58 protein-coding genes, 1 tRNA gene and 1 other RNA gene (2 of these 60 cut by a window edge) are annotated in these 55,147 nt (G+C 60.3%); 29 read left to right on the top strand and 31 right to left on the bottom strand.

Annotated elements, in window-relative coordinates:
• Positions 1–482, bottom strand: partial view of a tRNA pseudouridine(38-40) synthase TruA gene (gene truA, locus ACFC5L_RS03310; protein WP_375201705.1) — the 5' portion only. Its footprint begins 256 nt before the window's first position; the window shows 482 of its 738 coding nt (coding positions 1–482); its start codon is at positions 480–482; its stop codon lies off the left edge, out of view.
• Positions 483–518: 36 nt separating this feature from the next.
• Between truA and lepB the strand changes: the two genes are divergently transcribed.
• Positions 519–1,265: a signal peptidase I gene (gene lepB, locus ACFC5L_RS03305; RefSeq protein ID WP_375201706.1), complete on the top strand. Its 747-nt coding sequence runs from the start codon at positions 519–521 to the stop codon at positions 1,263–1,265.
• 12 nt (positions 1,266–1,277) lie between these two features.
• Here the strand turns inward: lepB and fmt are convergent, their stop codons facing one another.
• Together fmt and def are read right to left on the bottom strand one after the other, a co-directional pair.
• Complete coding sequence (gene fmt, locus ACFC5L_RS03300) at positions 1,278–2,198, bottom strand: methionyl-tRNA formyltransferase (protein WP_375201707.1); 921 nt, start codon at positions 2,196–2,198, stop codon at positions 1,278–1,280.
• Between the two features lie 29 nt (positions 2,199–2,227).
• A complete protein-coding gene (def, locus tag ACFC5L_RS03295; RefSeq protein WP_375201708.1) occupies positions 2,228–2,746 on the bottom strand; it encodes a peptide deformylase in 519 nt (172 codons plus the stop codon).
• A gap of 156 nt (positions 2,747–2,902) precedes the next feature.
• On the opposite strand from def, the gene rmuC (ACFC5L_RS03290) reads away from it, so the two are divergent.
• Positions 2,903–4,693, top strand: a complete 1,791-nt coding sequence (gene rmuC, locus ACFC5L_RS03290) for a DNA recombination protein RmuC (RefSeq protein WP_375201709.1) — start codon at positions 2,903–2,905, stop codon at positions 4,691–4,693.
• A 6-nt stretch (positions 4,694–4,699) separates the two neighbouring features.
• On the opposite strand, the gene rmuC (ACFC5L_RS03285) is transcribed toward rmuC (ACFC5L_RS03290), so the two are convergent.
• From rmuC (ACFC5L_RS03285) to ACFC5L_RS03275, 3 genes are read right to left on the bottom strand one after another with little or no spacing between them, the layout of a single operon-like run.
• Positions 4,700–6,139, bottom strand: coding sequence for a DNA recombination protein RmuC (gene rmuC / locus ACFC5L_RS03285; RefSeq protein ID WP_375201710.1), 1,440 nt, complete (start codon positions 6,137–6,139; stop codon positions 4,700–4,702).
• Between the two features lie 9 nt (positions 6,140–6,148).
• Positions 6,149–6,589 (bottom strand): GtrA family protein, encoded by a 441-nt coding sequence (locus ACFC5L_RS03280; protein ID WP_375210734.1) that lies wholly within the window; start codon positions 6,587–6,589, stop codon positions 6,149–6,151.
• Complete coding sequence (locus tag ACFC5L_RS03275; protein ID WP_375201712.1) at positions 6,586–7,668, bottom strand: glycosyltransferase family 2 protein; 1,083 nt, start codon at positions 7,666–7,668, stop codon at positions 6,586–6,588. Before ACFC5L_RS03275 ends, ACFC5L_RS03280 begins: the two co-directional genes overlap by 4 nt.
• Positions 7,669–7,750: 82 nt before the next feature.
• On the opposite strand from ACFC5L_RS03275, the gene ACFC5L_RS03270 reads away from it, so the two are divergent.
• On the top strand, positions 7,751–9,037 hold the full coding sequence (locus ACFC5L_RS03270; protein WP_375201713.1) for a glycosyltransferase family 87 protein: 1,287 nt from the start codon (positions 7,751–7,753) through the stop codon (positions 9,035–9,037).
• A gap of 124 nt (positions 9,038–9,161) precedes the next feature.
• Here the strand turns inward: ACFC5L_RS03270 and recR are convergent, their stop codons facing one another.
• A complete protein-coding gene (gene recR, locus ACFC5L_RS03265) occupies positions 9,162–9,767 on the bottom strand; it encodes a recombination mediator RecR (RefSeq protein WP_375201714.1) in 606 nt (201 codons plus the stop codon).
• Between the two features lie 194 nt (positions 9,768–9,961).
• Here recR and ACFC5L_RS03260 point away from each other — a divergent pair, with 194 nt between their 5' ends.
• Positions 9,962–10,669 carry a DUF4386 domain-containing protein gene (locus tag ACFC5L_RS03260; RefSeq protein WP_375201715.1) on the top strand — a complete coding sequence of 236 codons (708 nt, stop codon included), beginning with the start codon at positions 9,962–9,964 and terminating at the stop codon, positions 10,667–10,669.
• 98 nt (positions 10,670–10,767) lie between these two features.
• Here ACFC5L_RS03260 and ACFC5L_RS03255 read toward each other — a convergent pair whose 3' ends face one another.
• The 4 genes from ACFC5L_RS03255 to ffs form a co-directional block, all read right to left on the bottom strand.
• On the bottom strand, positions 10,768–11,352 hold the full coding sequence (locus ACFC5L_RS03255; protein WP_375201716.1) for a hypothetical protein: 585 nt from the start codon (positions 11,350–11,352) through the stop codon (positions 10,768–10,770).
• Positions 11,353–11,355: 3 nt separating this feature from the next.
• Complete coding sequence (locus ACFC5L_RS03250) at positions 11,356–11,676, bottom strand: YbaB/EbfC family nucleoid-associated protein (RefSeq protein ID WP_375201717.1); 321 nt, start codon at positions 11,674–11,676, stop codon at positions 11,356–11,358.
• Positions 11,676–13,526, bottom strand: a complete 1,851-nt coding sequence (locus ACFC5L_RS03245; protein ID WP_375201718.1) for a DNA polymerase III subunit gamma/tau — start codon at positions 13,524–13,526, stop codon at positions 11,676–11,678. Before ACFC5L_RS03245 ends, ACFC5L_RS03250 begins: the two co-directional genes overlap by 1 nt.
• A 153-nt stretch (positions 13,527–13,679) precedes the next feature.
• An RNA gene (gene ffs, locus ACFC5L_RS03240) (signal recognition particle sRNA small type) lies at positions 13,680–13,778 on the bottom strand.
• 108 nt (positions 13,779–13,886) lie between these two features.
• Between ffs and ACFC5L_RS03235 the strand changes: the two genes are divergently transcribed.
• The gene (locus ACFC5L_RS03235) at positions 13,887–14,375 is read left to right on the top strand and encodes a hypothetical protein (protein WP_375201719.1); all 489 of its coding nucleotides are present in this window, start codon (positions 13,887–13,889) and stop codon (positions 14,373–14,375) included.
• Positions 14,376–14,429: 54 nt separating this feature from the next.
• Complete coding sequence (gene nudC / locus ACFC5L_RS03230; RefSeq protein WP_375201720.1) at positions 14,430–15,335, top strand: NAD(+) diphosphatase; 906 nt, start codon at positions 14,430–14,432, stop codon at positions 15,333–15,335.
• Between the two features lie 3 nt (positions 15,336–15,338).
• Here the strand turns inward: nudC and ACFC5L_RS03225 are convergent, their stop codons facing one another.
• Complete coding sequence (locus ACFC5L_RS03225) at positions 15,339–16,196, bottom strand: prephenate dehydratase (RefSeq protein WP_375201721.1); 858 nt, start codon at positions 16,194–16,196, stop codon at positions 15,339–15,341.
• 231 nt (positions 16,197–16,427) lie between these two features.
• Between ACFC5L_RS03225 and ACFC5L_RS03220 the strand changes: the two genes are divergently transcribed.
• Positions 16,428–17,039 carry a c-type cytochrome gene (locus ACFC5L_RS03220; protein WP_375201722.1) on the top strand — a complete coding sequence of 204 codons (612 nt, stop codon included), beginning with the start codon at positions 16,428–16,430 and terminating at the stop codon, positions 17,037–17,039.
• 62 nt (positions 17,040–17,101) lie between these two features.
• Here ACFC5L_RS03220 and ACFC5L_RS03215 read toward each other — a convergent pair whose 3' ends face one another.
• The 3 genes from ACFC5L_RS03215 to ACFC5L_RS03205 form a co-directional block, all read right to left on the bottom strand.
• Positions 17,102–17,425, bottom strand: coding sequence for a YbjQ family protein (locus ACFC5L_RS03215; protein ID WP_375201723.1), 324 nt, complete (start codon positions 17,423–17,425; stop codon positions 17,102–17,104).
• A gap of 85 nt (positions 17,426–17,510) precedes the next feature.
• Entirely contained in the window at positions 17,511–17,951 is a 441-nt protein-coding gene (locus ACFC5L_RS03210; RefSeq protein WP_375201724.1) for a hypothetical protein, read from the bottom strand.
• A gap of 10 nt (positions 17,952–17,961) precedes the next feature.
• On the bottom strand, positions 17,962–19,245 hold the full coding sequence (locus ACFC5L_RS03205; RefSeq protein ID WP_375201725.1) for a hypothetical protein: 1,284 nt from the start codon (positions 19,243–19,245) through the stop codon (positions 17,962–17,964).
• Between the two features lie 248 nt (positions 19,246–19,493).
• Here ACFC5L_RS03205 and ACFC5L_RS03200 point away from each other — a divergent pair, with 248 nt between their 5' ends.
• Positions 19,494–19,643, top strand: coding sequence for a hypothetical protein (locus ACFC5L_RS03200; RefSeq protein ID WP_375201726.1), 150 nt, complete (start codon positions 19,494–19,496; stop codon positions 19,641–19,643).
• Here ACFC5L_RS03200 and ACFC5L_RS03195 read toward each other — a convergent pair.
• Positions 19,633–21,069, bottom strand: coding sequence for a protein adenylyltransferase SelO (locus tag ACFC5L_RS03195; RefSeq protein WP_375201727.1), 1,437 nt, complete (start codon positions 21,067–21,069; stop codon positions 19,633–19,635). The two genes, ACFC5L_RS03200 and ACFC5L_RS03195, sit on opposite strands and share 11 nt — an antisense overlap.
• Before the next feature lie 119 nt (positions 21,070–21,188).
• On the opposite strand from ACFC5L_RS03195, the gene ACFC5L_RS03190 reads away from it, so the two are divergent.
• From ACFC5L_RS03190 to ACFC5L_RS03150, 9 genes are all read left to right on the top strand, one after another.
• Entirely contained in the window at positions 21,189–22,409 is a 1,221-nt protein-coding gene (locus tag ACFC5L_RS03190) for a threonine ammonia-lyase (protein ID WP_375201728.1), read from the top strand.
• A gap of 114 nt (positions 22,410–22,523) precedes the next feature.
• Positions 22,524–24,035 (top strand): NfeD family protein, encoded by a 1,512-nt coding sequence (locus ACFC5L_RS03185; protein WP_375201729.1) that lies wholly within the window; start codon positions 22,524–22,526, stop codon positions 24,033–24,035.
• Between the two features lie 4 nt (positions 24,036–24,039).
• A complete protein-coding gene (locus ACFC5L_RS03180) occupies positions 24,040–24,354 on the top strand; it encodes an NfeD family protein (protein WP_375201730.1) in 315 nt (104 codons plus the stop codon).
• Between the two features lie 62 nt (positions 24,355–24,416).
• Positions 24,417–25,166 carry a slipin family protein gene (locus ACFC5L_RS03175; protein WP_375201731.1) on the top strand — a complete coding sequence of 250 codons (750 nt, stop codon included), beginning with the start codon at positions 24,417–24,419 and terminating at the stop codon, positions 25,164–25,166.
• A 245-nt stretch (positions 25,167–25,411) separates the two neighbouring features.
• Positions 25,412–27,808 carry a TonB-dependent receptor gene (locus ACFC5L_RS03170; RefSeq protein WP_375201732.1) on the top strand — a complete coding sequence of 799 codons (2,397 nt, stop codon included), beginning with the start codon at positions 25,412–25,414 and terminating at the stop codon, positions 27,806–27,808.
• Positions 27,809–27,947: 139 nt separating this feature from the next.
• Complete coding sequence (locus ACFC5L_RS03165; protein ID WP_375201733.1) at positions 27,948–28,205, top strand: sulfurtransferase TusA family protein; 258 nt, start codon at positions 27,948–27,950, stop codon at positions 28,203–28,205.
• A gap of 242 nt (positions 28,206–28,447) precedes the next feature.
• Entirely contained in the window at positions 28,448–29,737 is a 1,290-nt protein-coding gene (locus tag ACFC5L_RS03160; protein WP_375201734.1) for a peptidoglycan-binding protein, read from the top strand.
• Positions 29,738–29,748: 11 nt separating this feature from the next.
• Complete coding sequence (locus ACFC5L_RS03155; RefSeq protein ID WP_375201735.1) at positions 29,749–30,828, top strand: right-handed parallel beta-helix repeat-containing protein; 1,080 nt, start codon at positions 29,749–29,751, stop codon at positions 30,826–30,828.
• A gap of 66 nt (positions 30,829–30,894) precedes the next feature.
• Positions 30,895–31,233: a zinc ribbon domain-containing protein YjdM gene (locus ACFC5L_RS03150; RefSeq protein WP_375201736.1), complete on the top strand. Its 339-nt coding sequence runs from the start codon at positions 30,895–30,897 to the stop codon at positions 31,231–31,233.
• 36 nt (positions 31,234–31,269) lie between these two features.
• Here the strand turns inward: ACFC5L_RS03150 and ACFC5L_RS03145 are convergent.
• Positions 31,270–31,354: transfer RNA gene (locus ACFC5L_RS03145), tRNA-Leu, on the bottom strand.
• Positions 31,355–31,494: 140 nt separating this feature from the next.
• On the opposite strand from ACFC5L_RS03145, the gene ACFC5L_RS03140 reads away from it, so the two are divergent.
• The 4 genes from ACFC5L_RS03140 (at position 31,495) to ACFC5L_RS03125 (ending at position 35,324) form a co-directional block, all read left to right on the top strand.
• Positions 31,495–32,157, top strand: coding sequence for an exopolysaccharide biosynthesis protein (locus ACFC5L_RS03140; RefSeq protein ID WP_375201737.1), 663 nt, complete (start codon positions 31,495–31,497; stop codon positions 32,155–32,157).
• A gap of 64 nt (positions 32,158–32,221) precedes the next feature.
• Positions 32,222–32,782 carry a disulfide bond formation protein B gene (locus ACFC5L_RS03135; RefSeq protein ID WP_375201738.1) on the top strand — a complete coding sequence of 187 codons (561 nt, stop codon included), beginning with the start codon at positions 32,222–32,224 and terminating at the stop codon, positions 32,780–32,782.
• Complete coding sequence (locus ACFC5L_RS03130; RefSeq protein ID WP_375201739.1) at positions 32,779–33,342, top strand: demethoxyubiquinone hydroxylase family protein; 564 nt, start codon at positions 32,779–32,781, stop codon at positions 33,340–33,342. The genes ACFC5L_RS03135 and ACFC5L_RS03130 overlap by 4 nt, the downstream gene beginning before the upstream one ends.
• 83 nt (positions 33,343–33,425) lie before the next feature.
• Positions 33,426–35,324, top strand: a complete 1,899-nt coding sequence (locus ACFC5L_RS03125; RefSeq protein WP_375201740.1) for a M2 family metallopeptidase — start codon at positions 33,426–33,428, stop codon at positions 35,322–35,324.
• 43 nt (positions 35,325–35,367) lie between these two features.
• On the opposite strand, the gene ACFC5L_RS03120 is transcribed toward ACFC5L_RS03125, so the two are convergent.
• The 8 genes from ACFC5L_RS03120 to ACFC5L_RS03085 form a co-directional block, all read right to left on the bottom strand.
• Positions 35,368–36,102, bottom strand: coding sequence for a GDSL-type esterase/lipase family protein (locus tag ACFC5L_RS03120; protein WP_375201741.1), 735 nt, complete (start codon positions 36,100–36,102; stop codon positions 35,368–35,370).
• Entirely contained in the window at positions 36,099–36,434 is a 336-nt protein-coding gene (locus ACFC5L_RS03115) for a phosphoribosyl-ATP diphosphatase (RefSeq protein WP_375201742.1), read from the bottom strand. The genes ACFC5L_RS03120 and ACFC5L_RS03115 overlap by 4 nt, the downstream gene beginning before the upstream one ends.
• Before the next feature lie 9 nt (positions 36,435–36,443).
• Positions 36,444–37,226: an imidazole glycerol phosphate synthase subunit HisF gene (hisF, locus tag ACFC5L_RS03110; protein WP_375201743.1), complete on the bottom strand. Its 783-nt coding sequence runs from the start codon at positions 37,224–37,226 to the stop codon at positions 36,444–36,446.
• Between the two features lie 42 nt (positions 37,227–37,268).
• Entirely contained in the window at positions 37,269–38,816 is a 1,548-nt protein-coding gene (locus ACFC5L_RS03105; RefSeq protein ID WP_375201744.1) for a CYTH and CHAD domain-containing protein, read from the bottom strand.
• 74 nt (positions 38,817–38,890) lie between these two features.
• A complete protein-coding gene (gene hisA, locus ACFC5L_RS03100) occupies positions 38,891–39,622 on the bottom strand; it encodes a 1-(5-phosphoribosyl)-5-[(5-phosphoribosylamino)methylideneamino]imidazole-4-carboxamide isomerase (protein ID WP_375201745.1) in 732 nt (243 codons plus the stop codon).
• The gene (hisH, locus tag ACFC5L_RS03095) at positions 39,619–40,263 is read right to left on the bottom strand and encodes an imidazole glycerol phosphate synthase subunit HisH (protein ID WP_375201746.1); all 645 of its coding nucleotides are present in this window, start codon (positions 40,261–40,263) and stop codon (positions 39,619–39,621) included. The genes hisA and hisH overlap by 4 nt, the downstream gene beginning before the upstream one ends.
• Before the next feature lie 118 nt (positions 40,264–40,381).
• Complete coding sequence (locus ACFC5L_RS03090; RefSeq protein ID WP_375201747.1) at positions 40,382–40,633, bottom strand: hypothetical protein; 252 nt, start codon at positions 40,631–40,633, stop codon at positions 40,382–40,384.
• A 39-nt stretch (positions 40,634–40,672) separates the two neighbouring features.
• The gene (locus tag ACFC5L_RS03085; protein WP_375201748.1) at positions 40,673–40,939 is read right to left on the bottom strand and encodes a hypothetical protein; all 267 of its coding nucleotides are present in this window, start codon (positions 40,937–40,939) and stop codon (positions 40,673–40,675) included.
• Positions 40,940–41,126: 187 nt separating this feature from the next.
• On the opposite strand from ACFC5L_RS03085, the gene ACFC5L_RS03080 reads away from it, so the two are divergent.
• Positions 41,127–41,375 carry a hypothetical protein gene (locus ACFC5L_RS03080; protein ID WP_375201749.1) on the top strand — a complete coding sequence of 83 codons (249 nt, stop codon included), beginning with the start codon at positions 41,127–41,129 and terminating at the stop codon, positions 41,373–41,375.
• Positions 41,376–41,381: 6 nt separating this feature from the next.
• Here the strand turns inward: ACFC5L_RS03080 and hisB are convergent, their stop codons facing one another.
• Positions 41,382–41,969: an imidazoleglycerol-phosphate dehydratase HisB gene (hisB, locus tag ACFC5L_RS03075; protein ID WP_375201750.1), complete on the bottom strand. Its 588-nt coding sequence runs from the start codon at positions 41,967–41,969 to the stop codon at positions 41,382–41,384.
• A gap of 146 nt (positions 41,970–42,115) precedes the next feature.
• Here hisB and hslV point away from each other — a divergent pair, with 146 nt between their 5' ends.
• The 4 genes from hslV to ACFC5L_RS03055 all read left to right on the top strand — a co-directional run bounded on the left by hslV (position 42,116) and on the right by ACFC5L_RS03055 (position 47,250).
• Positions 42,116–42,661, top strand: coding sequence for an ATP-dependent protease subunit HslV (gene hslV, locus ACFC5L_RS03070; RefSeq protein WP_375201751.1), 546 nt, complete (start codon positions 42,116–42,118; stop codon positions 42,659–42,661).
• A 309-nt stretch (positions 42,662–42,970) separates the two neighbouring features.
• Positions 42,971–43,675 (top strand): VPLPA-CTERM sorting domain-containing protein, encoded by a 705-nt coding sequence (locus tag ACFC5L_RS03065; RefSeq protein ID WP_375201752.1) that lies wholly within the window; start codon positions 42,971–42,973, stop codon positions 43,673–43,675.
• 145 nt (positions 43,676–43,820) lie between these two features.
• Positions 43,821–45,128 (top strand): ATP-dependent protease ATPase subunit HslU, encoded by a 1,308-nt coding sequence (hslU, locus tag ACFC5L_RS03060; protein WP_375201753.1) that lies wholly within the window; start codon positions 43,821–43,823, stop codon positions 45,126–45,128.
• A gap of 199 nt (positions 45,129–45,327) precedes the next feature.
• Positions 45,328–47,250, top strand: coding sequence for a hypothetical protein (locus ACFC5L_RS03055; protein WP_375201754.1), 1,923 nt, complete (start codon positions 45,328–45,330; stop codon positions 47,248–47,250).
• A gap of 29 nt (positions 47,251–47,279) precedes the next feature.
• Here ACFC5L_RS03055 and ACFC5L_RS03050 read toward each other — a convergent pair whose 3' ends face one another.
• From ACFC5L_RS03050 to ACFC5L_RS03040, 3 genes are all read right to left on the bottom strand, one after another.
• Positions 47,280–47,897, bottom strand: coding sequence for a Smr/MutS family protein (locus tag ACFC5L_RS03050; RefSeq protein ID WP_375201755.1), 618 nt, complete (start codon positions 47,895–47,897; stop codon positions 47,280–47,282).
• On the bottom strand, positions 47,894–49,276 hold the full coding sequence (gene mltA, locus ACFC5L_RS03045) for a murein transglycosylase A (RefSeq protein WP_375201756.1): 1,383 nt from the start codon (positions 49,274–49,276) through the stop codon (positions 47,894–47,896). The genes ACFC5L_RS03050 and mltA overlap by 4 nt, the downstream gene beginning before the upstream one ends.
• Positions 49,277–49,348: 72 nt before the next feature.
• Complete coding sequence (locus tag ACFC5L_RS03040) at positions 49,349–49,993, bottom strand: Tim44/TimA family putative adaptor protein (protein WP_375202352.1); 645 nt, start codon at positions 49,991–49,993, stop codon at positions 49,349–49,351.
• A 69-nt stretch (positions 49,994–50,062) separates the two neighbouring features.
• Between ACFC5L_RS03040 and ACFC5L_RS03035 the strand changes: the two genes are divergently transcribed.
• Positions 50,063–50,464: an FxsA family protein gene (locus tag ACFC5L_RS03035; protein ID WP_375201757.1), complete on the top strand. Its 402-nt coding sequence runs from the start codon at positions 50,063–50,065 to the stop codon at positions 50,462–50,464.
• A gap of 71 nt (positions 50,465–50,535) precedes the next feature.
• Positions 50,536–51,033 (top strand): protein-export chaperone SecB, encoded by a 498-nt coding sequence (gene secB, locus ACFC5L_RS03030; RefSeq protein ID WP_375201758.1) that lies wholly within the window; start codon positions 50,536–50,538, stop codon positions 51,031–51,033.
• A gap of 101 nt (positions 51,034–51,134) precedes the next feature.
• On the opposite strand, the gene dnaQ is transcribed toward secB, so the two are convergent.
• Both dnaQ and ACFC5L_RS03020 read right to left on the bottom strand, forming a co-directional pair.
• Positions 51,135–51,848: a DNA polymerase III subunit epsilon gene (dnaQ, locus tag ACFC5L_RS03025; RefSeq protein ID WP_375201759.1), complete on the bottom strand. Its 714-nt coding sequence runs from the start codon at positions 51,846–51,848 to the stop codon at positions 51,135–51,137.
• 53 nt (positions 51,849–51,901) lie between these two features.
• On the bottom strand, positions 51,902–54,595 hold the full coding sequence (locus ACFC5L_RS03020) for a response regulator (protein WP_375201760.1): 2,694 nt from the start codon (positions 54,593–54,595) through the stop codon (positions 51,902–51,904).
• A 230-nt stretch (positions 54,596–54,825) separates the two neighbouring features.
• On the opposite strand from ACFC5L_RS03020, the gene ACFC5L_RS03015 reads away from it, so the two are divergent.
• Positions 54,826–55,147, top strand: the start of a protein-coding gene (locus ACFC5L_RS03015) for a patatin-like phospholipase family protein (RefSeq protein ID WP_375201761.1). Its footprint extends 605 nt past the window's final position; only the first 322 of its 927 coding nucleotides appear in the window; the start codon lies at positions 54,826–54,828; its stop codon lies beyond the right edge, outside the window.

The raw sequence follows: 55,147 nt of genomic DNA, 5'->3' as shown, positions 1-55,147 counted from the left end.
TTGCTTGAGCGGAACGTGGTGAAGTCATGTTTGCCGACCAGAATCTGCGCGGCGTCATCCATCGCGTCGACATTCAGTTTTGACGAAACGCGCCATGCGCGGCCGCGATCAAGTGCGAGCGGAGTGCGCCGGTTAATGATGCGATATTCATAGGCGCGGCCGACACAGGAAAATCGGGCGTGAAAATCGTCCGCGACTTTTTCCGCCGACAAAACCACAATCGGTGCCGGACGCAAATGCTGGTTCAAGGCATCCCGCACGACATCGGCGCGCCACTCCTTTTCCAGTTCGATATGCGCCGCCATAGCGAGCGCATGCACGCCTGAATCGGTGCGCCCCGCCGCATAAATGGAGGCGGCCTCACCGCAGAAGGCATGTATGGCGCGCTCGACGACTTCCTGAATCGATAATCCGTTATCCTGGCGCTGCCAGCCGACGAAATTCGCACCGTCATATTCGAGGATCAGTTTGTAACGCGCCATGACGGGAGCTATATTTCCTACATTATGGAGGATGCAATGCTTTCAAAGATGTCCTGGAAAAGTTTCAGATCGGAAGTCCTGTTTTTCGCCTGCATTCTCGCGGTTCTCCTGACTTTCCGGACCACGGCCTATGGCATGTATTACATTCCCAGCGAAAGCATGCTGCCCACCTTGGCCGTTGGCGACCGTATCCTCGTCAACAAATTCGCCTATGGCTATTCGCGCCATTCCGTCCCCTTCTCCATCGGACCGGAGGTCGCGACACCCACAGGCCGCCTTTTCGGCAGACTGCCCGAACGCGGCGACCTTGTCGTCTTTAAACATCCGGGCTCCAGCGAAACCCTGATCAAGCGGGTGATTGGCCTGCCAGGCGACAAGATCGAGCTTCGAGAAGGCCGCCTTTTCCTCAATGACGCCGAAACGCCGCGCACGCTTGATGACATGTTCCGCTATCGTGAGCACAAAGGCGGCGTCGCCAGCGTCGCGGCCTTTTCCGAAATTCTGCCCGGCGGACGCGAGCATGAAATCTATGAGCGCGGGGATACTTACCGCGGCGACGATTTTGGCCCCGCGATTATTCCGGACAATCACCTCTTCGTCATGGGCGACAATCGCGACAATTCCATCGACAGCCGGTTTCCCTATCCGGGCGTCGGCTTTCTGCCGGTCGAAAATCTGGTGGGGCGCGCAGATCTGTTGATGTTCTCGCTCAACATGCAGCGCAAGGAAGAGGGTTTGAAAAAACTGACCCGTCAGCGCAGCTTCATGGCGCCGCTGCAATAAACTCCGGCGCCGTCAGGCAACATGCGCGCCCTTTTCAAGCGCAAAACCGCGAAGGAATTCCCCTGCGCTTTGGGCTTTCTTTCCCGCGCGCTGAAGCGTGGCGAGTTCAACGGCGCCGTCGCCGCAGGCGATCACAAGCTTTCCGTCCGCATCAAGAATATCGCCCGGCGCGCCATTTCCGTTCGCCGGCTTTGACATCAGCGCCTTCACCCTTTCGCCTTCAGCCTCAAACCAGGCGCCGGGAAAAGGCGACAAGCCGCGAATATGGCGATCGACGTCATTCGACGATCGCGACCAGTCGATCCGCGCTTCCGCCGCGCTGATCTTGTGGGCGTAGGTGACGCCGTCTTCCGGTTGCGGGGTCGCGACCAGACCGCCACGCTCCAGCGCCGCCAGCGCCCGGGGGGCGAGCTGGGCCGCAACGCCTGAGAGCTTGTCGTGAAGGCTGCCCGCCGTATCGTTTTCCGCAATGGGCAGGGTTTCCGACAACAGGACCGCGCCCGTATCAAGCCCCGTCTCCATCTGCATCACCTGAACGCCGGTCACCTTGTCGCCGGCCATGATCGCCCGCTGGATCGGCGCCGCGCCGCGCCAGCGCGGCAACAAAGAGGCATGGAGATTGAGACACCCATAACGGGGCGCATCGAGCACAGACTGCGGAAGGATCACGCCATAAGCTACGACAATCGCCGCATCGAGGTCGAGCGCCGCAAAAGCGTCGATGTCTTCTGACGCCTTGAAATTTTTCGGCGTTCGCACGTCAAGCCCGCTTGCCTCGGCGAAGGCGTGAACCGGCGACGGCTTTAGCTTGTGGCCCCGCCCCGACGGCGCCGGCGCGCGGGTGTAGACGGCCGCAACGTCGTGACCGGCGGCGATCAGTTCGCCGAGAACGGGAACGGAAAAATCGGGCGTGCCCATAAAGGCGAGGCGCATGGGCATGGCTCCGGCGCGAAAAGGCCGCCTTACTGGGCGGCGGTGAGACGCTGTTCTTTTTTAAGCTTCTTCAGAACCCGATCACGCTTCAGACGCGACAGGTAGTCGATGAAAAGCACGCCTTCCAGATGATCCATCTCATGCTGAATACAGGTGGCAAGGAGCCCCTCAGCCTCCAGGATTTGTTCTTCGCCGTTATAATCGAGATATTTAACGCGGCAGCGAGCAGGACGCTCCACCTCGTCGAAATATTCGGGCACGGACAGACAGCCCTCTTCATAGAGGTTCATTTCTTCAGACGGGTGGAGAATTTCCGGATTGACGAAGAAACGCGGCTCCGGCTCTTCATCCTTGCCAGCAAGGTCCATGACGATGACGCGCTTCGGGACGCCAACCTGGATCGCGGCGAGGCCGATGCCCGGTGCGTCATACATCGTCTCCAGCATATCATCCATGAGCGCACGCAAAGCGTCATCCACCTTGTCCACGGGTTTTGACACCTCGCGCAGGCGCGGATCAGGCGCAGTCAGGATTTCTCTAATAGCCATGGGTTTCACCTATGGCCGCCGCCTTTCCCCGTCAAGACGCTGCGACGGCCCGTCCCGCAACTGCCGCGCGAAAGTTGGTTAACCCTAAACCCTCGCTTTTGATGGCATTTTCTCATATTGTCGGGTCAGGTTGTGTTCCTTGTTGGGGGTTCGACGATGCAGACGCTGTCGCCAGCGGTCCAAAATGAGGCCGAAGGCATCGAAAGCGTGGGAGAAACTGCGCAGACAGAAACCCGGACACCTTCGCCGCTGGTCAGCGGCGAGGCGCATATCCTGTGGGCGGGATTTGGCACCTTCATTCTCATCTTTGTCATCGGCATGATGCTGATCATTCGCGGCCGCGTGACACGCCCGGCGAAGCGCCGCGCCGAAGCCGCCGGCAAAACCTATTTCGAGCCCGCCGGCGAAGGCGCCGACATTACATTCGATGACGACCGCCAGCCGGATGAAGATCACCAAACACCAGAGCCGCAATCGCGCGACACGCATTGGCGCGAGGAAGAGGTTGGCGACACCGAAGTCGTGATCGACCATGGTGACGACGCCTATGAGGCCGACAGCGGCGAGGTCGAAGAAACGGACCCGCTTTTCGACGAGCCGGCCGAGAAATCCCAGAAAAAGAAATCCGCCTTCGCCGGTCTGTTCTCGAAAAAGCAGCCCCGGGAAGAGACAGCGGCGCAAGAAAACGACTTCTTCGAAGAGGAGGAGGAAGGCTTTTTTGCCGCTGAAGATGAGCCTGCTCTGCAAGCCGAGCCGTCTGAGCCAATCCCACAGCAGCAGCCTGAACCGGCGCAGGCGCCGTCCACCCCGCATGATGCTACGTCCAACGCGGACGCCCTGCGTCTGGCGCAAGCGGAAGAAGCCGCGCAAGCAGCCCTCAAACGCGCCGAAGAAGCTGAGGCCCTCGCCCGCGATCTGAAGCGCGCGAATGAGGACGCGCAAAATGTGATGGATGTCGGCCTGCGCAAAAGGGAAGCCGCGCTCGACGAGCGCGCAAATGCGCTGATCGCCATGGAAAAGCGGCTCACCGATCTTGCCGAAGAGTTTGAACAGCGCGGTCAGGCTGAGGCCGCCGCTAAAGCCGCGCAAACCCCGCCCGCGCAATCGGCGGCTTTCCATGACGCCGCGTCCGGCGTTTCAGAAGCGCATTTCGCCGAATTCGCCAATCTAATGGGCGAGCAGTTCGACGCCCTGCGCGGCGCCGTCAACGGCGCCATTGAAAAACTCTCCCGCCGCATCGACACCCTGCCCGCGGCGCAATCAGGCGCGGCGACGGCGACCGCCGCCAGAGTGCAGCTTTCAGACCTCCTTGGCGATGCGCTGGCGCCTGGCCGGTTCAAACTCGCCCACAAGCTTTCCACCGGACGCACCGCAGACGCCGTCATCATGATGCCCGGCCCTATGGCTGCAATCGCCATCGATGCGCGCTTCCCCACGGAAGCATTTGACGCCTGGCAATTGTCGCGCAACGCCGGGACAGAAACCGAATTGCGACGAGCCATCCTGCGCCACATCGCCGACGGCGCTGAAAAACTGATCTCGCCGGAAGAAACCGCCGATTGCGCCATGATGTTCGTGCCGTCGGAGAATATTCTTTCCGAACTGCATGCACATTTTTCCGACCTCGTGCAGGAAAGCTACCGCGCGCGGGTCTGGATGGTTTCGCCAACATCGCTGATGGCGACGCTCCACACGATCAGCGCGGTCATGGCGGGCGCGGGCATCAACGAAATGAGCTCGGTCAACATGATCGACGAACTGCATGACTTGCGCGGCCGGGTCGCCAAGCTGGAAGGACAGCGCAAAAACGGGTCCGCCCAAGCGCAAGCGGAAGAGCCCGCCTCCACGCCGGAACCGTCCTATGCGCCGGCGGAATATAGCGATGTTTTTGAAAGCATTCAGCACGAGACCGGCGGCGAAGACAAACCCCCGTTCCCCCTGCGTTAACCGCGCTCAGGCTGCGTCCTGAGACCCGTCATCATCGTCATCGAAAAGATCGCCGCTGACGTCGCGCAAGAGCCGCGGCGTTTCCTCCACCGGCGCAAGCGTTTCAATATCGGTTTCAACGCCCGGAATTTCATATTCGGCGAATTTTCGCGCGCGTGAAAGCACACGGGATTCAAACCCGCCCACCGTGGCGTTGTATTTGCCGATCGCGGTTGAAAGAGCCTTGCCGACGCCGCCGAGATTTTTACTCATGACCGACAAGCTGTCGTAAAGATCCTTCGCCATGGCGGCGACGGCCTGCGCATTCTCCGTCATCTTTTCCTGACGCCAGTTCAGGGCCGCCGATTTCAGCATGGCGATCAGAATTGTCGGCGAGGCGATGAGAATCTTGCGGTCGAAAGCGTCCTGATAAAGCTGCGGGCGCGCTTCGAGCGCGGCGGAAAAATAATTTTCGCCGGGCACGAACATCACGACGTAATCGAGCGAGTCTTTCAGCGAGGCCGCATAGTCCTTTGCCGAAAGGCTTTTCACATGTTTCCAGAGGTCGTCCGCATGACGCGCCAGATGCGCGGCGCGCGCATCCTCGGCTTCTGCGTCGATCGCATCGAGATAGGCGCCAAGAGAAACCTTGGAATCAACAGCGACCACACGTCCGCCCGGCAGGCGCACCACCATGTCGGGCTGTTTGCGGCGCAGCTCGCTGTCGTCATGGCTCGCCTGTTCGACAAAATCCACATAGGCGCTCATGCCCGCAATCTCGACCACATTGCGGAGCTGTTCCTCGCCCCAGCGGCCGCGAGTTTTCGGCCCCGCCCGCAACGCCGTCGCGAGTTTTTGCGCCTCAGCGCGAACGTCATGGGTCTGTTTTGCAAGCTCGCCAATCTGGCTCACCAGCGCGCCGCGGGATTCCGTCTGCTCCTTGCGCAACTCATCAAGCCCTTTTTGATAACGGACCAGGGTTTCACTGACAGGTTTCAGCAAATCGTCGAGCGCCTTCTGGCGCTTTTCGCCATCGCTTTTGGCGTTCTCGCTATAGCGCTGAAATGTTTCGGCGGCGCGTTTCAAAAACGCTTCATTGGCGCCTTCGAGAAGCTGCGCCGTTGTCGCCTTGAACTCCGTCTCCATGCGCGTTTTCAATTCTGCGAGCGCACGCTCGCGCTCCTCAATCGTGGCGCGGCCCACCGCCACATCGCTTTGCAGTTGTTCGCGCTGACGCTTTTCATGGGCAAGCTCGTCGCGGACGGCATCAAAAGCGGCGAGTTGCTCCTGCGTCTTGGCAAGCGTGATACGCGCTTCTTCAAGGTCGCTGCGATGAGCGCCCGCGCGTTTGGACGCGCGCCGCGCCTGAAGGATGAAAAAGACTGCGGCAATAAAAAGAAACAGGATCAGCCAGAAGGCGGGACCGTCCGGCGGCAATCCTGCATCATTGAGAAAATCGTAAATCATCGCCCATTTTTAGGGCGATTCGGCCTTTTTTGCGGGTCCTTCTTCCCCAGCCCCGAAGACCAGAACGGCGCTGGCGAAGTAATTCAGGAAAAGCGTGACGGCCACCGCCGAGAGCTTGGCGATGAACGGGCCGATAACGGGGGCGAGCCAGAAGACCAGCCCTGTGGAAATCGCCAGAGAGACAAGATGCGCCGCGCAGAACTTGCCGTAGCCCGCCAAGGAGAGCGCCGCCGGCCCATCCGCCCGGCGAAAGGTCACGCGGGAATTCATCACATAGCTGAACGGATTGGCGACGGCGAAAGCGGCGATATTGGCCAGCGCCGGGGCGCCCCCCAACAAAACGCCAGCGCTATAGACGGCGAAATCGACGGCGGTGTTCGCTGCGCCGACAAGGCTAAAGAGCACAAGTCCGCGCCCGTGGGTTTTGACATGATCCGCGCTGCGCCTCACGCGACGGACCGTCCGTCAGACGGGGCGGCGGATGGCGCGGCGATTGACGGATCAGCAGCCGATGCGTCAACAGCGGCCGCCTCCACCGCATTGGTGAAATAGAGAGGGCGCTGTTTCGTTTCATTGAAAATGCGGCCGAGATATTCGCCCATTACGCCAAGCACCGTGAGCTGCACCCCGCCCAGAAAGAGGACGAGCGCCGCAAGCGTTGGAAAGCCCGGCGCCGGATCCCCCAGCACCATCGCCTTCGCCACCACAAATGCTCCGTAGACGAAGGAAAGCGCCGCCACGGCAAGCCCGAGATAGGTGGAAATCTTCAGCGGCGCGAGCGTGTGCGACGTGACGCCTTCGATGGAAAAATTCCAGAGTTTCCAGAAATTCCATTTCGTCTCGCCGGCATGGCGCGCCTCGACGTCAAACGGCACGGCCTTCGCCGGAAACCCCACCCAGGCGAAAACGCCTTTCATGAAACGATGATGCTCCCGCAGGCTTTTCACGGCGTCCACGGCCTTACGGCTCATCAGGCGAAAATCACCGGCGTTGGGCGGTATCGGCGCGCGGCCGATGCTGTTCATGATGCGGTAAAAGGCGGTCGCCGTGGCGCGGCGCAGAAAGCCTTCATCCTCGCGGCCGCGGCGCTGGCCGTAAACGACCTCATAGCCTTCGCGCCAGCCGGCGATCAAATCCTCGATCACTTGCGGCGGATGCTGAAGATCGGCGTCGATGATAACGACAGCGTCGCCGCGCGCATGATCAAGACCCGCGGAGACAGCGACTTCCTTGCCGAAATTGCGGCTCAGATCGACAATCGCCGTGTTGGGATGAACGCTGCGCAGTTCACGCATTTTGAGGATCGTGCCGTCACGGCTGCCGTCATTGATGAAGACAACTTCAAATGGCTGCGCGAGACGGCGCATGACTTTCGAGATGGCCTTGTGAAACGGGATGATGTTTTCCGCCTCGTTATAGGCGGGGCACACGATCGACAGGAGACCGGGCGCTGTTTCAGCGCGCGGACGCAAGCCCGGAGGAGGGTCTTGTGGCCGGTTTTGACTGGCGATCGTGGAACTGGCGGGCATGGAAAAGCGCTCTTCAAGGCATTCGGTTAACCAGCCCTAAACTAAACCTTTCTTTATTTCCCGGAGGTAAACGGAATGCGTCATGACCACAGAGGCCGCCAGCTCCGCACCCCATCAAGATCCGGGGGCGACAGCCGCGCCCGGCGGCTTCGCCGAGCGCTATCCTCTGTTACATGCGGTTTTTGGCGACCCATCGCGTCAGACAATCCTCGTCACATCGCTGATCGCGGTCATTCTTTACGCCATCATCATCATCCGCGGGGTGATTGAATCGGAAGACCTCGTTCTCCCGGGCATCGCCGTTATCGGCGGCGACTTCACCGTTTTCTGGATGGCGGCCAAAACCCTTTTCGCCGAAGGGGCGGGCGCGCTTTATCAGCCCGGCGCCCTCAACACACGTCTGGCGGCCGCCTTCCCCGCTTACGGCCCTTTCTCGCTGTTCTGGCAATATCCGCCGACGATCTATTTCCTGGTGGCCCCGCTTGCAGCGCTGCCCTACCCGGCGGCGCTCGCCGCATGGGGCGCTGCGACCGCAGGGCTCGCCGCCGCCGCAATCAGAAGCCTCTGGCGCGCGCGCCTGCCGCTCATCGTCGGCTTCGCCTCAGCCGCCGCCTATGAAGGGTGGATCACCGGTCAGACGGGATTTTTAACCGCGGCGCTGCTGGCGCTGGCGGCGGGGCACGCCGACAAGCGGCCCCTCGTCGCCGGGATCGCCGCCGGCCTTCTCACCTTCAAACCGCAGCTCGGGCTGTTGATCCCTGTCGCCTACGCCGCCGCGGGATGCTGGCGCGCATTCGGCGCCGCCGCCGTCACCGGCACCCTGATGGCCGCCGCGAGCATAGTTTTCTTCGGGGCCGAAACATGGCTCGCCTTTTTCGACGCCATGAGCGCCCATAGCGCGCGCATGAGCGAGGTGATCTTCCCCTATTACAAGCTGATTACGCCCTACGGGTTTTTCATGACCCTTGGCGCGCCGTCATGGTTTGCATTGACGATGCAAGGGCTGGCGAGCCTTGCTCTCGCGGCGTTTGTTTTCGTCGTCTGGCGGCGCAGCGAGGCGTGGGAGACTCGCATGTTTACGCTGATCGCCGCCGCTGCGCTGGCGACGCCTTACGCCTTTTATTACGAAGCGCCGATTTTCATCCCGGCGCTGATCGTTCTGGCGAAGCGCGCCATGGACACGGGCTGGCTGCCTTTTGAAAAACAGGCGTTGATGGCGTTGTGGTTCCTGCCGGTGTTCACACCGGGGCCGGACTATATTCCTGTCCCGGCGCTGATCGCCTTCGCCGCTTTCGCACTCTGCGCGCGCCGCGCCGTGCATGAATGCGGCGTGCAATTTCCCAAGTTAAAAACAATATCCAACGCTTAGAAAAACTCGCTAGCGCTGAGCGAAAATGGCGGATTTCGAGACCCGGCGCGCAGTGTACGTTACACGGTACATGAGCACCGGAAGCGCAGAAAGCCGCCATTTGCAGCCAGCGATAGTAGGGTTTTTAAAACGGTCGGCGGGATTTCATCGCCGCCGCCAGCGTCCCCTCATCCAGATAATCAAGCTCGCCGCCAACGGGCACACCTTGCGAAAGCCGCGTCACCGAGACGCCGCCGCCTTCGAGATGTTCGGTGAGGTAATGCGCCGTCGTCTGACCGTCGACGGTCGCAGGCAGCGCGAGAATGATTTCCGCAATGGCGCCTTCCCTGGCGCGGGCGATAAGCGAGCCGAGATTGAGATCATCGGGACCGATGCCATCGAGGGGCGAGAGCAATCCGCCGAGCACATGATAACGGCCCTTGTGGGCGCCGGCGCGCTCCAGCGCCCAGAGATCGCCCACATCCTGAACCACGCAGAGAAGCGAGCTATCGCGCTCCTGATCGGCGCAGACCGCGCAGGGGTCGATCGAATCCCAGTTACCGCAGACCGAGCACGCTTTGACTTTGTTGGCCGCATCATCGAGCGCGAAAGCAAGCGGGCGCATCACCGGATCGCGTTTTTTCAAAAGATAAAGCGCAGCGCGTTTGGCCGAACGCGGCCCCAAGCCCGGCATCTTTGCAAGGAGGTCAATCAGACGCTGTAACTCGGGACCGATGGTTGCGGCGGGCATGGGGACGCTTTCACAAGGCAATCACAAAAGGTGTTTATGCTGCCTTCCGCCATGGGCTGGCAAGCCGTCGATTTGCTCTCGCGCAGGATTGATCCCTCCGGCATTCCTACCGGTCTGCCGCAAAGCCCTTGCCGCCGCGCCCATCATCCCAAATACTGCCTCGAAATTGTTTGGAATATGCAGAGGAGAGAAGCATGGCCGCAGCGCCCGAAACATCGAATGCAACGCTCGGCCGGCTCGCCGGCGCTGCCTATGTGAGCCTTGTGATTACCGGCATTTTCGGGCTCGCCTATGCGCCAAAAAAGCTGGGGCTTTCTTCCGACGATCCGCAAGCCGTTTATAACGCGATTAGCGAGGCGACATTCTTTTACAGCGCGAGCGTGGTGACGGAACTTGTCTGCTATGCGCTGTTCGCAATTGTCGGCGTGTTTTTATATCGCCTGTTCTCCTCGCGCGCGCCGTCTTTGTCGCTGATCATGCTGGTGCTCGTCGCGGCGAGCGTGCCGATTTCTTACATCGCCATGGCGCAAAAGGTTGAAGTGCTCGACATTGTGCGCGGGTCGGGCGATTTCGCAGCCCTTGCCGCAAGCGAACGTCCGGCGGCGGTTGCGGAGATGCTGAACGCCTATTCAGCCTATACGGGCATGGCGGAAATTTTCTGGGGCTTGTGGCTGATCCCCTTTGGCATGCTGGTTCTGAAAACCCGCTATATTCCGCGTCTTCTCGGCCTGCTTTTGGTGCTCGGCGGGCTTGGCTATATCGCCAATGATTTCGGGCCGATGCTGTTCCCCGCCTATAAGGGCACGATGGCGTACGACATCGCCTCAATGCCGTCGTCCTTTGGCGAGATCGGCGCGGCGCTGTGGCTGCTTATCTTCGGCGCAAGAGGCGATAAACCTTAAGACGCTCTGCCTAACGCCAGACCAGGCATCTTGGCGAGGAGGTCGATGAGGCGCTGTAACTCGGGACCGATGGCTGCGGCGGGCGTAAACTTCTTGAATTACTCCTCAAAAAAAGGCGAAAGCATCTTTTTCCAATCCCAGGTCGCGTCTTGAACCCACGGATCCAAATGTATGACTAAGCCGCCGGGCTTGTCCAAGGCTACTTCATGCAGAGCATCCATTATTGCACATGTTTCGCGCAACAGCTCATAATAACATTCGTCGAGCTCACCAGCCTGAAACTTTTCCCTTGGATCAGTATGACTGAGCGACTGATCACGAAAATCTCGAAGCTCTTCTATTCGCGCGTCCGATTCGCTGAGCATCTCGACTTGAGCCTTGGCTGCAATAAATTCTGCTTTCTTTTTTAAGACGGGTAATTGATCAACTTGGCGGCAAAGCCTCATTACAGAAATTGCTTTTTCATTGACATCCCAAACACGGGACAGGCACAGGGCGCTGTACCGCCATAATTGCAAAGAAACGGATGGAAGAAACGACGGCGCTCGTTGGTCGCAGACTTTTGCGTGAAGCTCTTCTCCCGGAAGCAAACAAGCTACTGTAGAATAAGCCTTTACAGCACCTGTCGCTGAACCATTTAGCAGTTCGAAATTGCGCCTTACTTGTTGTAGAGTAATTTTCAATTTCTAAAACGGCAGTTTCATACCGGGCGGCAATGGCAGGCCCGCCGTCATTTTTTTCATGTGCTCTTCGGTTTCTTTTTCGAGCTTAGATTTCGCATCGTTGATCGCCGCCGCGATGAGGTCTTCTAAAATCTCAGCGTCGTCTTCCTTCACCAATGAGCGCTCGATGGCGACAGCCTTGGCGTAGCCCTTGCCGTTCAGCACGACCTTCACCATGCCGGCGCCGGCCTCGCCCGTCGCTTCGATGTCGGCGAGCTGTTCCTGCATCTCTTTCATCTTGGCCTGCATCTGGCCGGCCTGTTTCATAATCTCGTTCAAGTCCATTACGCTTTTCCTGTCTCTTTGCGCGCCGCAACTGCTTCGGCCACCGCGTCATCATCGGGGTCGATGGGCGCGTCTTCTTCATCGCTTTCGGGTTCGGGCGCCGCGATCGCATCGGCTTCGCGGATCGCCGTCACCTTGGCGTCCGGAAACAATTCCAGCGCCTTTTGCACCATGGGGTGCGCCATCACCTCGCGCGCGCGTGCATCGCGCACGGTCTCCTCACCCTCATGCTCCGACGTGACGGAAATGATCCACGCCCGGCCGGTCCATTCTTTCAGGCGCAGGGTCAACCGGTTTGCGAGGTCTGCGGGCGCATCGTCATGCAACCGCAGTTCAATGCCGCCCTCCCTGAAGGAGACGAGATGCACATAAGCCTCAAGCTCGGTGCGAAGCTTGGCGTCGCGCATCCGGCCTGCGAGTTTGACCACATCGTCAAACGACCGAATCCAGGGGCCGCCATCCTTTGGGCGCTGGGACATGGGCGGGCAGATTTCGATTACTTCCGCATCTTGTTGTTGGTCCGCCTTTTCACCTGAAGGCGGATCATAGAGCGCATCGGCCGACGCACGCCCGCGAACAGGCGCCGCTGCGTCGACGGGCGCTTTTTCTGTCGGCGCTGGCGCGCTTACGCCGCCCCGGGCGCCGCTATTGTTTTTTTTTAGGGCTTTGAGCGCCTCGTCCGGCGTCGGCAGGTCCGCCGCGAAGCAAAGGCGGATCAGCGCCATCTCCCCGGAAGCCGCCGCATCCGGCGCCATTTGGGTTTCGGTGAGCCCCTTCATCAGGAGCGACCAGACGCGCGTCAGCGCGTTCATCTCAAGCCCCGTGGCCATTGTCTTTGCGCGCTCGGCGTCCGCCTCGCCCGCCGGGCCGTGCGTCGCCGCATCGGGCCCCGCCGCCTTGATGCGCGTCAGCAAGTGCGTGAGGTCGAGGAGATCACGCAAAATCTGCGCAGGTTCGGCGCCCGCATCATATTGCGAGCGGAAATTCTCCAGCGCCGTTTTCGCATCGCCTTTCATGGCGGCCTCGAGCAGCGCCCAAACCGACGAGCGGTCCGCAAGCCCCAGCATGTCGCGGATCATGTCCGCGCTTACAGCCTCTCCCCCTTGCGCCGTATGCTGAACAATCGCCTGATCGAGAATGGACAGCCCGTCACGCACAGAACCTTCGGCGGCGCGGGCGATCATCCACAACCCGTCGCGGTCAATCTTGACGTTCTCTTTCTCGGCAATGCTCGCGAGGTGATCGGTCAGGACTTCCGGATCGATACGGCGCAGATCGAAACGCTGACAGCGCGACAGAACCGTCACGGGCAGCTTTCTGATCTCCGTCGTCGCGAAGATGAACTTCACATGGGGCGGCGGTTCTTCGAGCGTCTTCAACAGCGCGTTAAACGCCGCCGTCGACAGCATGTGAACCTCGTCGATGATGTAAACTTTGTAGCGCGCCTCAACCGGGGCGTAGCGGACGCCCTCAATCAATTCGCGAATGTCGCCGACCCCGGTGCGCGAGGCGGCGTCCATTTCCATCACATCGGGGTGACGGCTTTCGGCGATGGCTTTGCAGTGAAGCCCCTCTTCCGCCATGTCGATCTGCGGGCCATTATCCTCGCCATTGGGGCCCACATAATTGAGGGCCCGGGCGAGAATGCGCGCGGTCGTGGTTTTCCCCACCCCGCGCACGCCGGTCAGGATATAGGCGTGGGCGATGCGGTTCGCGGCGAAGGCGTTTTTCAGCGTCTTCACCATGGGCCCGTGGCCGATCAGATCATCGAAATTCTGCGGACGGTATTTGCGGGCCAGCACCTGATAGGCGCCGCCGCTTTTCCCGGTCTCTGCTTGCTGATCCGCCATCACGCTCCAACCATGCCCCCGCACGCGAATATGGCTGGGTAGGCTGCGCTTCTCAACCGTCCTTTTTCAACGGTCAAAGCGGCAGGCCAAGCGCAGGGTCCGGCGCAGGGCCGGGCGACAAAACCGGTGAAAACGCCGAAATGGAGAAAAATGAGGGTGGAAGGCTGAAACGACCCGCGACGGAAACTCGTTGTGGCTGCTTCCTTCCGGACCTGACCAGGTTGGCGAGAGCCGCGTCCGCCAGCCTTCCGGAAGCCTATATCTGCGCTCAGCTTCGTGAATGCAAGGGGGGCCTTCGTGATCCCGCGTGACCGGGCCATTATGCTATGCGCCGCATCGGGCAATTTTTGAGGGCGACCCATGAACATCATTTCGCGACTTTTTCCCTGGGCGGGCGGGCTTTTCATCTCGGCGATCTTTATCGACTCGCTGCGCTTCAAATTCACCGGCCACCCGACGCCGCAGCATATTTTCTCGACCCTTAAGGAATGGTCGGGCATCGGCCTGTTTTACCCGGCGGGGCCATGGATCATCGGACTTGGCGAGCTTTTGTCGTCGATCCTCTTGATCGGCCTGCCCGTGTTGTTCCTGCTGATGAACCGCGCAAAGCTTGTGGCGCCAGTGCAGTTTCTGGGCGCCTTGATCGCAATCGGCATCATGAGCGGCGCCATTATCTTTCACCTGTTCACGCCCTTGGGCATTGAAACGCCGGTGGAATGGGCGAATGGCGAGCCGACGGCGTTTTCCCCGGCGCTCTTTTACGCCGCCTGTGTGAGCTGGGTTTGCGCGTTGATTATCCTCTTCCTTCGCCGCAGCGCGATCGGATTTTTCTTCGGCCCCAAGGTGTAGCGCAGCAGCGCATAAAGCTTGCGCGCGGCAAGCCGCCTTGCGACAACACTACGCATGTTGCACGGAACAAATCCAAACTGGTTCGCGAACAGCCCGCTGTCGCGCGTCAATATCGAAAAGGATCAGGAGGCGTTTTTCAATGCACGCCTCGCCGATCCTGACAGTCTCGTTGTTCCACTGTGGCGCGGCGATCCATTGATGATGGATGGAAAGCCGGCCTTTCTTTCCATTGCGGCGCTGCCGGAATTTCCGAAAGACGCGCCAGTCATCCTTTTAGGACTGAAGAACGACCGCGCCTATTTCGCGATAGACGTTTCCGCCGCAGACAGCGCCGAAACGGCGCCCTTCGCCGATATTGGCGAGTATGTTCAACTGCGCATCGCCGCCAGCGTTTTAACACGCGATGACCTCGCCATTATCGGCCAGGGCCGCTGGTATTTCGAATGGCGCCGCAAACACCGCTTCTGCGCCAATTGCGGCGGCGAAACCCGGCTCGAAGCCGGCGGCGCCAAAAGTCGCTGCGCCCAGTGCGAGGAAGAACATTTCCCGCGCATCAATCCGGTCGCCATCATGCTCGCCATCCATGACGACGCCTGCCTCCTGGGGCGCGGACATCAATTCCCGCCGGGTTTTGTGTCAGCGCTCGCAGGATTTGTGGAAGCAGGCGAAACGCCGGAAGAATGCGCGCGCCGCGAGCTTTTCGAAGAAGCGGGCGTTGTCATCGACGACGTGCGCTATCAGTTTTCCCAGCCCTGGCCGTTCACCTGTTCGTTGATGATGGGCTTTATCGCAGAAGCGGAAGGGCGCGACATCACGCTCGATACGGAAGAACTCGCCGAAGCGCGCTGGTATGACAAGGCGGATATTATCGCCGTGCTCAACAACGAAACCCGCGACTTCAACGTGCCGCCGAAATTCACCATCGCCCGGCAATTGCTCGAACGCTGGGTGAAAGAATAGGCGTTAAACGTTCCGCTCACGGCCTTTTTTATAAACGCCGAGAATTTTCAAAGACGACGAAAAGAAACTCAATTCCTCAAGCGCAAGCCGCACCGGCTCGTCTTGAGGGTGGCCCTCGATATCGGCGTAGAACATGGTCGCCGAGAACGACCCGCCGAGCTGGTAACTCTCCAGCTTGGTCATGTTGACGCCGTTTGTCGCAAAACCGCCAAGCGCCTTGTAAAGCGCCGCCGGAATGTTCCGAACTTCAAAGATGAAGCTTGTCACCACCGGTCCGTCTTCAGGCGAAGCGTCCATGGGTTCGTTCGCCATCTCAAGAAAGCGCGTCGTGTTGTGGGGCGCATCCTCAATATTGTGCTTCAGGATATTGAGGCCATAGAGCTCCGCCGCCAGCACCGAGGCGACAACCGCCTCATCCATATGGCTCGATTCCGCGAGGCGCCGCGCCGCGCCCGCCGTATCCCCCGCCGTTTCGGGGCGGATCTTGTGGGCATGGAGAAATTCCCGCACTTGCGCCAGCGCCACGGGGTGAGAGCGGGCGAGCTTAATGTCCTCGAACTTCACGCCCGGCTTCGCCATCAGGTGGTGCTCCACCGGCAGAAAATATTCAGCGATGATATGGAGCCCAGCCCGGGGCAGGAGGTGATGGATATCGCCCACCCGGCCCGCGAGGGAGTTTTCCACGGGCAGCATGGCCCGCGCCGCCCGGCCTTCCGTCACCGCCTCGACCGCCTCGTCAAAGGCCCCGCAGGGCAGCGGCTCGAAATCAGGCGCATAGCGGCGGCAGGCGAGCTCCGAAAAGGCTCCCGGCTCGCCCTGATAGGCGATGCGTTTTTTTTCTGATGCCGCTGCGTCGGTCATGGCCCGTACCTGTCTGTCCTATAAAGCCCGCATGGGGCCGTCGGGGCTTATGCACAAAGGAGACCGGGAGGGCAATTCTACCCCCTCCCCTGACATGCCCCCGCGCGAAAAAGCCGCGCGGGCCGCGCGCCGAGGCCGCATTGCGCGCCGCCGAGAAGGCCGTTAGAACCCGCCCGGCTTAATCTGGCTTTCTCGCCCGCTTTCCGCCGGGCCAACCTACCGGGACGACACATGAAAGATCCGCTTTTTGGCAACAAGCTCGCCGCGGCGATCCTGACCGCTGCGCTTTTGATTTTCGGCCTGCCACAGCTGACCAAAGCGCTGGTCGGCGGCGGCCACCATGGCGGTCATGACGGCGAACTTCACCTTGCCTATGGCGGCGAGCTTGACCTTGGCGCGAGCGCCGGGCCGGCCGAAGCCGCGCCGAAGGTTGATCTCGGCACTCTTCTGGCCAACGCGAACCCCGCCGGGGGTGAGCGGCGCTCAGCGCTCTGCAAATCCTGCCACACCTTCGAGGAAGGCGGCGCGAACGGCACCGGCCCGAACCTCTGGGGCGTTGTCGGCCGTGAACTCGCAAGTCATGCAGGCTTCAACTACACCAATGCGCTGCAAGAAGCGGGCGGCGTGTGGACCTATGAACGTCTCGACGCTTATCTGAAGAATTCGCAGGAATATATTCCGGGCACCGCCATGGTGCAGCGCTTCGCCAAAGACGAGCAGCGCGCCGACATCCTCGCTTACCTCGCGACGCTTGATGATAGTCCGGTCCCGTTCCCGGCGCCGGCGGCGCGCGCCGAAGAACCAGAGGCGGAAGAAGACCACGGCGAAGCCGAGAGCCACTAAGGCGTCAAAAATTGGAAATTCAAAAAGGCTTCGCATTTAGCGAAGCCTTTTTTGTTGGGCGCTTAACGCAAGGTCACAGCCGTGCCGTTGCACGAAACGAGCAGCATGGCGCCTTTCTGCGTGTCCACCGCCTCATAGTCGATATCGACGCCAATGATCGCATGGGCGCCGAGACGCGCCGCCTCTTCCTCCATATCGCGCATGGCGTGATCGCGCGCCTCGCGCAGCGCCTTTTGATAACCCTGTGAGCGCCCGCCGAGAATGTCGGTGATGCCGGCAAACAAGTCCCGGAAAATATTGACGCCCAAAATCGCCTCGCCGGCGACGACGCCGAGACTGTCATGAACCTCGCGGCCCGGTGCGGAATCGGTGGTGGTTACGATCATCTATCGCCTCCCTGTTGCCGGAAAAACATGGGAGGCGAACGCAGCGGTTCAACCAACGCCACGCCAAGCCGCTCTCTTCTTGCGATTAAAAGAGGCCGAAAAGCTTTTTGCGCTTGTGCTTTTTGAAATGCGCCTTGCCCTCTTTGGAGGAGAGGAAGACGTTGTAATCCAGTTCCGGACGCTCGACGCGCATGGCCGTCGCGCGAAGCCCGCGAATGAGATCATCACCCGCCGCCGAAAAGGCCGTCGCCGCCACGAAATCTTCCGCCTCACTGGGCAGCGCCGCGTCACCTGCCGTGTTTTTTTTCTTCGGCGAAAACAGCTTTTCTTTTTTGGCGAGATTATCCCGCAAGGCGGAAAAAGCCGCCGCCGCCGGCGTTGAGAAATCTTCAGGCAGCGCGTCCGCATCGACGGGAGAATAATCGGTGCGATGGGGCACCGGAATGTTTTCAACGCCCCGGCCCGTCAATTGACGGGTGGTCGTTTCGGAAAATCCGGACCAGATCTGTTTCAGCCTGTCGGTCATGACTTAACCCCTAAAGCTCCGGTTTCTCACGTTTCCATTCGAGCCCGCCATTGCGCGTGATGACGGCGACGTCGATGGGCCCGCCCACCGTTTCCACCGAATGCATCACTTTTTGCTGGAACGAATTGAGTTTGATCAGCGAGGCGGCGGTTTCACCCAGCTCTTTTCTTGGCAGCGTGTTGATCGCCCTGAGGATCGGCCGCGTATGCACAGCATACTGATAATTGTCGACCGAGTTGAAAAACTCATTCACGGCGCCGGCGAGATTGTTGTTGGAGTAATCGCGGAAGATGGTCGTCTTTTGCGCGTCGCTGAGATTCGGCGTGCGTCCGACAATATCGGCGACAAGCCCGCGCGAGAGCTTCAGCGTTTCGGAATAGATGAACATCCGCAGATATTGATCCATGCCGGTCAGGAAGGTCCGGATCATGCGGTCCTGCGCAAAGGGCTGAAAAACCGGCCCCGAATCCGCGCCGATATCGGCTTTGCGATCCTGTTTTCGTTTCAGGATGCCGAGCACCACCGAAGAAGCGAGATAGGAGCGCATGGACGGGAATTTTTCCTTCGCCCCGAAACCCGCAAAGACAACGCCGGTATAATGTTCGAAAAACGCATCCTTGGTGACGGCGAAAACCGCAATTTCACGCAAACGTCCCAGCGTTTCCTCGGTGACGGAAAGCCCAGGATATTCGTTTTTCAACGAGCCTGTGAGGCTCATGATCAACTGGTCGATCTCACCGCCATAGCGCCGGCGCACCTGCTCGCCCATGCCTTTTGGAAAACAGCCGAGATCGCCGCGCGGCGAGTCGTCGGGACAGCGCTGATAATCGGCATGCATTTCGCCGACGACAAATTCGAAGATCGAAGAGATATGGTCGCGCACGCCGCCCGGATGGGTCTGCTGGAATTTCTGGACCTGATAGTCGAACTCTTCGGCCAGCACCGTATAAACGACAGCCACGACCTTGAAATATTCTGTATCCTGATGGTCGGCGGGAAACAGGTCGGGATTGCCGGAAAGAAACTCCATGAAGTCTTCGGCGTAAGCGGCGACCGTATCCAGGGGGCGCCCGCGCGATTGCTCCCGATAGAGGGAGATCACCGTCTCCCAGGGCGTCGACATGATTTCGGCGTTGTTATAGATCATCACTGCGACCGGCTGGCCTTCGACCAGCGGAAACAGCTTGTCCGCAGAATTATAGGTTTTGAGATACCGGTCGCCGGAGATGGTCACGGCGCTATCCGCCGCCATCGCCACCGCCTGACGGTTCATCAACACGACTTCAGACGTCATCGACCCCTCACGATTCCCCTGCCAGGCCCCAAGACAGCCCGGGCGAGCCCCTCCCGGCCCGGCGTTAAGGGGATGTTAACTGGAAAATACCGGTTTGGAAACAAGCAGGGCCAAGCAAACTCGCGGGAAATGGCGCGAAATCAGGCTCTTGAGCGGTTACCGCGCATTAGCCAAAGCCCCTGAAAAACTAGGCAAAATTTTCACTTCTTCAGATGAACATTTGTCCATGTCTCAGGGAGGAGAGCCCCATGGCTTTGGACATCGTAACGACCTATCTCGCCGGCCTCAGCCTCGTCGAATGGCTGATTTTCGGCTTTATCGGGACAAACGCCCTCATCGCTGGCGTTTATGTCGTCGAGCGCACCGTCCAGCGCGAACCCGCCCGGATCAAGGAATAAACCGGCTGGCGTCAAAGCCGAGCGCCTCGCGCAGCCGACCGATTTCTTCCAGCTTCGCCCTGAAGGCCGACCAGTCGTCCTCGTCGGCGATCGGCGCCCAGATCGCCTCCACCTCGTCAATCAACATCGTGCAGGGCTTTGCGCCCTTGAAATAATCACGGGCGAGCCGCTCCGGCCTGTCGGGCGCCGCAGAGCTGAGGGCGTCACGGATTTCGGAAAACTTATCCTGGGCATAAAGCTCGGCCGCGGGGCTTTGCGACGCTCTGTCTTCTGACGCAGATCCACAGAACCAGTCGAAGAAAACCCGTTCGTAAGGCGCGCCGGTTTCGGTCATCCACCTCAAAAAATTCGTCACGAAAGCGAAGTCGCCTTCGCCTGCGCGCCGAAGCCCGAGCCGCCGGAAAAACGCGTCAGACATCGCCTCTTCATAAGCAGGAGAAAAAAGCCGCAGCGCTTCATTCAAGGCCTCGACCGGCGCTAGCAAAGACAGGGCGCCGCCAAGCTGCGCGAGGTTCCATGCGCCCGCCTCCGCCTGCCGCCCGAAAGCGTAAAGCCCTGTCTGATCGAAATAAGCGGCCGTAAAGGAAGGGTCGGCGATCGGCGCAAAACGCCAAGGGCCATAGTCGAAACTCTCGCCCGTCACATTCATATTGTCGGTGTTCAATACGCCATGAACAAAGCCCGCGGCCATCCATTGCGCTGCGAGTTGCGCCGTATGCTGAACGGCTTTTTCAAACAATGAGAGGATGCGATCCTCACCCTCTTTTCCGGCAAGCGCCGGATAAAACTGCTCTATGCAATAATCAACGAGCGCCGCAATCGCTTCATCGTTTTTTTCATAGGCAAGACGTTGAAAGGCGCCAAACCGCACATGAGAATGCGACAACCGCACCAGCACCGCAGAGCGCGCCGGCGACGGTTCATCCTCGCGGTAAAGCTTCTCGCCGGTTTCGATCAAGCTGAAGGTTTTCGATGTGTAGACGCCCTGCGCTTCGAGCATTTCCGTCGCCAACACCTCGCGCACGCCGCCTTTCAAGGTGAGGCGACCATCGCCGAAACGCGAATACGGGGTCTTGCCGGAGCCCTTTGTGCCGAGATCAAGCAGCCGGTTCTGCTCGTCCCGCAATTGCGCAAACAAAAAGCCTCGGCCGTCGCCGATATCGGGATTATAACTGCGGAACTGGTGGCCGTGATACCGAATGGCGACGGGCGCCTGGAGGTTGTCAGGAAGAGGCTCGAACCGGCCGAAATGGGATACCCAGCCCTCCTCCGACAAATCGCCGAGGCCGACCTTTTCGGCCCAGCGCTGATTGCGGTAGCGGACGGTGTGGTCGGGAAAGGCCGCCGCCGTGACCGGGTCATAGAAGGGGGCGCCATTATCGAGGCCTAATTTCTCAAAAACCGGGTCGGGCTTATAATTTTCCACTGCGAATATGGACCTTCTTGACCTTTTGCGCCAAAAGTCGGCGCTTGCTGCGGGCGCGAGAAAGCGCCTCCGCACTTCCTATCACGTTGGCTCTAACACGTAGAAACAGAGATTTGATCATGGACACCGCCCGCCTTCCCACCGCTGATGATGTTCGCGCCGCCGCCGAACGGATCGCGGGCCGGATTAAGCGCACGCCGCTGGTCCATGCGCGGAAGCTGTCAGCGATCACCGGCGCCGATATCTATCTGAAGCTTGAGAACCTCCAATATACCGGCGCGTTCAAGGAACGCGGCGCGCTGAACAAGCTCATGCTGCTCACCGAGGCTGACCGAAAACGCGGCGTCATCGCCGCCTCAGCCGGCAATCACGCACAAGGCCTCGCCCGCAATGCGGCGGCGCTCGGCATTCCCGCCGTCATTGTCATGCCGGTGACGACGCCGGATGTGAAAGTCCGCCAGACCCGCGAGCTTGGCGCGGAAGTGGTGCTGACCGGCCATGATTTCGACGAGGCGAAAGCGGCCGCGGCGAAAATCGAAAAGGAGCGCGGGCTCATTTTCGTCCATCCGTTCGACGACGCCGACGTTATCGCCGGACAAGGCACGGTGGCGCTGGAAATGATCGAGGACGGGCCTGAATTCGACGTCATGATCGTTCCCATCGGCGGCGGCGGGCTCATCGCCGGGATGGCGCTCGCCATCAAGGATCTTTCGCCAAAGACAGAGCTCATCGGCGTCCAGGCGGCGCTGTTTCCCTCCATGGCGAACGCCATTGACGGCGGCAAGCGCGACACTGGAGGCTCAACCCTCGCCGAAGGCATCGCCGTGAAGGAAGCCGGCGCCCTGACGCGTCAGATCGTGCGCCAGAACGTCGATGACATCGTCCTCGTCGAAGAGCGCATTCTCGAGCGCGCGCTTTCGATCCTGATCATGGAGCAGAAACTTCTGGTCGAAGGCGCCGGCGCCGCCGGGCTCGCGGCGATCCTCGCCGACCCTGCACGCTTTAAAGGCAAGACCATTGGACTTGTCCTTTGCGGCGGCAATATCGATGCGCGATTGTTGTCGATGATCATCATGCGCGACCTTGCGCGCTCGGGCCGGCTGGCGCGGCTGCGGGTTCAACTTCTCGACATGCCGGGGCAGCTTGTCCGTGTGGCGTCGATCATCGCCGAGAATGACGGCAACGTCATCGATGTGGGCCACCACCGCACCTATTCAGACCTGCCGGCGAAGATGACCTGCATGGACGTCACCATCGACACGCAGGGCCAGGAGCATTTGAACCGCATCATCGAGAACCTTCGCAAGGAAGGCTACGAGGTAGAAATCGCGGCGTATTAGGCGCTCTCCTTGCGCATTCCCGTATCATTCTGAAACAGCGGGAAAAGTTCTTTTCCGTTGAATCTCTCCCGCGCGAGCTTATCTTTATAGATACACGCGAGGGGCGAGGGCGACATGACACGATCAAAACGGCTGTGGGGATTTTCCGCACTTTTTGCACTTGCTGCAGCGATGCTGTGTTTCAGCGCCCTTGCACAAGCGCCCGCCGATAGCGGCCGCACTGGCGTCATCCTCACCCTCAATGGCGCGGTGACGCCGCCAGCTGCACAATATCTCGAACGCGAAATCATGGCCGCCTCCGACGCGGGGCGCGAAATCGTCATCATCGAAATCGACACGCCAGGCGGCCTCATGGATTCCATGAAGACCATCATCAAGGCGATCCTGGCGTCCGACACACCGGTGGCGACTTATGTCTCCCCCCAGGGCGCACGCTCCGCGAGCGCCGGGCTTTATATTATGTATTCCGCCCATGTCTCCGCCATGGCGCCGGCCACCAACACCGGCGCAGCGACGCCGGTTGAAATCGGCGGCGCGCCGTCGGAAGACAATCCCTTTGATGACACCGCCCCTGATACGGATGACGAAAGCGAAGAAACATCGCCCGCCGCCGATGGCGAAGAAACAGCCGCAGACGCCTTAACCGAAGCGCGTGAAACAGCGGAGGAAGTCAGGCCTTCCAGCGCACCCGATGCGCAACCGCTCTCTAATGACAACGCGCTCCGCTCCAAAGCGATCAATGACGCCGTCGCCTATATCCGTGCGCTGGCCGAAGAACGCGGGCGCAACGCCGACTGGGCGGAAAGCGCCGTGCGCGACGCCGCCTCCATCACCGCCAATGAAGCGCTGGAGCTCGGCGTCGTCGACCTCATCGCCACAGACATTGACGATCTTCTGACCCAGATGAACGGCCGCGTCGTAAAAGTCGCATCAGGTGAGAAAACGCTGAACACGGAGAATGTGCGGCTTGAACGCGCCGAGCCGACGCTCGTTGAACGCATTCTGCATTTTGTCGCCGACCCTAATGTGGCGGTGATCCTGATGTCGCTGGCGACCACGGGCATCATCATCGAAATGTGGAATCCGGGGTCGATCTTTCCGGGCGTTGTCGGCGTCCTGTGCCTTCTGCTTGGATTTTACGCCTTTCAGGTCTTGCCGTTTAATTCGCTCGGCCTCGCTCTGATGGCGGTGGGCGCAGTGATGATCCTGATTGAAGCCTATACGCCGACCCTGGGGCTTGTCGGCCTTGCGGGGCTCGCCGTGTTTGGGTTTGGCATGTTCGTCGTCTTCCCCGAAGGCTTCCGGGTCTCGGCAAGCGTTATCGGAACCATCCTCGTCATTGCCGGCGCGTTTCTCGGCCTCATCCTGTTCGCCATCGTCGGCTCGCGCGGCCACGGCCCCATGATCGGCGCCGAAGCGATCCGCAAACGCGAGGGCCTTGTCGACGAATGGGACGGCAAAGACGGCTGGGTCATTGTTGAAGGGGAACGCTGGCGCGCCCGCTCAGACAAACCGCTATCGCCCGGCGACAAGATCCGCGTTGTTGAGGTTGATGGTCTTGTCCTTGTGGTCAAACAGGCCAAGGCTTCCGGCCTGCTTGGAGCGATGCAGCCGAAAGAGGCGTGAGCGGATGATTGAGGTGACGGGACTTCCCGACAACCCCCTGAAATTCATCATCATCATGGTCGTCGCCGGCTTCGCCGCCGTCGCCGCCGCGAAGGTCTACGGCCTTCTTTTCATGCGCTGGAAAACGCCGTTCCGCGTCGGAGAGGTCATGAACGTCAATCGCGCGGATGTAACGGAGTGGGCGGATGGAAAAGGATATGTCTCCGCAGGCGGCGAACTGTGGCGCGCCGTCTCGAAAGATGACCTCAAGCCAGGCGATGCGGTGAAAATTCTCTCCGTTAACGGATTATTGCTTCAAGTGAAAAAAGACGCGCCCTAACGCAAGGACGGGGTGCAAGCCCGGCGCCGCTGCGCCAACAGATCGACAACAAGGAGGCCCCCATGGGCGGAATAGGTTTTCTCATCCCGTTGCTGGCGTTTGGATTCGTCATCGTCACCAGCATCATCAAAATTCTGAAAGAATATGAGCGCGGCGTCATCTTCACCCTTGGCCGCGTTGGCCGAAAAGCGGCAGGCCCCGGCCTTATCCTCCTGATCCCGATCATCCAGACCATGCGCAAGGTTGATATGCGCACGCTCGTTCATGACGTGCCGACGCAGGATGTGATTTCACAGGACAACGTCTCGGTGAAAGTGAATGCCGTCATCTATTACCGCGTCGTCGACGCCGTGCGCGCCGTTGTTCAGGTCGAAAACTATATGGCGGCGACCAGCCAGCTCGCCCAGACCACGCTTCGCTCAGTGCTCGGCAAGCACGATCTCGACGAGATGCTGCAGGAGCGCGACAAGCTCAACAAGGACATTCAGGAAATCCTCGACACCCAGACCGAAGCCTGGGGCATCAAGGTTTCCAATGTGGAGATCAAGCATGTGGATGTGGACCAGTCGATGATCCGGGCGATCGCGCGGCAGGCCGAAGCCGAACGCGAACGTCGCTCCAAAGTCATCCTGGCAGAAGGCGAATATCAGGCGGCGGCGAAATTATCCGAAGCCGCGCAGGTGCTCGCCACGTCGCCCGGCGCCATGGAGCTGCGTTATCTCAACTCCCTTCAGGACATCGCCGGCGACAGGACGAACACGATTGTGTTCCCGTTCTCCCTGAATGAGCTCGCAGGCCGCCTGCGCTCCTAGAATAAAACCGCCGTCACCCACAAAAGGGATGCGCTTTGCGGCGCATCCCTTTTTGCATGTGCGAAGGCCTGTTGAAATACAGCAACACCCCATCGTGGCTTCATACAGCTCGCTGCATCAATTTCTGTTTCCATCCTGCGATCCACGATAGGGTGGCGCTGGGAGTAACAGGAAGTCAGGGGCCTGCTCCCGCAACCATATGCAAGACGCCGGAAAACCGGCGCGGCATTATCAGGGAGGAAACCATGAAACTTGGCCTAATCGCCAGAACGTCCGCTATTGCGCTCGCCGCCAGCCTGGCCGCCGGCGCTACTGCCTCAGCCCAGACATCTGTTCAAACACTGCGCGACTCAATTTTAGTCACCGGCACCAAAAAAGCGAACGCCGAAGACGTGCAGGATGTCCCGCTCGCCATCACGGCTTATGGCGGCGACCAGCTTGACGCGCTGAAAGTCCGCGACCTGCAAAACCTGTCTTATTCGATCCCGAATGTCTCCTTCGACGACATCGGCACCACCCGGGGAACGGCGAACTTCTCTATTCGCGGCGTCGGCATCAACTCATCGATTCCCTCGATCGACCCGACTGTCGGCGTGTTTGTCGACGGCGTTTATCTCGGCATCAATGGCGGGGTCGTGCTCGACATTTTCGATCTGGAATCGATTGAAGTCCTACGCGGACCCCAGGGCATTCTGTTTGGCCGCAATGTGACCGGCGGCGCGGTGCTGCTCAACTCGAAAAAGCCGACTGACGAATTCGAAGCCTCGTTCAAGGGCGCCGTTGAAAGCGGCCTCAATGGCGGCGGGCCGAACTATTACGCCATGGCCGCTGTCGGCGGACCGATTATCGAGGATGTGCTGAAAGCCCGCGTCTCTGTCTATTACAACAAGGATGAAGGCTATTTCCGCCGTTATCTTGGCGGGCCTGTGCCGAATCTAATTGCGGCCGGGGCCTTCGGCGCAGCGGCGCCTTTGGTGGCGACATCCGGGCCCGACGCGTTTGAGGATTTCGGCGCAGCGGAAACCTGGATGGTGCGTCCGTCCATCACGTTCACGCCGTCGGACGATTTCGAATTGCTCGTCCGCTACGAGCATTTCGACAGCGAAGGCGACGGACCGCCAGGCCAGAACCACACCAACGGAGCTGGCGTTACAAACCCGTTCTTCAGCGCGCCGCGCGACAGCTTCACTTTCTCTATCGACGAACCAGGCTTTTATACTTCGAAACGCGATGCGGTGACGGCGGAAATCAACTGGAATGTGCCGTTTGGCGACGGGGTCATCACTAACATCTTTGGTTGGCGCGACGGCAGCGGGACGACTGCCGGCGATATCGATGCGACGCCGCTGTTCCTGTTCCATTCAGGATCAACGACTGATCAGGATCAGATGTCGAACGAACTGCGCTATGCGGGCCGTTTCTTCGACACTCTGGACCTTACGCTTGGCGGATACTGGTTCACACAGGACCTGCTTTATAATGAACGCCGGAATATCCCTTTGGCGTTGTTTAGCGCTAGAGGGTCTCAGTTCTTCAGCGGCGGCGGCGTTCAAGATCAGACCACCTATGCTGTTTTCGGCCAAGCGGATATCGACCTCGGCGAAAACTTTACGCTAATCCTCGGCGGCCGCTGGACGCGGGAGGAAAAAGATGTGGTCATCTCTAACCTGCAACTCAATACAGCGTTCCCATATTGCGACGTTCGTATTGCCGGATCATGCACAGAGGATTTCACGGACAGCGACTCGTGGGAGAATTTCACCGGCAAGGTCGGCTTTGAATGGCGTCCGCGCGAAGACCTGAACGTCTATGCGCATTTCACACAAGGGGTGCGCTCCGGCGGTTACAACTTCCGGAATACGTCACTTGCATCCGTTCCATTCTTACCGAACCCAGCGCCGCCGCCAGCTTTTGTGCCCAACGCGGACTTCGATCCGCTTTTCCTGCCGGGACCATTTGACGAAGAAAAAGTCAACGCATGGGAAGTCGGCTTTAAAGCGCAGCCCGCGGAGGGCATTGCAGTCGTCAACGCCGCCGTCTTCCTAAACGACATCAGCGACATGCAGCGCGAAATCAATCGTGCTGACCCGCTTGCAGGCGTCGTGCAAGTCATCACCAACTCTGCCGATGCAACCATCTGGGGCTTTGAAATGGAGGCCCAGATCGCCTTCACGGACAACTTCCTGTTCCAGGGATCGCTCGGCCACACCGATGGCGAATACGACTCGCTTCTGTTCGACATCGGCGCTCCGACGGTGAGCCCCGGCGTTGTTGACGATGCAGACCTTGCTCTCGAAATCCCGCGCCTCGCGCGCTGGACTTACGGCGCGGGCTTTATCTACTCTTATGATCTCGGCGAAGCCGGCTCCCTCGACGCCCGCTTCCGCTACTATCACCGCGATCGGTCATTTTATACGGACAATAATCTCGGTACGCTGAACGAGGTCAGCTCCATTGATGCAAGCATCGGACTGACCACATTCAACGATCAGGTCACCATCTCGCTTTACGGCAAGAACCTACTCAACGAGGTGCAGTTCGGGGGCGACACCCAGTTGCCGGGCTCGCTCGGCGGCGGCAGCTTTGCGCCCCTTAACAAGGGCCGCATTGTGGGCATCGAGCTTCAACTCGCGACCAACTAGAGCCAATATCATGGCCTCCCCGGGCTCCGCGTCGAAAGACGCGGAGCCTTTTTTACGGGCCGCAATTTTCGCCTTGCCGGACAGAAACGCCGGAGGCATTACTAGCTTCCTGTTTTTGTTTCGCTTTTCGGAGGCCCGTTTGGCTGACGACGCCCTAACGACCCTCGACGTCACCGGTTATCGCTGCCCCATGCCGGTCATCCGGATGGAGGCGGCGCTCCGGCGTATGGCGCCGGGCTCATCCCTGATCGTCAGGGCGGACGATCCCGTCGCGGCGCTTGATATTCCCCATTTCTGCCGCGAGGCGGGTCACGAGGCGCGCCGTCAGCCCGATCTGGGGCCGGCGGAACGGCCAATTTGCGTCTTTCTGGTCACGCGCGGGCCGAATCCGGCCTGAATCGCCCAAGGCTCCAGCCGGGCTTCCCCTTTGGGGCGCCCTTTTGCTTTCAGAAATGGTAAAGGTTAATATGGAGAGACGCGCCGAGCCGTGCTTTAATGCGGGTCTCGACGGAGGTCATGGTCGAATGTCATGGACTGGCGGGCGAAGCTGGCGCGCCGGTCGAGTGAAGCGCCGATCCGGGTCTTGAGAGGCCGGGGGAGTATGTCAGGGGAAGCGGGGATATGAAAAGAGATCCAAAAATGCTGTTTGGAAAAGCGCGCCGGTTAGTCGGCGGCATGGCGGCGGCGTCCGTCCTTGCCTTGGCGGCGGCTTCGCCGGCCTACGCCACTTATGAAGCCGGGCTTGAGGCTTACAAGAACGGACAATATTCACAGGCGATAGACACCTGGCGGAGCTATGCGATCGCCGGCGACATTCGCTCGAAGAAAATTCTCGGCGATGTTTATTCAGGCAAACCGCTTGAGGCTGCACGCAACGCCGCCGCGCCGCTGGAAGAAATTCCGGTCGACAATGTTCAGGCGCTGTTGTGGTACTCCCTCGCGGCCTATCACGATTTCTCCGCATACCAACTTCCCACCGCCGATGAAGTGAATGCGCAGATCCTCGCTGAAGCGCGCCTTACCGAAATTCGCTTCCGCATGAGCACATCGGATGTGTCGAAAGCCGAAAAGCTGGTGGCGCAAACCTTCGAAGCCGGCAGCCCTTATCAGATTTATCGCCTCGGCGAGATGTATCAGAAAGGCGCGGGCGTTGAGAAAAGCAATACGAAAGCCCTTCAAATGTATGCGCTCGCCAAGGAGCGCGGCGTCGGAGAGGCGAGTGCGGCTTATGAGTTTCTCGAGCCTTTGATGACGTCGAACGAAATCAAGCTCGCCAAAGAATCTGTCGAAGACTGGCAGCCGCCGCTGCCGCCTGAGCACACCGGCAAGACGCGCCAGCAGGAAGAGCTTGAGCGTTTGAAGCGCGAGCTTGAAGAAATCCGCATGGCGGACGCGCTCGAAGCCGTCTCTGACATCGACGTTGAGCTGATCCAGCGGGCGCTCAACGCCCTCGGCTTCCGCGCCGGCACGGTCGACAACAAGCTCGGCCCGTCGACTCGCGACGCCATCCGCCGCTTCCAGTACTCGCAGGTTGCGCGCGATTTCAACATGACCCCGGAAGAGAAAGACGCCGTCGTGACCGGCGTCCTGACACCGCGCCAGACGGTCGATCTTTTCGCTGACGCCGCGAAAGCCAAGCACCCGATGTCGCAATATGTCTACGGCATCATGTTCGTGCGCGGCATTGGCGTCGAACAGGACGGTCAGCAAGCAGTGAAATGGCTTTCTGATGCTGCGAACCAGAACCTCGCCATCGCCCATTACGCGCTTGGCGTCGTCTTCCGCGACGGCACCACCGGCCTTAACGAAGTGTCGCCGGATGAACGTCAGTCGGCCTTCCACCTGGCGCGCGCCTCGGCGCTCGGTTATCGGCCGGCCAATGACGCGCTGCGCCGCTTAAGCTTCGAATCCACGCGTGATATTCAGTAGGGGGACTTGAGATGAAACGCATGATGAAATCCCAATTCGCCCTAAAGATCGCAAAAACCGGCGCAGCCGGCCTTTTGGCGGCGGGCCTCGTTGCAACAAGCGCCGCAGCCCAGTCGCTCGGCGGCTTTCCGATCCGGGAACCGGGCGGATCTTCCAGCTCGTCAGGCTCTACCGGCGGCGGTTCAAACAAAAAAGGCCCGATGCAGATCATCGTCGACGCCAATGGGCCGGGGCCATACAAGACGATTTCCGGCGCGCTGGATGATGTCGCCGAAGGCGGCGTCGTTTATGTGATGCACGGCGTCTACAACGAATCCATCTCGCTCAATAAATCGGTTTTCATCCAGGGCGACCGCGGCCCGGGCTCCGGCGTTGAAATCTCCGCGCCCATGAATGCGCCCTGCCTCAAATTCTCGCCCAAGGACGGCACCGCCCATGCGGTTGTCGCTAATGTGCATTTCGCCGCCAAGATCAATTCCGGCGCCGACGCCTGCATCGACGTGCATCAGGGCGTCTTCACGCTGAAGGAAAGCGACGTTCTCGGTTCCGGCGTGCGTCCGGCGGTGAAAATCAACGGCGGGACTGTCATGCTGGAGAAAAACCGCATTTCCGCAGGCTCTGAAGGCGTCTTTGTCGCCCAGCAGCACTCCCTGTCGCAGAGCTTCATCATCGACAACAAGATCCTGCAGAACAAAGTCGGCGTCGACATCGCCAACGGCACCCGCGCCGATGTTGTCATCGCCGGCAACGAGATTTTTGATAATCTGGACTCAGGCGTGAAATCTTCGGGCTACGGCTCGACAAGCCTGATCGGCAACAAGATCCGCAACAACAAAGGATCCGGCGTCATTCTCGACAAATACGCCAAGCTCTCCCTCGTGCGTTACAACGAGATCGCCAAAAACAGCCGCGACGGCGTGAGCATTCCGTTCGGGGTCAATGGCTTCATTGAAGACAACGAGATTATCGGCAATGGCGGTCTTTCCATCTATCTGCGCGAAGGCCTGGAGCCGAAGATCACCAACAACACCATCGACAACAACGCCGGCGACAGGTGCTCCAAAAAGGATCGCCGCAAAGGCCGCTGTTAGGCGCAAAACATAGCCTTAAAAAACCCCGCTCCGGCGGGGTTTTTTCATCTCTGAAGGACTCAGAAAATGAGCGATTTGCCGCCCTGTCCGCAATGCGGATCAACGCTGACCTATGAGGACGCCGCCATGCTGGTCTGTCCCGAATGCGCTCATGAATGGAGCCCGTCAGCAAGCGATGCGGAGAAAGAAGAGAGCGGCGTTGTCGACGCCAATGGAACGCCTCTCGCCGACGGCGACACGATTACCGTCATAAAGGACCTCAAGGTCAAAGGCTCGTCGCATGTCGTAAAGGTCGGCACGAAAGTGAAAAACATCCGCCTTGTGGGCGGCGATCATGACATCGACTGCCGCATCGACGGCATCGGCGCGATGAAGCTGAAATCAGAATTTGTGAAGAAGGCGTAAGGCGCGTTCATAACAAGCGACGCAACGTCACAAGCGTGGTGCCCCCCGCCGGAATCGAACCGGCACTCCCGAAGGAACTGGATTTTGAATCCAGCGCGTCTACCAGTTCCGCCAGAGGGGCGCATGTCACAGGCGACGTGAGGGCGGCATATTAGGTAGCGCGAAGGCGCGGTCAATGGGCCCCGAAAGATTTGTTGAACCGGGCTATGTCGCGCAGCCAAAATCGCCTAGATGACAGCGCAGGAAGGGACTTTACCGTTCATGACCGCACCTGCCGACAATGCCAAACCCATGCGCGGGGCGACCCGTGTGCTTCATGATATTCTCGACGACCTCAAGGACGCGGCGCCGGAAGCTCCCGCCGCCGGAGAAGAGCCCACGGCCAGGCTGGGCGATGTCGTCGACCGGCTGGACGAGCGCGCCTTCGGTTTCTTGTTGCTGCTTCTCGCCTTGCCCTGCTGTCTGCCGTTCATTTACGTCCTGCCGCAGATTGTCGCCCTGCCGATGCTGTTCCTCGCGGGGCAGATGGCGCTGGGCGGGCGCCACCCCTGGCTGCCGAAAAAGCTCCACGACCGCCGCTTCGCCATTCCCGCTTTTGCAACTGTTCTGGGCCGCGCGGAAAAATATGTGGGCTGGGTCGAGCGCATCGCCTCCCCCCGTTTCAGGCCGGTGACGAGCCACCTCGCCCTGCGTATTATCGGCGCGCTCATGCTGATCCCCATCGCTTCGATCCTGACGCCCTTTCCCCTGACCAACACCATCCCCGGCATCGGCGTCGCCATCATTGCGCTCGGCCTGATTGAGCGTGACGGGCTTCTTGTCATTGGCGGCCTGCTGATCGGCTTCATCTGGGTCTTTCTGCTGCTTTTTGTGGGCGCGGAAACCCTGAGCCTTGTAAAAGCCTGGCTGCTTTCCCGCGGCTGACATTTTTCCGCCTTACACAGATGTGACGATCCGCCAGAGGCGTTACGGCCCTTGAGCGGTTACTATGTCTGGCATGACCGGTTTTTTGAAAAACCTTTCTTTTACGGAGCCCGCGCTCGGCCTTTCCTTCGCCGCGAGCGGCGCCATGCTCGCCGGCGCGCATCTGTTCGAAAAAGTCGGCGGGCTTGTTCCCTGCATTCTCTGCCTGGACCAGCGCGAGGCGCATTGGACGGCGCTCGGCGTCGCCGCCGCAGGCCTCATCGCCTCAAGACTCTTTAAATCGAAAGTCGGCGCCGCCGCTGCAGTCGGCGCCGCTGCGCTTGTTTACGCGGTCAGTTCAGGTCTCGCCTTTTATCACACCGGCGTTGAATACGGATACTGGCCGGGACCCGCCATCTGCTCCGGCGGCGGCGGCCTTGGCGAAATCGACATCAACAATCTCGGCGCCTCGCTGACGGAAAAGACCGACGCCCCTTCCTGTGAGGACGTGCAGTGGCGCTTTCTCGGCGTCTCCATGGCTGGTTACAATCTACTCGCCTCAGCCGGGCTTTTCGCCCTGACCCTGTTTGCCGCCCTTGCGGAAACCCGAACTGCGCGCATGGTGCGCCGGACGGCCTCCGCATGAGCAATTCCGGGAACGAAGCGCCGCAAAAACCAGGTCCGCAAAGCCGGCGCATTGGCGACATGCTGCGCGTCGATCACGCCGGCGAATATGGCGCCGTCGCCATCTATCGCGGCCAGCGCGCCGTTTTCGACCGCCTGCCGCACAAGGCGCGCACCGCAGCGCTCTTGAAAGAGATGGAAGAAGGCGAACACCACCATCTGTCGACCTTTGACCGGCTGCTGGCGGAACGCAATGTGCGCCCCACCCTGCTGGCGCCGATCTGGAACGCCGCCGGATTCGGTCTTGGCGCGGCGACGGCGCTGATGGGGGAAAAGGCCGCCATGGCCTGCACCGAAGCGGTCGAGGACGTCATCGAAAAGCATTACGCCGAACAGATCGACGAACTGGGCGACAGCGAACCGGAATTGCGCGAAACCGTGCGCCAGTTTCGCGAGGACGAGCTTGGTCACAAACACACAGCCGAAGACGAAGGCGCCCGCGAAGCCCCGGGCTATGGCCTTCTTTCAGCGGCGATCCGCCTCGGCTGCAGAGCCGCGATCCGGATTGCGGCGAAAGTTTAACCGCCACTTTGCGACAGGGCGTTTTGCTTCCATCCCGCCGTCCCGCTATCATGCAGGCAACCAAGCTTTCTCAGGGAGTTTCCATGACAAAAAGACACTTCGCGCGCCCTTTCGGCGCGCTCGCCGCCGTTTCTATTCTGGCGCTGACGGCCGCCTGCAGCCAGGATGCAGCGGACACCGAAACCACGGCGGCGAGCCCGGCCGCAACCGCGCCGGAAAGCGCCGCCGAAGACGCCGGGCCAACGGCGGCGGACGCGGCGGACTTTATCGCTGAAGTGGAAAAATGGACCCGCGAATTCGGGGAATATTACAGCCGCGTCGCATGGGTTCAGGCGACCTATATCAACTACGACACCAACTGGCTTGTCACCAAAGCCGACACCGAAGCCACCGAAAAAGGCGTCGAGTTCGCCAATGAAGCAAAGCGCTTCAACGATCTCGACCTGCCGGCGGAAACGCGCCGCAAACTCGAAGCGATCAAGCTTGGCGTGAACCTGCCGGCGCCGTCGCGTCCGGGCGCCGCCGCAGAGCTCGCCGAAATCAACACCCGCATGGGCGCCGCTTACGAGACCGGCAAGATCGAACTCGACGGCAAGACGGTGCCGCGCTCCGACCTTGAAGTGATGATGGGCGAGATTCGCGACCCGGCGAAGCTTCAGGAAATCTGGACCAAATGGCGCGAAGTGCCGGTGACGACCGACGCCGACGGCAACACCATCAAGTCCGACTACGCCAAGATGGTGAGACTCGCCAATGAAGGCGCCCGTGAACTCGGCTACGCCGACGCCGGCGCCATGTGGCGGTCACGCTATGATATGGACCCGGACGCCTTCGCGGCGGAAATGGACCGCCTCTGGGGCCAGGTGAAGCCGCTTTATGACGAGCTTCACTGTTATGTCCGCGCGGAACTGAACGAACAATATGGCGATGAGGTCGTCCCGCTGGACCAGCCGATCCGCGCCGACCTGCTCGGCAATATGTGGGCGCAAACATGGGGCGGGCTCAACGATCTCGCCGCGCCGGAAGGCGCCTCGCCGTCCTATGACCTGACGGATCAGCTTGTCGCAAAAGGCTATGACGCCGAACAGATCGTCAAAACCGGCGAGGGCTTTTTCTCCTCACTTGGCTTTGAGCCGCTTCCCGAAACCTTCTGGGAGCGTTCCATGATCACCAAGCCGGCGGATCGCGAAGTCGCCTGTCATGCGTCCGCCTGGGATCTCGACTGGGCCGATGACATCCGCATCAAGATGTGCACATCGGTCAACGCAGATGACTTCCGCACGGTGCATCACGAACTCGGCCATAATTATTACCAGCGCGCCTATCAGGACAAATCGGTCCTGTTTCAGACCGGCGCCAATGGCGGTTTCCACGAAGCCATCGGCGACATGATCTCGCTGTCGATCACACCGGAATATCTGAAAGAAATCGGCCTTATCGACGAGGTTCCCGATGCGTCGAAAGATCTGGGCCTGCTCATGAACGAAGCGATGGAAGGCGTTGCTTTCCTGCCCTTCGGCCTGCTCATGGACAAATGGCGCTGGCAGGTTTTCTCCGGCGAATTAACGCCTGAAACCTACAATGAAGGCTGGTGGAACCTGCGCGAGGAATATCAGGGCATTCGCCCGCCCGTGGAGCGCGGCGCCAATTATTTCGATCCGGGCGGGAAATACCATATCCCCGGCAATGTCTCTTACGAGCGCTACTTCCTTGCCCGCGTACTGCAATTCCAGTTCCACAAGGCCGCCTGCGACATCGCCGGCTGGGAAGGCCCGCTGCACCGTTGCTCTGTTTACGGATCAAAAGCGGTGGGCGCGCGTTTCAACGCCATGCTGGAAATGGGCGCGTCGGAGCCCTGGCCGGAAGCTTTGGCCGCCTTCACCGGCAGCCGCGAAATGGACGGCTCGGCGATGGTCGCCTATTTCCAGCCGCTCCTCGACTGGCTTCAGGAACAAAATGAAGGCCGCTCCTGCGGCTGGTAGAGCCCGGTAAACCCTTAAAAAGCCCCGGTTTTCCGGGGCTTTTTTATTGTGGGAGAGCTTCGCAGCCGGAAAGAACACACGGCCCCATGGCCCTGGACAGGGCTGCGTAACCAGCGGCGTTAAGATGCAAGCCATCTGTGGTCAGGCCGGCGCGCAAGCTTCCGTCAGGCGCCGCAAGCGCCTGCGAAACATCAAGATAAACATAACTGCCGGCCGCCGCACGTTCTTCCAAAAGAGCATTGGTCGCCCTCACCGCTGCCATGGACTTAAGCTCGCGCGGCAACAGCGATATCACATAAAGCTCCGCACCCGGCATATCCCGCCGCAGCGACGTTGCCGCAGATAGAATGTTGCCTGCGATATGCTCCGGCGGCTGGTCATAATGGATGTCATTCGTGCCGATCAGGATAAACACACGATCCGGCGCATTGCGCGCAACCTGATCGAGACGCAACAACAGCCCGTCACTTGTTCCCCAGCCAACGCCGTAATTGGCGATGAGAACGCCGGGGAACATTGACGCCAAGGGTGCAAATTCTGTGATTGAATCCCCGATGAACAGCGCGCCGCCTTCAATGGGCGCAAGGCTTTCAAGGTCAAGAAGCCGCTGCGAGACATGAGTTTTCGCCTCGCGTTTATAGCCCGGCCATATGCTGGCGGAAATCTGCGCGGCGTCATCTGCTGCTGAGAACCGCCACCGGCCCGCCAGAAGAAAAACAACCGATAAAGCGGCCAGCAAAAGCCCGCTAAAGATGAAAATCCGTATTTGCGTCTTCATGTTTTTCGGGCGGCTTTTTCATCATGTCCGGATGTTCCCTCCCGCGCGGCAAGCGCGGTCGCAACATCGTCCAGAGAAATCTCTGCCTGCGCCAGCATAACAAGGAGGTGATAGAGGACATCCGCCGCTTCGGCGGTGAGATGGTTTTTATCGCCGGACACAGCGGCGAGCGCCGCCTCGACCGCCTCCTCACCGAATTTCTTGGCGCATTTATTGGACCCGCCTGCAAGCAGGGAGGCGGTATAAGACGCATCGGCACGAGCGCCTTTGCGGGCGGCGATCGTCACTTCAAGACGCTCTAAAACGGCGCCGATATCGTTCTTGCCTGACATGTCGTCTCCTTACGCCGCTTTACCGGTCCGCATTGGCAGGCCTGCCGCCGCCATCGCCGCTTTCGCCTCGGAGATGGAAATCTCGCCAAAATGGAAAATGGATGCGGCAAGCACCGCGGAGGCCTTTCCCTCGGTCGCCGCTTCAATGAGATGTTCGACCGAACCGGCGCCGCCTGACGCAATGACAGGCACGTCCACCGCTTCGGCGATGGCGCGCGTCAATGCGATGTCATAGCCGGTCTTGACGCCGTCACGGTCCATGGAGGTCAACAGGATTTCCCCCGCGCCCCGGCTGACCACGTCTTTTGCAAACTCCACCGCGTCGATACCCGTCGCATTGCGTCCGCCATGGGTGAAAATCTCCCAATGTTGATTTTCTTGGGGATCGCCAACCTGCTTCGCATCGATAGCCACGACGACGCATTGGGCGCCGAAGCGGTGCGCGGCGGCGTTGATGAGATCGGGATTTTTCACTGCCGCTGTATTGATCGCGACCTTGTCGGCGCCGGCGAGAAGGAGCGCCCTGAAATCATCGAGCGAGGCGACCCCGCCGCCGACGGTCAGCGGCATGAAGCACCGCTCGGCCACCGTAGACACCTTGTCGAGCAGAATGCCCCTGCCCTCATGGCTCGCGGAAATATCGAGAAAACAAAGCTCGTCTGCGCCGGCAGCGTCATACGCTTCGGCGGCGGCGGCCGGATCGCCGGCATCGCGCAGATTGACAAAATTGACGCCCTTGACGACGCGGCCGTCTTTCACGTCGAGACAGGGGATGATCCGTATATTGAGCATTCGTGATCGTCATCTTTCGCGTTTCTGCGGAAGAACGCTTGGCTAATCCCGCCAGAAGGGCGTCATCTTTTCAAACGCCGCAAAGGCGGCGTCAATCTTTTTGGCGGCTTCGCGCGCTTCTGCGGCCTTATAGCCGGAAATGAAGCCGGCGGCGCGCATCGCGGTCTCGCCGCCTCCCGCCGCAGCCTCATCAGCCAGATGCTGCGCAACGACTGCGTCATTGACCGCGCCAAAGGCGTCCTGAAGTCCTGACAAGGCGGACATATAGGGTTTGCGGCGATCTTTCGGATAAAGGTCGCGAAAGAGCTGGACCGGATAACGGAGCTTTTTGAGCGCGATGCGCAGAGGATGGCGCGCGGCGAGATCGACGACGCCTTTTACCTCATCAGCCGTCCGGAACGTCTTTTTGAGGGCGCGATCGAGCGCTCTGGGCGCAAACTCGATGACTGGCCGCTCCAGCTTCGTTTTGGCCCCTGTCCGCCAGCGCTGAAGCGAGCCCGCTGCTGTCAAATCAATCAAAAACCGTGTGAAGTCCGGTGAGGAGATGACCGCTGTGGCGCGGGCCCAGCCTTCGGCCCTCTTCGCTTCCGCCTTCGCCTTGAGGGCGTAAAAGCGCTCTGGCGCATAATCGGCCTCCAGCGCCGGCGGCAGGGTCTCGCCGAGGAAGACGTCCCAATCCCGCGCAGGCCCCAGAGAAGTCGCAAATATCTTTGCTCTGGCGGCAAGGTCCGCGATCTCGTTCGATTTCAGGTAGCGGCGGTAAATCCGCTCCATGGCGCGCAGGCGCCGGAGGACCACGCGCATCTGGTGAACGCCCTCGGCGCGGCGATAGTCCACCAGCGCGCTCTGAAGCGCCGACGCCCGCATGGCGCAAGCGGAAAGCGACATGGCCAGCACTTCCCCTCCCGTCATTTCGGGATCGAGATCAAGACGCTCGGCCTTGCCGACGCGGTCCGTACCGGGGAGCAGCGCCAGGGCCGCTTCGAGCTTTGTCGTCGTTGAAAGACGCAAAGGCGCGTTCGCGATGAGGAGCCGGGCAAAATCGAAAACTGCGGCCGGTTCGCCGGAAACCAGCTCCAGCTCGACCTCAGCGATCGATCCGGAATAGATGCGCCCTTCCCCATCCACGGCTTCAGCCGAGCCGAGATCGACTGCGAGCTCGATTTCCGCACCCTTGAACGGGATGACAGCGGCCCAGCGGTCGACGACAGTTTTCGCGAGCGGCCTGATGCGATCACCGCAGTCCGCGATCAGCCTGTCGATGTCTTCATCCCCCGTCGCCAGCGGAAAGTCCGCCGCCCGGGCAAGCGAGATTTCCAGCTCGATCCGGCTTGCGGCGTCAGGGCCCCTCGCCTTCACCGCCTGGACCAGGCCCTCCGCTTCTTCGCGCAGGCGCAGGCTCAGCCCGTGCGCGGCAAGGGCGCCGTCCATCGTGTCGTAATAGGCGGAGGAAAGCCGCTCCCAGCCGCCGCCTTGCGGCGCCACGGCGGCCACGAAGTCACAAGCCGGGAGCGCGGCCAAGTGAGCCGGCGATCCTGTGAATTTCAGCTCAAATTCGATGCGGCCCCTATCCCTAAGGTCTTTGGCCATGACCCGCGCCCGCCCCCAAAAACGCAACAAGGTCAAGCATAGTGGACCCAGCCGCAAATGACCAATCCGTGGCCCTACCCCGCCGCAGCGATGGCCTCAGCCGGATCAATGCGCCCATCATAGAGCGCCCGGCCGATGATGACGCCCTCGATATTGGCGTGGGCTGATTTCAGCGCCTTGATGTCGTCCAAAGAGGCGACCCCGCCCGAGGCGATCACGGGTATGGCCGACACATCGGCAAGCGCCGCCGTCGCCTCCACATTGACCCCTGTGAGCGCGCCGTCGCGGCTGATGTCGGTATAGACGACAGCGGCAACCCCTTGATCTGCATAAAATTTTACAAGCTCTGCAGGGCTTTTTTCAGTGTCGCCGTCCCAGCCGTCGGTCTTGACCCGGCCGTCGCGGGCGTCAACGCCGAGAACGATCCGGCCGGGATAGCGCTTGCAGGCGTCGGTGACGAAATCGGGGTCGTTGACCGCGGCCGTACCGAGGATCACACGGGCCATACCGGCCTCGAGCCAGCGCTCTACCGCCGTCATATTCCGAACGCCGCCGCCGAGTTGGGTTTTCAGGGAAATGCGTTTGAGGATCGCATCCACGGCGTCGCCATTCACCGCAGCGCCCGCAAAAGCGCCATCCAGATCTACAATATGGACCCAAGCAAAGCCCGCCGCCTCAAACATCGCCGCCTGAGAGGCTGGGTCTGAATTATAGACGGTGGAGGCGTCCATTCGCCCATGGAGGAGGCGCACACATTCGCCGCCCTTGAGGTCAATCGCAGGGTAGAGGGTCAGGCTTCTCGTCATGACGGCGACCAGGAAAGGAAATGACCAAGGAAGGCCAGACCGGCGGTCTGGGACTTCTCGGGGTGGAACTGGGCGCCCAAAAGATTGTCCCGGCCGATGAGGGCGGCGACATCATGCTCATGGCGCGTAACGCCATAGAGGTGGGCGTCATTTTCGGGAACGAAATGGAAGGAATGGGCGAAATAAAACGACTCGCCATCGAGCTCTTCAAAGATCGGGGGAGGGCTCGCCAGCCGAACTTCATTCCAGCCCATCTGGGGTGTGCGGAACGCCGCCGAATGCGGCAGGGGCACGACCTCTCCGGGGATCCAGCCGAGCCCTTCGGACCCGCCGAATTCGAGCCCGCGGTTGGCCAGCAACTGCATCCCGACACAAATGCCAAGAAACGGGCGGCCTTCAATAAGCGCCACATGCTCAATAGCTTCAAGAACACCGTCGCGGGAGGCCAACCCCTCCATGCAGGCGGCGAAAGCGCCGACGCCGGGCAAGATAACCCGGTCAGCCTTGCAGATGATGTCGGGATCATCAGTCACAGAGACATGGCGGGCGAGGCCGGCTTCGCGCGCAGCGCGTTCCACCGCCTTTTCCACAGAGCGCAAATTGCCCGAACCGTAATCGATGATCGCCAGGGTCTCAGCCATGGCCGAGGCTTGTAGCGACGCTGTGCGCCAAGACAAGGGAGGACAAGGGCGGGGCCCAAACAAAAGCCGCGCCTTTTCCGAAAAAGGCGCGGCCTTCAACTCGAGGATGGAAGTGACCTCAAGCAGCCGGGAAACAAGCCTCGATGGCGCCCCTGGCGTTGTCGCTCAGGCCCTCCAGATCAGCCTCAGATTCCACCGCCAGCAATTCCGCCGTGGCGTCAGCGTCGGCGGTTTCCGCCAGACATGAACAGCCCGAGGCGTCGGAGCTGTTCTCCGCCGCATAGGCTTCGCAATGGCCTTCAAGCTCACTCGCCATCACGGGCGTGAGGGCGAAGCCGGAGACGGCGAGGGCGGCAATAAGTTTTTTCATGATCGATTCCTTCCTTGGTTTTTCGACTTTTCGTTGATTTTACCGGGTGCATTTGTCCATGGCGGCTTTCGCGCCGTCAGACGCCGCGTCATAGCGGGCGGCCGGATCGGCGATGTCGGCAAGCGCCAGAAATTCGTCGGCGAGATTGCCGGCTTCGATTTCCGCCTCAAGACAGGCGCAACCCGAAGGATCACGACCATCAGCTTCGAGCGTCGCCGTGCAGGCGTCCGCCCATTCGCCCGCGAAACTCGCGGACATCATAACGCCCACAACCGCAATGGCGGGCAGACCTATTTTGAAAAGCATGGATGCTCCCTTGTTGCTTGGCGCGCTCGAAAGCCCCTGTTTTCGGGCGATACGCAACTGGAGCGCTTGGTTTCCTCCCAGTCCCAGACGGGATGTCACCTGAAAGCGCGGGAAGCGTCAATCGGCTTGTGCTGTGCGGGCGGGAAGGGAGGATGGAACAAACCGCCATACGGGCTGTTTTTCCTATATGACCCAGCAAACCACCGCATATGAACCAAGCGCCAAACCTGTGGAAAACTCATCTGACGAGGCGCAGAATACTGACGCAACATTGCGTGTCGCCAACGAAGACACCGCCGCGCCTGTATCCGAAAAGCGGACAACCGAAGAAGTCCGTCAGGGACATACAGGCGACCATGTGCGTTATATTCTGATCGCATCGACGGCAGGCATTCTGTTCGTCTTTGCGATCCTGTTAGCGCTTTACATCTTTTAAAAGCGCCTAGAGCGATCCCTTGGTCGAAGGGGCGCCGCCGTCGCTGCGCGGATCCATCTCCAGCGCATCACGGAACGCGCGCGCTGTCGCCTTGAAACAGCTTTCAATAATGTGGTGTGTGTTTTCGCCGTAGAGGTTTTCCACATGCAGGGTGAGCCCTGCATTCATCGCGAGCGCATGGAACCATTCCTTGAAAAGTTCGGTGTCCATGTCGCCGACTTTCGGGCGCGCGAAATTGACCCGCCAGATGAGGTAAGGGCGCTTTGAAATATCGATCGTCGCGCGCGACAGGGTTTCATCCATGGGAATGTAGGAGGCGCCGAAACGGCGGACGCCGGCGCAATCGCCGAGCGCCTTGGCGATGGCTTGCCCCATGACAATCCCCACATCCTCAACCGTGTGGTGCATGTCGATGTGAAGGTCGCCCTCTGCGCGCACTTTAAGATCGATCATGGAGTGCTTGGCGAAGGCTTCGAGCATGTGATCGAAAAAGCCGATGCCGGTTTCGACATCGTAGTCGCCCGAGCCGTCGAGCTCGACCGCGACGAAAATCTCCGTCTCTCGCGTTTTCCGTTCAACTGTCGCCGCACGCATGATCGTCTCCTTTGACGCCGCTCCGTGAGGGTGGCATTGAACCCCTGAAATCTCCGGCGTCAGGCCCCTACCTAGGGAAAAAACCCGCCGCCGTCCATGAAAAGCCAGCGCCCTGAAGCGGTTATGAAGAGTTTAAAGGCAAAGTCATGAGCAATACGTCAATGCACGGAACAACCATCCTGGCGGTCCGCAAGGGCGGGGCTGTCGCGGTCGGCGGGGACGGGCAGGTGAGCCTTGGCCATACGGTGGTGAAGGGCGACGCCCGCAAGGTCCGGCGGCTCGCCGGGGGCAAGGTGATCGCCGGTTTCGCGGGCGCGACCGCTGACGCTTTCACCCTTCTGGAGCGGCTCGAAGCAAAGCTCGAACAATATCCCGATCAACTGACGCGGGCCTGCGTCGAACTCGCGAAGGACTGGCGCACAGACCGTTATCTCCGACGTCTGGAAGCGATGATGATCGTCGCCGACAAATCCGTCACCCTGACGCTCTCCGGCGCCGGCGATGTCCTGGAGCCGCAATTCGGGGTCACCGGCATCGGGTCGGGCGGCGATTACGCGCGATCGGCGGCGAGAGCCCTGCTCGAAGAAACGGACCTTTCCGCCGAAGAGATCGTGAAAAAAGCGATGGCGATCGCGGCGTCGATCTGCGTTTACACCAACGAGTCTTTGACGCTCGAAACCATGTCCGAATAGCGCGCAACCACACGCGCCGTTAAGTATCTTCTTCACAACACTGCACCGAAATAAAACAAGACGGCTTTTTCGCACGGACTTGCGTTAACCATGACGCATGCCGGCGAGCATAGCGCATTAACCTCAAAGATTATTGTTTTTGTTCATGCGTCAGGCGTCCTTTTAAGGGCGTCGTTAATAAGCGCTGTCATTAACCACATTTTCCACACCCGCCGGTTGAGCGGCGCCGCAACGGCACATGATTGACGCCGGGACATATTCCGCGTTCGGAGTGTTTCAGATTTTTCATGTTGCGTAAGGAACATCCCCATGAAGTCGATTATCAGCCTGACCGTTATCGCGGCGCTTACGCTTTCCGGCGCCCACGCCACAACGATTTACACCACGTCGGGCAGCGGCGACCTAGTGTCGAACAATGGCAGCTCGCAGGTCTATGAAGATGGCGGCGTGACCATGACCCTGTCCGCGGGCCTGTTCACCGACACGCCCGTTACCGGCGACGCGGTGGTGACGCCCGGCCAGTATGGCGCGCGGCCTGTCGCTTACAGCCCCGGCACCGGCATCACCCACAACCAAAATGACGGCCAGCATCTGATCGACGGCTATTTCCCGGAAGTGGCAATTCTCGAGTTCGACACGACCGTGCAGTTGACGGGCGCTCTGTTCTCTCACGTAGACACCTACGACACATTCGATCTGTTCATCGACTCGAACAATGACGGCATCCTCGAACGCATCTACGAAAACCTTGCGATGCCGAACAGCAGCTACGCTTTCGTTGACCTTTTCTCGTTGAACCTGGTCGGCAAGCTTTTTGGCATTGGGACGAGCTCTTATTCGTATAATTGCCGCATGACCATGTATGGCGAAAAATGCGATAGCTATTCGCCGGCCTGGAAGCTGAAAAAGCTGAAATTCGAAGAAGTTCCCGATGTGCCGCTGCCAGCCGCATTGCCGCTGTTCATGGCGGGCCTTGCCGGCTTCGGCTTTGCGAGCCGCAAGAAAAAAGCATAAGCGCCGCATAGCATTGCGACGAGGGGATAAGGGGCGCGCCTTCATCGGCGCGTCCTTTTCTTTTTGGCCAAATGCAACCGCCGGGATTGAGATTTACGGCTGGGAGCCTATGTCATGGCGGTGTTTTTCCAAACCCTGAGAGTAAATGACTGATTTTTCCCCACGCGAAATCGTATCCGAACTCGACCGTTTCATCGTCGGCCAGAAGGCTGCAAAACGCGCCGTCGCCATTGCCTTGCGAAATCGCTGGCGCCGCCGCCGCGTTGAGGGCGTCTTGCGCGATGAGATTACGCCCAAAAACATCCTGATGATCGGCCCCACTGGCGTCGGCAAGACCGAGATTTCAAGACGTCTTGCTAAACTCGCCGGCGCGCCGTTCATCAAAGTTGAGGCGACCAAATTCACCGAGGTCGGTTATGTGGGGCGCGATGTCGATTCCATCATTCGCGACCTCGTGGAGATCGCCACCGGAATGGTGCGTGAGAAAAAGCGCGAAGAAGTGAAGGCCGCCGCCCAAAACGCCGCCGAAGAACGCGTTCTCGACGCGCTTGTGGGCGAGCATGGCGGCGAGGCGACGCGCGAAGCCTTCCGCAAGAAATTAAGAGACGGTGAGCTTGACGACCGCGAAATCGAGCTCGACCTGCGCGAGACCCAGGGCGGCCCGCCCATGTTCGAAATTCCCGGCATGCCGGGCTCGCAAATGAGCATGATCAATATTTCCGACATGCTGGGCAAAGCGTTTCAGGGACAGAAGTCCACGCGGCGCATCAAGATCCGCGACGCTTATGATCCCTTGCTGGCGGAAGAGGCGGATCAGTTGATGGACGAAGACACAATCGGCCGCGAGGCTGTCGATCTTGTCCAGAATGACGGCATCGTTTTTCTTGATGAGATCGACAAGATCGCGCGCTCATCCGATCGCGCGAGCGCCGACATTTCCCGCGAAGGCGTTCAGCGCGATCTGTTGCCGCTGATCGAAGGCGCGACCGTCGCCACCAAATACGGGCCGGTGAAGACCGACCACATCCTGTTTGTCGCGTCAGGCGCGTTTCATCTGTCAAAGCCGTCAGATCTTTTGCCGGAGCTTCAGGGGCGCCTGCCGATCCGGGTTGAACTCGACGCCCTTTCCCGGGACGATCTTCGCCGCATCCTGACCGAGCCTGAGGCGAGCCTGATCAAACAATATGCAGCGCTCCTTTCGACCGAGGGCGTGACCTTGGACTTCACGGAGGAGGCCATCGACGCGCTGGCCGACGCCGCGGCGGAGGTGAACGCCGGCGTGGAGAATATCGGGGCCCGGCGCCTCGCCACGATCATGGAGACAGTGCTGGACGAGATTTCCTTCTCCGCGGCCGACAAATCGGGCGAGACGATCGCCATCGACCGGGACTTTGTTACGGCGCGTCTCGGCGATATCACCAAGAACGCCGATTTGTCCAAGTATATCCTATAGTTACCAATCCCTGTTTCGGTTTCGCAACAATTTGTCGGTGATGCCTTTTGGCGTCATTGGCGAAGATTCGGGGCCGGAAACCGCAGAACACCCCCCGAGAGGGCCGAATCCGCCGCATCACGGCGAAATGCGGGCTTTCACGATGCTTAATGACAGGTTAATCTGTTAACCCTTGAGGGAGTAGGAGCGGGGATTACTCATGGCTGACGGCGCATCGCGGCCCTGGAAGCGGCGAACCATGATGGCTTTTGCCGAGGATGCAGATCCCCGGTTTTCATACACGTCTGAGGAAGAGGTCTCGAAAAAGAAATCGAGATTCGGACTGAAATCCTCCAGCGACAAAGTCTTTAAGGACAATGGCGACAAGCCCCGTCCGAAGATCGCCTTCACTGGCGAGGAATGGGGTTTTGGGTACACCGCCACCGAAGAATTCCTGAAGCGTGCGCGCAGCAACAGGACCGTTCCGGATGCCGGGTTCGGTGCCATGGAGCTGCGGGTCGAACGTGAGTTCGACGACGCGAGCAAGAACAATCGCTTCGACTATCAACACCCCGACACCCAGCCCTTGCGCACGAAAGAGCAAGCGCTCATGGCGGTGCAGCAGAACACCGCCGATTTCGCCATCGTGCCGTTTTACAACCCCTATTCGGGTTACGATTATGAATCGTTGCGCGCGGTCGCGAGCCTCAGCCGCATGCGCGGCGTTCAGCAGGTGGAGGCGCAGGACTGGCACTGTCTCGCCGTCCATGAATCGCAGCTTTACGATATCGTCCAGTCGTCGCATCCCGGCACAGGGTTTTCAGCGCTGCAGCGGCGCATGCGGAAATCATGGGGTCTTGTCGACACGGAAAGCGGCAACATGCCGGGCGGCGAAGCCGGCTATGACGGCGAAATGCCGCGCGCCGGCCTTCCCATTGACATGGCCGATCAGAAAATGATCCGTGACCGGATCGATATGGTTTTCGCCGCTCCTGAGGCTGCTCGCCGCTGCAAGTCCAAACTTGACGGCATGCGCGCCATCGGCGTTGAGGTTCAGGAAATACCGCAAATGGTCGAGCCGCATCGCGAACTTGCGCGGCGGGCGCGCTCGGCGCTTAGCAGCTCACGCCAGACGAACACGTTTTTTGACCCGATTTCAGGCGACACACGGCATTTCTCCTCAATCGGAACAGAGGCGCAGAACAGCAAGCTTTACGGCATGGTGATCCCTTACGGCGTCGCCATGCGCTCCTCGGATTATGTGATCATCGATCATAATTTCGAGCAGAGCGATCCCATGAAGACGCGCTTCATGGTGGTCGAAAACAATCCCGACCATACGCTTTACGAAGACCGCTACCGCACTACAGACGCCAAGACCGGCTATTGGACGAAGCGGCTGGCGACGATCGCCAACCCGCATTTCGGCGACGCTATTCCGGCCGGACTGATGCGCATGATCGGCATGGGCGTCGGCGCGCTCGCCATCCTGTTGATGGTGTTCGGTCTTTACGGATGGAGCGCGTCCATGACGGCGCTCAACCTGCCACGCGGGCTTGAATGGATTTCGTCGCTGACGGCGACCGGCGCCCTTGGGCTTGGCGTCGCGGCGGCGATCGGGTCTTTCGTGATGTTGTCATCGCAAGCGACCGGCTCACGCGGGGTGCGCGTCATGTTCCTGTTCCGCCGTGACAAGACGGCGGCGTCAATCGGCGACATTGAAGATTATCTGCGCAATTACGGCGTCCGTCATACGGTGGTGCGCATTGATGAAGACAGCAATGAGGGCTCGCCCGCATCCATGGTGCTTGATGTCGAGTTCGATCCGGAAGATTTCAAATACGGATTGTTCGCGCTTTTAACGCGGCGCCTGCGCGGCTCCGTCGTCAACGGCGCCGTCAAGAAAGCGTTCGCGCGCTGGAAAAACCGCGGCGTCACCATCCTCGCCGCCATGCCCATCGAGGCCGGACAAGCGCAATTACCGAAACATCAACCGCGCCGCTGGTGGAGCGAAGCGATCAATGACTGGCTCGCTGACGCCACCGAGACATGGTTCATTCGCCTGTCGCGGATTCTGTTTTTCTACATCTTCCCGGCGGCATTGGTGCTCGCCATCGTTCTGAAATTCCTGAACGCCTGGTGATGATGAGGGCGGCGCTCAACAGCGCCGCTTTATCTTTTTAAAAACAGATAAAACGCCCCGCCGCCGCCATGGCGCTGATGGGCGGGGCTCGCCCGGGAGACGAGCTTGCGCAACGGCTCATCGGCAAGCCAGTCGGAGAGCCTGGCCTTCAGAACGCCTTTGCCGCCCGGCGCCTCCCAGCCTCTTGCTCCAGATCCAGACAGATCCGGCGCGCCCTTGCCGGTGATCACGAGAACGCATCGGGCGCCGCGCGAATGGGCCTCCATGACGAAGCGCCGCAGGGTCGTTTCCGCTGTGCGCTGCGTGTGGCCGTGAAGGTCGAGGACCGCATCGATGGGCAAGCGGCCGCGGCCGGCAAGCTTGTCGAGGCGCGGGTCGCCCGCCGCAAAAGGATGCTGCGTTCTGGAGGGAAGGGGCTCGGCATGGCGCGACGGGGTCGGTCCAGCCGACTGGCCAGTTATGTGGCGCGGCTTTAACAGTCCCGGCGCTGATTTAGAGACCGCCTGAGACCCTGATTGCGAACCCGAAACGAGCTTTTCCGCCAAAGGCTTTTTGCGCCCATAGGCGGCTACGTCGCGCATCGCTTTGCGCCACAAGGCTTCTTCTTCCGGCGTCAGGCCCCGATTTTCGAAATGGCGGCGGGTCACTGCGCGTCTCGCAGATATTTCCGCGGAATGCGCTCTGCGAGGCGCCGGGGCAGGAGCACCGTCATCCGGCCCTTGGCGTTCATGGCCCCGGCGATGGCCGCAGCCTCATCCCCCGCGCCCCAGAAAACATCGCCGCGCACCGGGCCCTTGATGGCGCCGCCCGTATCCTGCGCGATCATCAGACGGCGGATCGGCTTCGCACTCAGGATCGTTTGCTCTTCACTCGCCATCGGGTCGATATTGACCCAGACAGGCGCGCCGAGCGCATGATAGCGCCTGTCGACCGCAAGCGATCGCCCGGGGGTCAGGGGCGCGCCTTGCGCGCCCAACGGCCCCAGCGCCGGGTCAACGTCCTCCAGCGAGCGGAAAAAAACATAAGACGCGTTCTCTTCACGCAGCGCGCGCGCCTCCGTAGAGATCGCCTCGTCGAGCCAGCCCCGGATTGACTGCATCGTGATCTCTTCAAGAGGCATGATCCCGCGCTCCACCATCACGCGGCCTACCGCCGTATAGGGATGGCCGTTCTGCGCCGCATAACCGACCCGCATCATCCCGCCGTCATCAAAAACGAGCCGGCCCGATCCCTGGATTTGCAGAAAGAAAAGATCATTTGGATCGAGCCAGGCGAGCGGCGCTTCGTCTGGATGATCCGTAGCCTCGATGGCTTCACGCGCGTCATAAGGAACGAGCCTTCCCCCTTCAACGCGACCCGCAATGCGCTCTCCCTTCAGCGTATCGCGGAACTGGCCAAGATCGACCTCCACAAGATCGTCCGGACGCGGAAGAACCGGCGCTGAATGATTGATCGTTCTCGTATGAGAGGCTTGATAAACCGGTTCAAAATAACCGGTGAATGTTCCGGTATGTTCGATGCGCGGCGGAGCGCGCCGCGCCCTGCCGCCCGGCAAAGGCGCGCGCGCCACCGCGATTTCAATCGGGGTGAAATGAAATTCGAAAAAGGCGCGCAGCGCGCCGCGACGACCGCCCGGATCGGAATAGGCGCTGACGAGAAGCGCGCGCGCCTCAGCGCAGGGGCGCAGCCAGTCCGCAATCGTTCCTGAAAGCGTCAGCGCCGGGTCGTTAATTCCCAGATTTTCCAAGGGGTTCGCGGACGCTTCCGGCTCCATTTCCTCGAAACGGGCGCAGGAGCGCACAAAGGTTTCGAGAGCCGGGCCGGGATCGTCCTGAAGCCATCCGGAAAGATCGTCAAAACGTACAAGTTTAAGATCGAGCGCCGGCGGCCCGAAATCGTCATCGCTGAACTCACGCTCATAATATGGCGGCACAACGCCGCTGAAGACGAGCGCGGCCGCAATCGCCGCCGCCAGTACCGCGCCGGCGAAAAACAGGCGCAGCAGCGTTCCCGAAAACGCTTTCATGCCGGCGCTATCCGCATGCTGACATCATGGAGAAACAAACGGCGCTCCCTCAAAAACCCGCGCCGCAAAGTTTTATTCGGCCCCGCCGGTCCCTACAAGCATCCAGTTCGGATCATTGCTCGCAACCTTCCGGGAGAAAGTCCAGCGGTCCTTGACGAGATCGATGCGATTGGGATCGCCGTCGACAACCTCGCCATCCCTGTCGCGGGTGACCCGGACCTGATTCGACGTGAACTCAATCACCGCCGACATCACGCCGTTTTCAACTTCACTGTCGACGACGCCCGCATGTTCGATGCCGACGAATTTCAGATCGGAAGTATATCCCGCCGCATCGCGCTCCGTCACAGCGGCCTTGAACGCGCCGTATACGGATTCATCGAGAAACGGACGGATAGATTTAAGATCGCCCGCCGCAAACGCCTCGACAATCATTTCATAAGCACCCTTGGCGCCGTCGAGGAAGGCCGCCTCGTCAAATTTGGGATCGGCGTCGCGCAACACCCGCGCATTGGTGGAGACGGGTTTGGGCGGCCGCGTCTCTTCGGCGCCCTCCTCATCATCCTGCAGGGTTTCAGCGGCCCGCGCGCTCGCCGCGCGCTGCACGGCTTCAAGATCATGGCTCTGCTCATGACCCGTACGCGTGCCCATCACAGAGATCAGGCGGAAAATCACAAACGCCGCTACGCCGGCGAAAAAAAGAAGCACTGGATCCATATCGTCCAATATCGCTCCGAAACCTTAATTTTGCTCAAGTCCGTTCTATATAGGAGCGATAGCTTCAGAATGCACCCGGGTCTTATGTTCTTTATCCTCCTTGCAGTCTTTATCCTCGGTCCGATCGCCGAAATTTACGTGCTTTTGACCGCGGCGGAGGCTTTTGGCGTCCTCCCGGTCATCGCCGCCTGCCTCGGAACCGCCTTTCTGGGCGGCTTTCTGATCCGCCTGCAGGGCCTGCGGGCGCTGAACGCCGCCCGCATGGACCTTGAGACAGGCCGGCTGCCGGTCGCCTCAGCGGTGGACGGGGCCCTTCTGGTGGTCGCTGCGCCGCTTTTGATGACGCCGGGCTTCCTCACTGACAGCCTCGGATTCATCCTGCTTGTTCCGCCGGTGCGGCGGCTTCTCGCCCGCTGGGCCCTGAAAGCCATTCGCGGCCACATCGTGCGCCATGACGACAGGATGCGTTAATCCGGGTTGCAGCTTCGGAACGGGGCGTGTATTGAGCGCCCTCTTTTTCCTCAGCCAAGACGGTGCGCTCCATGTCCGACACCCCCGCCACACCTAACGCCAACCCGCAAGTGGTCGATCCCAACGCCGCGCCTTCGCTGACGGTTCTCGCCCAGTATCTGAAAGACCTGTCTTTCGAAAACCCCCGCGCGCCGGCGGTCTATCAATCGAATTCGACGCCGAAGATCGACGTCAATGTGGACGTGCAGGGCCGCGGGTTGAATGAGAACCAGTACGAGATTGAGCTTTCCGTCGCCGCGCGCGCCAATCGCGAAAACGGCGATGCGATGTTCGTGGTCGAGGCCACCTATGCCGGCGTTTTCGAGATCATCAATGTCCCGAAAGACCAGCTTGAAATGGTGATGATGGTGGAGTGCCCGCGTCTTCTTTTCCCGTTCATGCGCCAGATCGTCGCCGACGCCACGCGCAACGGCAACTTTCCGCCATTGATGCTGGAGCCCATCGATTTCATGGGAATTTACATCGCCAACGCCCAGCGCGGCGAAGGGGCACAGGCGGGACAAGCCTAAAGCGCAGCGGGAATCGTGGACCCAATATCCGCGTCGCCTGTGCGGTCACGAAAAACAAGATCATCACAGAGCGGCGCTCGATAGACGCCCTTGTCCGGCTCTTACGAAGACAGCACTTTTTTCCAGACTGCTTCATCGCCCAGCTCGGCGACAAAGGACGCATGCGCCTCCCGCTCGTCATTCGTGATGCGTGACGAAAGCGCTTGCGGGCGTTGGCGCGCCGGGGCGCGGCCGCGTTTGCCGTTCGATCCCGCAACGCTGTCGTCGCGGCGGAAATCGAGGCCCGCCTGAAGGCCGCCGGTAAGCTCGATATAAACCGTGGCGAGGAGCTTTGAATCAAGCAGGGCGCCGTGACCGTCGCGCTCGCGCGTCGAGGTGTCGATGCCGAAACGCGAACAAAGCGCGTCGAGACTCGCCGGGGCGCCCGGGAATTTTCGCCGCGCCATATGCAGCGTGTCGACGATATTCTCCGGATCGAGCGTCTTCAGCCCCGCCGCCTTCAGCTCCGCATTGAGGAAAGGCAAGTCGAAGCCGATCCCGTTATGGGCGACAAGCTGCGCGTCGCCGACAAACTTAAGAAACGCCTCGGCAACGCCCGGATCCGTAAAGACCGGCTTGTCGCTCAAAAACTCCGCTGAAAGGCCGTGCACCTGATAGGCGCCCATGGGCATATCGCGCTTGGGGTTTACATAGGTGTGAAAATTGCGCCCCGTGACCGCGCCATTGACCATCTCAACACCGCCGATTTCCACGATCCGGTGGCCTTCGGAAAATTTAAAGCCCGTTGTTTCAAGGTCGAATACGATCTGCCGCATGCCGCCGCCCTTCGGTTCTTTTCTCAATCCGCCACTGCGCCCGCCAGCGCATTTTATTCTGTAGGCGGATAGAGCGTGTCCTTCACCGTGCTGGCGATACCTTGCAGCGTGAAGGGTTTCTGGATATAGCCCGCGCCGTCAATCAGGTCGAGCTGTTCACGCACAGCCGCCTCGGCATAGGCCGACATGAAAATGATCTTCGACTGCAGCCCCAGGGTCTCGCGCGCCTGTTTGACCATGGTCGGCCCGTCAATATCAGGCATCATGACATCGGAGACGACCAGGTCGAAGTCCAGATCTTCTTCGAGAATTTCGAGCGCCTCTTCAGCGTCGGCGGCTTCGCTCACTTCATAGCCGCAATCGGTAAGCGTCGCGACGACGAAATTGCGGACCGGATCCTCATCCTCAACGATGAGAACGCGGCCGGCGCCGGTGAGATCCTGCGGCTCTCTTGCGGGCGCCGGCGCCGCCGATTTCGGCGCCTCGTCTGCGGTTGTCTCCGGCGCATCATAGGAGGGCAGATAGATCTCAAACGTAGCGCCTTTTCCTTCCGCGCTTTTAAGGGCGATGACGCCGTCAAGCTGGCGGATGATGCCGTAAACCGTGGAGAGGCCAAGCCCCGTACCCTTACCCATCTCCTTTGTCGTGAAGAAAGGATCGAAAATCTTGTCCGCAATCTCTTGTGGAACGCCTGGGCCCGTATCGGCGACTTCGATCAGCACATATTCCTGATCAAGAAGCCCCGGCACGTTGCGCGCTTTCGCTTCCTCAGCGGAGATACTCTTGGTACGGATGGTCAAGGAGCCGCCGGCGACGCCCATGGCGTCACGGGCGTTGACAGCGAGATTCATCACCGCTGTTTCAAGCTGATAGCGATCGACCTTGACGAAGGGAAGGGCGCGTCCGTTGACAAGCTCAAGCTTCACTTTCTCACCGATGGAGCGCGTCAGGAAGCGGGAGAAATCTCTCAGGATTTCAGTGATGGAGAGAACTTCTTTTTTCAACGTCTGCTTGCGCGAGAAAGCGAGAAGCTGTTTCGTTGTATTCGCGGCGCGCTGGGCGTTTTCGCGGATCTGAACGAGGTCGGCATAGGCCGGATCGCCTGCCGGATGCTTCAGCATCAGGCGGTCGCAATGGCCGATCACCACTTGCAGATAGTTGTTGAAATCATGGGCGACCTTGCTCGCCAATTCGCCGATGCCGCGCAGTTTCTGATCCTGCGCATATTCCTCTTCCATCTGTTTGCGGTCGGTAACGTCGACGGAATAAAGAAGCGTGCGGCGCACGCCGTAAGACCCCCGCTTGCGGCGAACCGGGCGGGCGAACAACGCATAGGTACGCGATGCTGCGCCGGTTCCGACGGTCGCCTCGATCGGTTTCGGCGCTCCGCCGGCGCGGGTCTTGCGGCGGATTTCTTCGGCTAGCTCTTCCAGCGTTGTTTGCGCCACAGACTTCACCAGCGGCGCGTTTTTCTTTTGCGCGCCAAACGCCTCAGCGAACGCCTTGTTCGCTTCAACAATGCGGCCGTCACGATTGATCTCGCCTTCGACAATGGCGACGCCGAACGGCGATTCCGACATGTCGCCCGAAAGCGCCACATCTTCGACTTCGTCAGCGCTTTCATCGATATTCATCTCGACGCAGGCGAAGCCTTCGCCGATGCCGCCGCGGCGGAAGGCGGAAAACGTCGCTTCGGCCGGTTCAGCGTTGCGGCGGCGCACCTGCGCGGTGATCGGCTCCCGGTCGATGCGCCAGAGACCGCTCACCAGGTCGCCGGTTTCACCAAGCACGACATCGTCAATCGCCTGCAACTGGCCGCGCTGGGCGCCGAGCTTGTCGCGTGCGGCGGCGTTGGCCCAGGCGATCTGGCCTGACTTCTCAAGCGCGAAGACGGGGCGCGGAAAATCAGCATAGGCGGCCGCAAGGCTGTCCTGCACCTCATCCTCGATCGGAAGCTCACGCAAGCGCCAGGCGACATGCTCGTCAGCGCCGCGAATGGGGCGCACACTCACTTCAAAGCGCCGGCGTTCGCCGCCGCCGGCGAGCCCCATGGTCTGGTAGATAATTTCTTCGGCGGCTTCGGCGCTTTTCGCCGCCTTGCAGAGGCGGAAGACTTTCGTCGCTTCCGCGCCTTGCTGCGCAAAAAGGCGGTCAATGCGCGGCGGCAGGCCCGATGGCCCCATCACGCCGGCCGCCTTCGCGAGCTGGAAGTAAGTGCGGTTCGCGTAGGTCACAACGCCGTCGCGGCGGGCGACAAGCCGTGCATCCTGATCGGCGTCCAGCACCCGTTCGGCGAGCCCCAGGGCGCCGAGAATTTCCGCGCCCGCAAGTTCAGCCGCCTCAGCCGGGTTTTTTCCCGTCGCGCGGCGCAGCATGGCGCCAGCGACAAGCACGGGCGAAAACATCTTCATCGCGGCGCCGGTGAGGAAAACAGCAATGAGGAGCGCCAGCCCGCCCGCGAGAATGATGCCTGCGCCGCCGGAATCGCGGGCGCTGATCACAACAAAGACAATAGCGGCGATCGCGGTGAAAACGCCCGCCCACAAAAGCCAGAACGCAGCCGCGTTGACCAGGCCGCCTTCGCCCTTGCCTTGCCGAACCTTGTCGCCATCGCCCGATTTCGCGGCGGCGGCGTCCATCAGCGCGATGATCTCCTCACGCGTATGGGGGCGCGGACCGTCCGGCGATGCGCCGTTCTGATCGAGGAGTTCTTCCCGCAAGGATTTGACATTGTCTGCGCCGGACACGTGCGAGGCTCTCCACTCAGGTGATTCGAACAGGGGACTATGGCCCGCTTCGCCGAACGCCGCCACCATGGGCAAGACTAGATTTTCCCCGTCTTTGCGGGCTTTTCCGCTATTTAAGGATTTAACACAGCGGGTCGCCGCCTTAAGCTTGCGCAACGGCCGTAGCATATCATTGACGGGCGCACGCGCAGTCCCCAAATCCCCGGCTGAAATACTGTGAAAGCAGGCCCATGGCGAAAAAAATCGGACTGGTCCTTGGCTCCGGCGCCGCGCGCGGCTGGGCCCATATCGGGGTTTTAAAGGCGCTGAAGGAAATCGGCGTCGAGCCTTACGCCATCGCAGGTTGTTCGGTCGGCGCGCTCGTTGGGGGGGCCCATCTCATCGGCGCTCTCGCGGAATTCGAACGCTGGGCCCGCACCCTGAAACCGGTCTCGGCGCTGCAAAGCTTCAGCCTCAAGGTCCACCGCGGCGGCTTCATCGATACGGCGCCCGCCTTCGAAGCCTTCCGTAACTTTGATAAAAACATCGAAGACTTGCCGGTGAAATACGGCG

Origin of the sequence: Hyphococcus sp., from assembly GCF_041986965.1 — a bacterium.
Taxonomy (GTDB): domain Bacteria; phylum Pseudomonadota; class Alphaproteobacteria; order Caulobacterales; family Parvularculaceae; genus Hyphococcus.
Note: the sequence above shows the minus strand (reverse complement) of the source record. Positions and strands in the feature narration are given on the sequence as shown.

Bases quoted from the DNA above. Each gene is read 5' to 3' on its own strand.
- hisH (WP_375201746.1), bottom strand. From the start codon at position 40,263: ATGGCTGAGACCCTGGCGATCATCGATTACGGTTCGGGCAATTTGCGC.
- hisA (WP_375201745.1), bottom strand. From the start codon at position 39,622: ATGACGAGAAGCCTGACCCTCTACCCTGCGATTGACCTCAAGGGCGGC.
- ACFC5L_RS03180 (WP_375201730.1), top strand. From the start codon at position 24,040: ATGATTGAGGTGACGGGACTTCCCGACAACCCCCTGAAATTCATCATC.
- ACFC5L_RS03210 (WP_375201724.1), bottom strand. From the start codon at position 17,951: ATGACCGACAGGCTGAAACAGATCTGGTCCGGATTTTCCGAAACGACC.
- ACFC5L_RS03115 (WP_375201742.1), bottom strand. From the start codon at position 36,434: ATGTCAGGCAAGAACGATATCGGCGCCGTTTTAGAGCGTCTTGAAGTG.
- hisB (WP_375201750.1), bottom strand. From the start codon at position 41,969: ATGCGTGCGGCGACAGTTGAACGGAAAACGCGAGAGACGGAGATTTTC.
- ACFC5L_RS03170 (WP_375201732.1), top strand. From the start codon at position 25,412: ATGAAACTTGGCCTAATCGCCAGAACGTCCGCTATTGCGCTCGCCGCC.
- ACFC5L_RS03105 (WP_375201744.1), bottom strand. From the start codon at position 38,816: ATGGCCAAAGACCTTAGGGATAGGGGCCGCATCGAATTTGAGCTGAAA.
- ACFC5L_RS03270 (WP_375201713.1), top strand. From the start codon at position 7,751: ATGACCACAGAGGCCGCCAGCTCCGCACCCCATCAAGATCCGGGGGCG.
- ACFC5L_RS03205 (WP_375201725.1), bottom strand. From the start codon at position 19,245: ATGACGTCTGAAGTCGTGTTGATGAACCGTCAGGCGGTGGCGATGGCG.
- dnaQ (WP_375201759.1), bottom strand. From the start codon at position 51,848: ATGCGGCAGATCGTATTCGACCTTGAAACAACGGGCTTTAAATTTTCC.
- hslU (WP_375201753.1), top strand. From the start codon at position 43,821: ATGACTGATTTTTCCCCACGCGAAATCGTATCCGAACTCGACCGTTTC.
- ACFC5L_RS03245 (WP_375201718.1), bottom strand. From the start codon at position 13,526: ATGGCGGATCAGCAAGCAGAGACCGGGAAAAGCGGCGGCGCCTATCAG.
- hisF (WP_375201743.1), bottom strand. From the start codon at position 37,226: ATGCTCAATATACGGATCATCCCCTGTCTCGACGTGAAAGACGGCCGC.
- secB (WP_375201758.1), top strand. From the start codon at position 50,536: ATGTCCGACACCCCCGCCACACCTAACGCCAACCCGCAAGTGGTCGAT.
- ACFC5L_RS03090 (WP_375201747.1), bottom strand. From the start codon at position 40,633: ATGAAAAAACTTATTGCCGCCCTCGCCGTCTCCGGCTTCGCCCTCACG.
- recR (WP_375201714.1), bottom strand. From the start codon at position 9,767: ATGCCCGCCGCAACCATCGGTCCCGAGTTACAGCGTCTGATTGACCTC.
- ACFC5L_RS03215 (WP_375201723.1), bottom strand. From the start codon at position 17,425: ATGATCGTAACCACCACCGATTCCGCACCGGGCCGCGAGGTTCATGAC.
- ACFC5L_RS03185 (WP_375201729.1), top strand. From the start codon at position 22,524: ATGACACGATCAAAACGGCTGTGGGGATTTTCCGCACTTTTTGCACTT.
- ACFC5L_RS03035 (WP_375201757.1), top strand. From the start codon at position 50,063: ATGCACCCGGGTCTTATGTTCTTTATCCTCCTTGCAGTCTTTATCCTC.
- ACFC5L_RS03085 (WP_375201748.1), bottom strand. From the start codon at position 40,939: ATGCTTTTCAAAATAGGTCTGCCCGCCATTGCGGTTGTGGGCGTTATG.
- ACFC5L_RS03120 (WP_375201741.1), bottom strand. From the start codon at position 36,102: ATGAAGACGCAAATACGGATTTTCATCTTTAGCGGGCTTTTGCTGGCC.
- ACFC5L_RS03150 (WP_375201736.1), top strand. From the start codon at position 30,895: ATGAGCGATTTGCCGCCCTGTCCGCAATGCGGATCAACGCTGACCTAT.
- ACFC5L_RS03260 (WP_375201715.1), top strand. From the start codon at position 9,962: ATGGCCGCAGCGCCCGAAACATCGAATGCAACGCTCGGCCGGCTCGCC.
- ACFC5L_RS03080 (WP_375201749.1), top strand. From the start codon at position 41,127: ATGACCCAGCAAACCACCGCATATGAACCAAGCGCCAAACCTGTGGAA.
- lepB (WP_375201706.1), top strand. From the start codon at position 519: ATGCTTTCAAAGATGTCCTGGAAAAGTTTCAGATCGGAAGTCCTGTTT.
- ACFC5L_RS03220 (WP_375201722.1), top strand. From the start codon at position 16,428: ATGAAAGATCCGCTTTTTGGCAACAAGCTCGCCGCGGCGATCCTGACC.
- rmuC (WP_375201710.1), bottom strand. From the start codon at position 6,139: ATGATTTACGATTTTCTCAATGATGCAGGATTGCCGCCGGACGGTCCC.
- def (WP_375201708.1), bottom strand. From the start codon at position 2,746: ATGGCTATTAGAGAAATCCTGACTGCGCCTGATCCGCGCCTGCGCGAG.
- ACFC5L_RS03190 (WP_375201728.1), top strand. From the start codon at position 21,189: ATGGACACCGCCCGCCTTCCCACCGCTGATGATGTTCGCGCCGCCGCC.
- ACFC5L_RS03160 (WP_375201734.1), top strand. From the start codon at position 28,448: ATGCTGTTTGGAAAAGCGCGCCGGTTAGTCGGCGGCATGGCGGCGGCG.
- hslV (WP_375201751.1), top strand. From the start codon at position 42,116: ATGAGCAATACGTCAATGCACGGAACAACCATCCTGGCGGTCCGCAAG.
- mltA (WP_375201756.1), bottom strand. From the start codon at position 49,276: ATGAAAGCGTTTTCGGGAACGCTGCTGCGCCTGTTTTTCGCCGGCGCG.
- ACFC5L_RS03155 (WP_375201735.1), top strand. From the start codon at position 29,749: ATGAAACGCATGATGAAATCCCAATTCGCCCTAAAGATCGCAAAAACC.
- ACFC5L_RS03235 (WP_375201719.1), top strand. From the start codon at position 13,887: ATGAACATCATTTCGCGACTTTTTCCCTGGGCGGGCGGGCTTTTCATC.
- ACFC5L_RS03135 (WP_375201738.1), top strand. From the start codon at position 32,222: ATGTCTGGCATGACCGGTTTTTTGAAAAACCTTTCTTTTACGGAGCCC.
- ACFC5L_RS03040 (WP_375202352.1), bottom strand. From the start codon at position 49,993: ATGGATCCAGTGCTTCTTTTTTTCGCCGGCGTAGCGGCGTTTGTGATT.
- ACFC5L_RS03225 (WP_375201721.1), bottom strand. From the start codon at position 16,196: ATGACCGACGCAGCGGCATCAGAAAAAAAACGCATCGCCTATCAGGGC.
- ACFC5L_RS03275 (WP_375201712.1), bottom strand. From the start codon at position 7,668: ATGCCCGCCAGTTCCACGATCGCCAGTCAAAACCGGCCACAAGACCCT.
- ACFC5L_RS03140 (WP_375201737.1), top strand. From the start codon at position 31,495: ATGACCGCACCTGCCGACAATGCCAAACCCATGCGCGGGGCGACCCGT.
- ACFC5L_RS03130 (WP_375201739.1), top strand. From the start codon at position 32,779: ATGAGCAATTCCGGGAACGAAGCGCCGCAAAAACCAGGTCCGCAAAGC.
- ACFC5L_RS03250 (WP_375201717.1), bottom strand. From the start codon at position 11,676: ATGGACTTGAACGAGATTATGAAACAGGCCGGCCAGATGCAGGCCAAG.
- ACFC5L_RS03055 (WP_375201754.1), top strand. From the start codon at position 45,328: ATGGCTGACGGCGCATCGCGGCCCTGGAAGCGGCGAACCATGATGGCT.
- nudC (WP_375201720.1), top strand. From the start codon at position 14,430: ATGTTGCACGGAACAAATCCAAACTGGTTCGCGAACAGCCCGCTGTCG.
- rmuC (WP_375201709.1), top strand. From the start codon at position 2,903: ATGCAGACGCTGTCGCCAGCGGTCCAAAATGAGGCCGAAGGCATCGAA.
- ACFC5L_RS03175 (WP_375201731.1), top strand. From the start codon at position 24,417: ATGGGCGGAATAGGTTTTCTCATCCCGTTGCTGGCGTTTGGATTCGTC.
- ACFC5L_RS03125 (WP_375201740.1), top strand. From the start codon at position 33,426: ATGACAAAAAGACACTTCGCGCGCCCTTTCGGCGCGCTCGCCGCCGTT.
- fmt (WP_375201707.1), bottom strand. From the start codon at position 2,198: ATGCGCCTCGCCTTTATGGGCACGCCCGATTTTTCCGTTCCCGTTCTC.
- ACFC5L_RS03200 (WP_375201726.1), top strand. From the start codon at position 19,494: ATGGCTTTGGACATCGTAACGACCTATCTCGCCGGCCTCAGCCTCGTC.
- ACFC5L_RS03065 (WP_375201752.1), top strand. From the start codon at position 42,971: ATGAAGTCGATTATCAGCCTGACCGTTATCGCGGCGCTTACGCTTTCC.